This window comes from Streptomyces fructofermentans (assembly GCF_014651055.1).
Classification (GTDB): domain Bacteria; phylum Actinomycetota; class Actinomycetes; order Streptomycetales; family Streptomycetaceae; genus Streptomyces; species Streptomyces fructofermentans.
The window spans coordinates 1-42,651 of record NZ_BMWD01000047.1 but is presented as its reverse complement, the minus strand read 5'-3'; the positions used below and the strand labels follow the sequence as shown (position 1 = coordinate 42,651).

General features: G+C 73.5%; 31 protein-coding genes and 1 pseudogene. 22 read left to right on the top strand and 10 right to left on the bottom strand.

What is annotated here, in order from left to right:
* From IE265_RS36365 to IE265_RS36355, 3 genes are all read left to right on the top strand, one after another.
* Positions 1-412, top strand: a 412-nt coding sequence (locus IE265_RS36365) for a cbb3-type cytochrome c oxidase subunit I (RefSeq protein ID WP_373303108.1), incomplete at its 5' end; no start/stop codon positions are given.
* On the top strand, positions 409-759 hold the full coding sequence (locus IE265_RS36360; protein ID WP_229916938.1) for a hypothetical protein: 351 nt from the start codon (positions 409-411) through the stop codon (positions 757-759). The genes IE265_RS36365 and IE265_RS36360, both read left to right, overlap by 4 nt.
* 128 nt (positions 760-887) lie before the next feature.
* A complete protein-coding gene (locus IE265_RS36355) occupies positions 888-1,064 on the top strand; it encodes a hypothetical protein (protein WP_190040059.1) in 177 nt (58 codons plus the stop codon).
* Positions 1,065-1,267: 203 nt separating this feature from the next.
* Here IE265_RS36355 and IE265_RS36350 read toward each other — a convergent pair whose 3' ends face one another.
* The 3 genes from IE265_RS36350 to IE265_RS38870 all read right to left on the bottom strand — a co-directional run bounded on the left by IE265_RS36350 (position 1,268) and on the right by IE265_RS38870 (position 6,262).
* Positions 1,268-1,930: a TetR/AcrR family transcriptional regulator gene (locus IE265_RS36350; protein WP_190040058.1), complete on the bottom strand. Its 663-nt coding sequence runs from the start codon at positions 1,928-1,930 to the stop codon at positions 1,268-1,270.
* 118 nt (positions 1,931-2,048) lie between these two features.
* Positions 2,049-3,911 carry a cellulase family glycosylhydrolase gene (locus IE265_RS36345; RefSeq protein WP_190040057.1) on the bottom strand — a complete coding sequence of 621 codons (1,863 nt, stop codon included), beginning with the start codon at positions 3,909-3,911 and terminating at the stop codon, positions 2,049-2,051.
* An 86-nt stretch (positions 3,912-3,997) separates the two neighbouring features.
* Positions 3,998-6,262 carry an elongation factor G gene (locus IE265_RS38870; RefSeq protein WP_229916937.1) on the bottom strand — a complete coding sequence of 755 codons (2,265 nt, stop codon included), beginning with the start codon at positions 6,260-6,262 and terminating at the stop codon, positions 3,998-4,000.
* Positions 6,263-6,510: 248 nt separating this feature from the next.
* Between IE265_RS38870 and IE265_RS36330 the strand changes: the two genes are divergently transcribed.
* The 6 genes from IE265_RS36330 to IE265_RS36305 all read left to right on the top strand — a co-directional run bounded on the left by IE265_RS36330 (position 6,511) and on the right by IE265_RS36305 (position 13,750).
* Positions 6,511-7,023 (top strand): (2Fe-2S)-binding protein, encoded by a 513-nt coding sequence (locus tag IE265_RS36330; protein ID WP_190040056.1) that lies wholly within the window; start codon positions 6,511-6,513, stop codon positions 7,021-7,023.
* A complete protein-coding gene (locus IE265_RS36325) occupies positions 7,020-9,404 on the top strand; it encodes a xanthine dehydrogenase family protein molybdopterin-binding subunit (RefSeq protein WP_190040055.1) in 2,385 nt (794 codons plus the stop codon). Before IE265_RS36330 ends, IE265_RS36325 begins: the two co-directional genes overlap by 4 nt.
* Positions 9,401-10,261: an FAD binding domain-containing protein gene (locus tag IE265_RS36320; protein WP_190040054.1), complete on the top strand. Its 861-nt coding sequence runs from the start codon at positions 9,401-9,403 to the stop codon at positions 10,259-10,261. The genes IE265_RS36325 and IE265_RS36320 overlap by 4 nt, the downstream gene beginning before the upstream one ends.
* 272 nt (positions 10,262-10,533) lie before the next feature.
* Positions 10,534-11,415, top strand: a complete 882-nt coding sequence (locus IE265_RS36315) for an AAA family ATPase (RefSeq protein ID WP_229916936.1) — start codon at positions 10,534-10,536, stop codon at positions 11,413-11,415.
* A 39-nt stretch (positions 11,416-11,454) separates the two neighbouring features.
* Positions 11,455-12,624, top strand: a complete 1,170-nt coding sequence (locus IE265_RS36310; protein ID WP_190040053.1) for a vWA domain-containing protein — start codon at positions 11,455-11,457, stop codon at positions 12,622-12,624.
* Positions 12,617-13,750 (top strand): XdhC family protein, encoded by a 1,134-nt coding sequence (locus tag IE265_RS36305; RefSeq protein WP_190040052.1) that lies wholly within the window; start codon positions 12,617-12,619, stop codon positions 13,748-13,750. Before IE265_RS36310 ends, IE265_RS36305 begins: the two co-directional genes overlap by 8 nt.
* A 126-nt stretch (positions 13,751-13,876) precedes the next feature.
* Here the strand turns inward: IE265_RS36305 and IE265_RS36300 are convergent, their stop codons facing one another.
* Entirely contained in the window at positions 13,877-14,716 is an 840-nt protein-coding gene (locus IE265_RS36300) for a restriction endonuclease (RefSeq protein ID WP_190040051.1), read from the bottom strand.
* A 208-nt stretch (positions 14,717-14,924) separates the two neighbouring features.
* On the bottom strand, positions 14,925-17,387 hold the full coding sequence (locus IE265_RS36295) for a SpoIIE family protein phosphatase (RefSeq protein ID WP_190040050.1): 2,463 nt from the start codon (positions 17,385-17,387) through the stop codon (positions 14,925-14,927).
* 597 nt (positions 17,388-17,984) lie between these two features.
* On the opposite strand from IE265_RS36295, the gene IE265_RS36290 reads away from it, so the two are divergent.
* Positions 17,985-20,165 carry a SpoIIE family protein phosphatase gene (locus tag IE265_RS36290; RefSeq protein WP_190040061.1) on the top strand — a complete coding sequence of 727 codons (2,181 nt, stop codon included), beginning with the start codon at positions 17,985-17,987 and terminating at the stop codon, positions 20,163-20,165.
* 213 nt (positions 20,166-20,378) lie between these two features.
* Here the strand turns inward: IE265_RS36290 and IE265_RS36285 are convergent, their stop codons facing one another.
* Positions 20,379-20,750, bottom strand: a complete 372-nt coding sequence (locus IE265_RS36285; RefSeq protein ID WP_190040049.1) for a winged helix-turn-helix transcriptional regulator — start codon at positions 20,748-20,750, stop codon at positions 20,379-20,381.
* 83 nt (positions 20,751-20,833) lie between these two features.
* Here IE265_RS36285 and IE265_RS36280 point away from each other — a divergent pair, with 83 nt between their 5' ends.
* A complete protein-coding gene (locus tag IE265_RS36280) occupies positions 20,834-21,742 on the top strand; it encodes an NAD(P)-dependent oxidoreductase (protein WP_190040048.1) in 909 nt (302 codons plus the stop codon).
* Between the two features lie 130 nt (positions 21,743-21,872).
* On the opposite strand, the gene IE265_RS36275 is transcribed toward IE265_RS36280, so the two are convergent.
* Positions 21,873-23,237 (bottom strand): S1 family peptidase, encoded by a 1,365-nt coding sequence (locus IE265_RS36275; RefSeq protein ID WP_229916935.1) that lies wholly within the window; start codon positions 23,235-23,237, stop codon positions 21,873-21,875.
* 185 nt (positions 23,238-23,422) lie between these two features.
* On the opposite strand from IE265_RS36275, the gene IE265_RS36270 reads away from it, so the two are divergent.
* The 7 genes from IE265_RS36270 (at position 23,423) to IE265_RS36240 (ending at position 34,067) form a co-directional block, all read left to right on the top strand.
* Positions 23,423-23,836, top strand: a complete 414-nt coding sequence (locus IE265_RS36270) for a PaaI family thioesterase (RefSeq protein WP_190040047.1) — start codon at positions 23,423-23,425, stop codon at positions 23,834-23,836.
* A 308-nt stretch (positions 23,837-24,144) separates the two neighbouring features.
* Positions 24,145-24,840, top strand: a complete 696-nt coding sequence (locus tag IE265_RS36265) for a type 1 glutamine amidotransferase domain-containing protein (RefSeq protein WP_190040046.1) — start codon at positions 24,145-24,147, stop codon at positions 24,838-24,840.
* A 655-nt stretch (positions 24,841-25,495) separates the two neighbouring features.
* Positions 25,496-25,711, top strand: coding sequence for a type A2 lantipeptide (locus tag IE265_RS36260; protein ID WP_190040045.1), 216 nt, complete (start codon positions 25,496-25,498; stop codon positions 25,709-25,711).
* Positions 25,712-25,912: 201 nt separating this feature from the next.
* A complete protein-coding gene (locus IE265_RS36255) occupies positions 25,913-26,719 on the top strand; it encodes a biotin/lipoyl-containing protein (RefSeq protein ID WP_190040044.1) in 807 nt (268 codons plus the stop codon).
* A 107-nt stretch (positions 26,720-26,826) separates the two neighbouring features.
* Entirely contained in the window at positions 26,827-28,992 is a 2,166-nt protein-coding gene (locus IE265_RS36250) for an NHLP family bacteriocin export ABC transporter peptidase/permease/ATPase subunit (RefSeq protein WP_373303109.1), read from the top strand.
* 1 nt (position 28,993) lies between these two features.
* Positions 28,994-31,825 carry an NHLP bacteriocin export ABC transporter permease/ATPase subunit gene (locus IE265_RS36245; RefSeq protein ID WP_190040042.1) on the top strand — a complete coding sequence of 944 codons (2,832 nt, stop codon included), beginning with the start codon at positions 28,994-28,996 and terminating at the stop codon, positions 31,823-31,825.
* Between the two features lie 730 nt (positions 31,826-32,555).
* Entirely contained in the window at positions 32,556-34,067 is a 1,512-nt protein-coding gene (locus IE265_RS36240) for an MFS transporter (RefSeq protein WP_190040041.1), read from the top strand.
* Positions 34,068-34,207: 140 nt separating this feature from the next.
* Here the strand turns inward: IE265_RS36240 and IE265_RS36235 are convergent, their stop codons facing one another.
* Both IE265_RS36235 and IE265_RS36230 read right to left on the bottom strand, forming a co-directional pair.
* Entirely contained in the window at positions 34,208-34,663 is a 456-nt protein-coding gene (locus tag IE265_RS36235; protein ID WP_190040040.1) for a hypothetical protein, read from the bottom strand.
* Between the two features lie 529 nt (positions 34,664-35,192).
* Entirely contained in the window at positions 35,193-35,624 is a 432-nt protein-coding gene (locus IE265_RS36230; protein ID WP_190040039.1) for a protease inhibitor, read from the bottom strand.
* Between the two features lie 680 nt (positions 35,625-36,304).
* Here IE265_RS36230 and IE265_RS38865 point away from each other — a divergent pair.
* From IE265_RS38865 to IE265_RS36215, 4 genes and pseudogenes are all read left to right on the top strand, one after another.
* Positions 36,305-36,669: pseudogene (locus IE265_RS38865) on the top strand (cytosine permease); the annotation flags it as partial.
* Positions 36,670-36,738: 69 nt separating this feature from the next.
* Positions 36,739-37,740 carry a hypothetical protein gene (locus IE265_RS36225; protein WP_190040038.1) on the top strand — a complete coding sequence of 334 codons (1,002 nt, stop codon included), beginning with the start codon at positions 36,739-36,741 and terminating at the stop codon, positions 37,738-37,740.
* Between the two features lie 196 nt (positions 37,741-37,936).
* Entirely contained in the window at positions 37,937-39,106 is a 1,170-nt protein-coding gene (locus IE265_RS36220; protein ID WP_190040037.1) for a lactate 2-monooxygenase, read from the top strand.
* A complete protein-coding gene (locus IE265_RS36215) occupies positions 39,103-40,095 on the top strand; it encodes a 2-hydroxyacid dehydrogenase (protein WP_190040036.1) in 993 nt (330 codons plus the stop codon). Before IE265_RS36220 ends, IE265_RS36215 begins: the two co-directional genes overlap by 4 nt.
* A 145-nt stretch (positions 40,096-40,240) precedes the next feature.
* Here IE265_RS36215 and IE265_RS36210 read toward each other — a convergent pair whose 3' ends face one another.
* Entirely contained in the window at positions 40,241-42,085 is a 1,845-nt protein-coding gene (locus tag IE265_RS36210) for an RICIN domain-containing protein (protein WP_190040035.1), read from the bottom strand.
* Between the last annotated feature and the right edge of the window lie 566 nt (positions 42,086-42,651).

Sequence of the window (42,651 nt, the reverse complement as noted above, 5' to 3'; positions counted from 1 at the left end):
GATCACCTTCTGGACGCTGTTCATCGGCTTCCACGGCACCTTCCTCGTCCAGCACTGGCTGGGCACCAACGGGATGCAGCGCCGCATACCCGACTACCTGGCCGTGGAGGGCCTGACGCTCCTCAACAGTGTCTCCACGGTCTTCTCCTTCGTGCTCGGCCTGTCCCTGCTGCCCTTCTTCTACAACGTGTGGAAGACGGCCAAGTACGGCAGGAAGGTCGAGGTCGACGACCCGTGGGGCTACGGCCGCTCACTGGAGTGGGCCACGTCCTGCCCGCCGCCGCGGCACAACTTCCTCACGCTGCCGAGGATCCGTTCCGAATCCCCGGCCTTCGACCTGCACCACCCCGGGTTCGGTGCCCCTGAGGAGCGGCAGGTCCCGGCCGGGGCGGGGCAGGGGGCCCTCCGGTGACGGCGCCGGACGGCCCGCAGGACGGGGCGGCGGCCCTGATCAACGAACTGGAGGGCCATCTGCTGATCGCGGCCGCCCTCGGCGAGGGGCGGGCCGAGGCGGGCCGGTTCGCCGGCCGGTTCGACTGGCTCACCGACTCCCGGCGGGCCGAGGTCGAGGAGCGCTTCGCCGAGGAGTACATGGCGCTCGCCCGGCGCTCCTGGCGGCAGACCGCGCACCGCGCCGCCCGCCTCCGGGGCGAGTACGAGGAGGCGTACCGCGTGCTGCGCCGGCGGCTGCTCGCGGTGTGGCTGTCCGCTGCCGCCGCCCTGCTGTGCGCCGCCGCGCTGCTCCTCTCCCTGGCCTGACGTCTCCGGGAGACCGGCCGGGGCGGGGCGCTTCCCGCGGGTGCTCCGGGACGGCCCGCCGGGTCACTCCTCCGCCGACGTACAGTTGATCGTTGAGCGCACGGAGTCGACGGAGAAGGGCAGGACCCATGGCGAATTCCGAAGAGGACCAGGACACGGCCGCGGCGGCGCGGCAGGCGAGGTTCGGCAGCCTGCCGGAGCGGATACGCCCGGAGGACACGGTCCAGGAGGTCCCCGCCACGGATCCGGACCCGGCGAAGGACACGTACGACTCCGACGAGTGGCTCACGCGCAACGTCGGCTGACCTCCCGCCCGGGAGCACACGTCCGTCCGCGGGACCCGGGTCCCGCGGACGATGCCGTCCGGGGCGGCTCGGGCGGCGGTCGCTCGCCGAGCCGTGGTGGGCGGCGCGGCCGACGACTCCCCGCCGGGCCGGCTCGCGCGGCCGTCGGACCCCGCACGGGTCGGCTCCCGCGGCCGTCGCGCCCAGGGGCAGCCGCCCGGGGATCAGTGCTCGTCCGGGCACCAGCCCGCGGGGCGCAGGATTCCGAGCAGCAGCCCGACCAGTTCTTCCACGACCTCGTCGAGGCCGGCCTCGACCCACCCGGCGTTCCAGTCGTACAGCAGTCCGTTCACGCTGCCGATGAAGGCCGCCGCGGCGACCCGGTAGTCCCGGGGCGCCGCCTCTCCGCGCTGCACCGCCGCATCGGCCTCGGCCCGGATGAACGCGACCCAGCGCGCCCGCCGGGTCAGCCGCTGCCGCTCCAGGCGGGGACTGACGCCGACGATCTCGACGAAGGTCACCCGCATACGGCGCGGGTCGGCGGTGACGTCGGCGGCGTAGGCGCGGAAGGCGGCCGTGACGCGTTCGGCGACCGGCCGGCCCTCCGTCGCGGCGAGACCGGACAGGGCGGCCTCCTCGGCCCGGTCGTTGATCCGGAGGTGCAGGGCGGCCAGCACGTCCTCCAGGCTGTGGAACTCCTCGTAGAACTGCCGGGTGGACAGACCGGCCGTCTCGCTCAGCCGCGCGACCGTGGTGCCGTGGTACCCGGGAGCCTCTCCGAACATCCGCAGGCCCGCGTCGAGGAACCGCTCACGGCGCTCGGTCTTGCGCTCCTCGGCCGTCCTGCCCCCGTACCGGCCGGTCGGCGCCCTGAGCCTGCCCGCCACTGAGCCTCCCTCGTCGGTCCGACGGCCAATCCTGTCGTGTCCGGGGTGCCGTGGTGGGCGCCTCCGCCTCCTTACTCAGAAGTAAGCCCTCCGGACCCGCGCGCGGCGGGGTCGCGGGCTAACCGACCGCCGCCGCGGCCCAGTTCGCCAGTTCCGTCCGCGCCGCCGCGAGCAGGGCCGCGGACGGGGCCGACGCACCGTTGGTGACCAGCGCGTAGTGCAGGGTGCCCGTGTCGGAGGCGGTCAGCAGCAGCCTGCGGCTGCCGGTGCCGCCGGGCTCGCGGGCGACCGCGACGGGGGTGCTCCTGGTGTACGCGGGCGGGGTCGCCGTCACGCCGAGGTCGGACACCACGGTCGTAGCGGCCGTCGGGAACGACGCGGGCAGATGCAGCTCGGTCGGCTCGGCGCTGCCGTCCGAACGCCACAGCAGGAGCCCGTACTGCCCGGAGCCCACCAGTTCGGCCGTGCGCGGGAGCGTGCTCGGGACGCGGTTCCAGGTCAGCGTCGTGGAGCCGTCCCGCGAGCGGTCCTCGTACGTGAAGGCGACCGCGCGTCCCGCCGTGGCGCTGGGGTAGATCCGGTCCAGGAGCCGGGCGTCCTGGCGCAGCACGGCCGTGCCCGAGTCGTCGAGGCGGACCGCGGACAGGTCCTCGTCGTTCCAGGCGTCACCGGTGGTGAGCACCTTGCCGGGGTTGCCGTTCATCAGCTCGTGGTGGCGTCCGCTGTAGATGTCCCACTGCCACTGGGTGCCGGACAGCACGGAGCCCGACCGGGCGGGCCCGGACCACCAGCCGGCGCCCGGCACCCGGGAGTCGAGCGCCTGGTACATCGCCTTGAGGACGGTCGGAGCCTTGTCGGAGACGGTGCCGGAGAGAGGGTGGCCGAACTCGCTGACGACCGCCGCCGTACCGGTCGCGGCGGCCCGGTCGCGCACGGTCGCGAAGTCGGTGGCGTACTGCCCGTCGCCCGCCTTGCCCCACATGAAGATGCCGGATATGGCCTTCTGGTCGTAGAAGTGCGTGTTGAACACGTACCGCGGGCCGAGCGTCCCGGCGTCGAGGAGCCCGCCCTCCTGCCTCTGGAAGTCGAGGTTGGCGTTCCAGAAGAGGTTCGGCTCCACGAAGGCGGGCTTGGCCTGCCAGCCCGCCGCGTCCATCCGGGCCCGGAACCGCTCGTGGAACGGCCACAGGACGTCCTTCTCCCAGGCACGGCTGGTCTGGCCCGCGTCGTAGGTGCCCGCGTGCGGTTCGTTGTACGGGTCGAAGCCGACGACGCCCGCGAACTGGGCCTCGGTGAGGTGCCCGCCGATGTACTCCATGACGGCCTCCGCGGTGGCGAGGAATGCGTCCTGGAGTCCGTACCGGTTGTGCCAGAAGTCGTGCGCCGCCCGTGTGACGGCCGCGTTCGACGTGATGTTCTGGCCCCAGAACGGGCAGATGCCGCAGAACTCGTCCGGGTAGTCCCCGGCGGAGACGGCCCACAGGGGCGCGCCGTCTCCGGTGTACCAGCTGTCCGGGTCGAAGAGGTGGCGCGAGTGGAGGTCCTGGTGGAAGTCCGGGTACACCCGGACCCCGGCGTCCAGGAAGGCGCCCATCTGCTCGGTGGCGGCGGCGAGGTACGCGGTGTCGACCTGCCCGCGTACGGGTTCGGCGTACGCCCAGGAGAGCAGGAAGCGCACCGTGTTGCCGCCGCCGAGGGCCCGCAGCGCGGTCGCGGACTTCCTGGCGTCGGCGACCGACGCGAACGGCAGGCCGTGGTTCTCGTCGAGCTTCGCCTCTCCGGAGACGTTGTAGCCCCGCAGCACGACCTCGCGGCCGAGTCCGTCGGTGAAGCGTCCGTCGCGGACGGTCAGGGTCGCCGCGGCGGACGGGTCGAACCACAGCTCGTCGGGGAGGGCGGCGGCGGGCGGGGCTCCGGTGGTCGTCAGGAGGCCGGTGATCAGGACCAGGACGCCGAGCAGATGCGCACGCAACTTCGACATGTACACAACAGTCACGCCGCGCCCGCGGCCCGTCAATAGTCCTGACTTGAGAGTAAGTCACCTTTCCCGCGCGGGAGTCCGACGGCTCAGCCGCCGGTCCTGCGCGTCACGTCGAGGAGGTACTCCTTCCGGTCGAGCGGGTTGTGCCCGGTGCGGGACCGCTCCGGGACCGCACCGCGCGCGACGGGCGCGTAGTGGTCGAAAGCGGACTCCAGGTCGCCCTCGCCGCGGGTCAGGCCGGGCAGCCGCTGCTCCAGGCCGTGCACCGTCGCCGCCGGGACCGTCCCGTCGACGACGCAGACGCCGCCCCGCGTCGTCGTGGTGCGGGGTACGGCACGCAGCGCGGCGAGCACCGGCAGGAGCGCGCCGAGGGTGTCCGAGGGCGCCTCGATCCCGAAGCGGTGGATCGGCTCGTACACCCGGGTGCCGGCCCGCCGCAGCGCGGCCATCAGGACGAGCGGGGTGAGACCGCGGAAGTCCGCCCCCGTGCTCGACATGCTCTTGTCGAACCCCTGGTGGGCGTGGCTCTGTCGGGGCGAGTACCCCGAGTGCGTCATCGTGACCGCGCAGTCGGTGACCCGCCAGCCGTGCAGTCCCTGGCCGAGGGTCTCGCGCACCGAGTCCTCGACCGCCCTGAAGAACGCGTAGGGCATGGAGCCGAGTTCGACCTCCAGCGCGAACCCCACGCCGGAACCCGCCGGTGCCGGATCGACGCGCAGCCCGACCGTCGCGAGGAACGGGTTGGGCTCCTTGCCGTTGAACTCGACGGCCGCGCCGCTCCCGACGGGGCGCTCGGCGCAGATCGTCGTCGTGCCGCGGAACTCGACGTCGAGGCCGAACTCCTCCGCGAGCGTCGCCCCGACGACCTCCTTCTGGACCTCTCCGTAGAGGGAGACGGAGATCTCCTGGCGCTCCTCGTCCCGGCGCAGCCCGATCAGCGGGTCCTGCTCGGCGATCCGGGTCAGGGCCAGGAACAGCGCGCCCGCGTCCTCGGGCCGGAGCGGGCGCACGACGCTCTCCAGCGTCGGCGGCGCGAAGTGGCTCCGCGGCCCGTCCGCGCCGCGCGGCACGCCGATGGTGTCGCCGATCCTGACATCCGTGAGGCCCCACAGCTTGCCGATGCGGCCCGCGCTCACGGACGCCTGCCCGACGGCCGCGCCCCGCTGGAAGACGCTGATGGCGGTGACCTTGCCCTCGCGGGCGACCCCTGCCCGACCGCCCGCGCCGCCGCCCGGACCACCACCGGAACCCCGGGACCCGTCCAGCGCCTCCCGTGCGCCTTGTCCGCCGTGGGCGCCGCCGGCGTCTTGTACGCCTTGTGCGTCCCGCGCCCCCGCGTCGCCGTCGCCGTCGCCGTCCGGACCGTGGTGGCCCGGACCGTGGTCGTCCGGACCCTGGTCGTCCGAACCCTGGCCGTCCGGACCGTCGCCGTCCGGGTCACCGACCGACTCGCCCGGGAGCCCGGTTCCGCCCGGGCCGGGGCGTCCGTCGCCGAAGGGCACCCGGTCCCGGGTGCGCACGGTGCCCGAGAACATCCGGGCGTACGCGATCTTCTCGCCCGCCGGGCCGCGCTCGACCTTGAAGACGGTCCCGGACACCGGGCCGTCGGCCCGGCCCCGTGCCGCGGGGAGCAGTTCCGTGATCCCCGCGACCAGCGCGTCCACGCCCGCGCCCGTCGCGGCCGAACCGGGGAACACCGGGTGGACCAGGGCGCGCCCGGTCTGCTCGGCGAGCGCGGCGCGGACCCGTTCGAAGGAGACCCGGTCCTCGACGTACGAGGCGAGCAGGGCGTCGTCGTTCGTCGACAGGACGTCCAGCATGGCGGGGGTGGGGCCGGTGTGGGCGACCGCGCGGGCGGCCCGGGTGCCCGGCCTGTCGACACGGGCCATGGGCACGATCGCCGGTGTCAGCCGGGCCGCTGTGCCGCGCAGCACCCGTCCGACGTCGGCGCCCCGGCGGTCGATCTTGTTCACGAAGATCAGCGTCGGGATGCGCAGCCGCCGCAGGGTCCGCATCAGGACACGCGTCTGCGCCTGCACGCCCTCCACGGCGGAGATCACGAGGACCGCGCCGTCGAGCACGCCGAGCACCCGTTCCACCTCGGCGATGAAGTCCGGGTGGCCGGGGGTGTCGATCAGATTGACCGCGACGTCGTCGACCTCGAAGGAGACGACGGCGGACTTGATGGTGATGCCGCGCCGGCGCTCCAGCGCGAGGGTGTCGGTCTGTGTGCTGCCGTCGTCGACGCTGCCGATCTCGTCGATGACCCCGGCGGCGTGCAGCAGCCGCTCGGTCAGGCTCGTCTTACCGGCGTCTACGTGCGCCAGGATTCCCAGGTTCAGCGAGTGCACCGCGTGTCATGTCCTTTGTGGCGAGGGGGATTCCTTCCTGGGCGGACATGAACGGTGCGCGCATTGCTGCTCCTTGTGCCTCCGGTGACTGGTCACCCGAAGTGCACCAGCAGGCGGCTCGCGACCGCAACGGATTAACGCTCAACAAATGCCTGCCGCGACACTCGCCCCTCCCGGGACTCGGTCCTAGAGTGACGCCCATCACGTCCGGTGGCTGGATTCCCACGCACGGTTGCCTGGGAGGGCACATGACCCGTATCTCGGTGAAGGTGGACGGCACGACGTACGAGGACGAGGTCGAACCCCGTCTTCTGCTGATCCACTATCTGCGTGACCGGCTCGGTCTGACCGGCACCCCGATCGGCTGCGACACCTCCAACTGCGGTGCCTGCACGGTCGATCTGGACGGCGAGACCGCCAAGAGCTGCTCGGTCCTGGCGGTCCAGTGCGACGGGAGCGTGGTCACCACGGTCCAGGGACTCGCCCAGGACGGGGAGTGGCATCCGCTCCAGAAGGCGTTCCACGAGCGGCACGCCCTGCAGTGCGGGTACTGCACTCCCGGCATGATCATGGCCGCGCGCGACCTGCTCGGTGAGAACCCGGAGCCGAGCGCGGACGACGTGCGGCACGCCCTGGAGGGCAACCTGTGCCGCTGCACCGGCTACCAGAACATCGTGCGCGCTGTCCTCGCGGCGGCCGACGCCGAAGCCGCGTCGAGCGCCGGAGCCTCCGCGTCCTCCGGACGGGAGGTGGCGCCGTGACCGAGCACATCACCGAGTCCGAGGTGGGCCGCTCCCGCCCGCGCAAGGAGGACGCCCGGCTCGTCACCGGACAGACCAACTGGACCGACAACATCGGTGCCACCGGGCTGCTGCACCTGGCCATCCTGCGCAGCCCGATGGCGCACGCGCGCATCGAGCGCGTCGACGTGTCGGCGGCGCTCGAACAGCCCGGTGTCGTCGCCGCGTTCACCGGACGCGACCTCGCTGAAGGCACCGGGTCGCTGCCGTGCGCCTGGCCGGTGACCGAGGACATCGTGCTGCCGGACCACCCGGCCGTCGCCGTGGACGAGGTGCGGTACGCGGGCGACCCCGTGGCGGTCGTCGTGGCCCGCGACCGGTACGCGGCCGCCGACGCCCTGGAGGCGATCGAGGTCGACTACACGCCCCTGCCGCCGGTGCTCGACCTGGAGGACGCGCTCACCGACAACTCGCCGCTGGTCCACGAGGAGCACGGCACCAACCGCAGCTACGTGTGGCCGATGGCCACCGGCGAGGACTACGGGACCGTCAAGGGCCGCGCCGACGTCGTGCTCACCCGCCGCTACGTCCAGCAGCGGCTGATCCCCAACGCGATGGAGCCGCGCGCGGTCGTCGTCACCCCGCTCGACGCGTCCGGTGAGTACACCGTGTACTCGGCGACCCAGGTGCCGCACGTCCTGCGGGTGATGCTGTCCATGGTCACCGGGGTCCCCGAGCACAAGCTCCGGGTCGTCGCCCCGGACGTGGGCGGCGGCTTCGGATCCAAACTGCAGGTGTACGGCGAGGAGGTCGTCGCGCTCGTCGTCGCCAGGCGCCTGGGGCGGCCGGTCAAGTGGACCGAGTCCCGCTCCGAGGGGCACCTCGCCACGCACCACGGACGCGGGCAGATCCAGGACATCGAGATCGCCGCCACCCGCGAGGGCAGGCTGCTCGGCCTCAAGGTCGACCTGCTGGCCGACATGGGCGCGTACCTGATGCTGGTCACGCCGGGCATCCCCATCCTCGGCGCCTTCATGTACCCGGCGATCTACAAGATGGACGCGTACGAGTTCCGCTGCACGGGCGTCTTCACGACCCGTACGCCCACGGACGCGTACCGGGGCGCGGGACGCCCCGAGGCCACGTACGCCATTGAGCGGATCATGGACGAACTTGCCGTCGAACTCGGCCTGGACCCGGTGGAGTTGCGGCGCCGGAACTGGATCGGGCACGAGGAGTTCCCGTACACGTCGATCGCCGGTCTCACCTACGACAGCGGCAACTACGAGGCCGCGACGGACAAGGCGCTCGCGCTGTTCGGCTACGACGAGCTGCGCGCCGAGCAGGCCAAGCGCAACGAGAGCGGCGACTCCGTGCGGCTCGGCATCGGAGTGTCCATCTACACCGAGATGTGCGGGCTGGCGCCGAGCCGGGTGCTGCGGGACCTGCGGTACGCGGCCGGCGGCTGGGAGGCGGCCGGCATCCGCATGCTGCCCACCGGCAAGGTCGAGGTGGTCACCGGTACCAGCCCGCACGGGCAGGGCCACGAGACGTGCTGGAGCCAGATCGCCGCCGATGTGCTCGGGGTGCCCTTCGAGGACATCGAGGTCGTGCACGGGGACACCAGGTCGGCGCCGCAGGGCATGGACACCTACGGCTCGCGGTCGCTGGTCGTGGGCGGCGCCGCGGTCCACCACGCGGCGGAGAAGGTCGTCGGCAAGGCGCGCAAGGTCGCCGCGCATCTGCTCGAAGCCGCCGAGCAGGACCTGGAGTTCACACACGGGGTGTTCTCCGTGAAGGGCTCGCCCGAGGCGCGCAGGACCATCCAGGAGGTCGCCTTCGAGACGTTCTCCTCGCACGACCTGCCCGACGGCATGGAGCCGACGATCAACGCCGAGTACCTGCTCGACCCGGAGAACTTCTCCTATCCGCACGGCACGCACCTGTGCGCGGTCGAGGTCGACACGGAGACCGGCCGGACCTCGATCCGCTCGTACGTCTGCGTCGACGACGTCGGCCGGGTCGTCAACCCGATGATCGTCGAGGGCCAGGTCCACGGCGGGCTCGCGCAGGGCATCGCGCAGGCGCTCTACGAGGAGGCGGTGTACGACGACGAGGGCAACCTGGTCTCCGGCTCCCTGGCCGACTACCTGGTGCCCTCGGCGCCCGACCTGCCCGAGTTCACGACCGGCCGCACCGAGACACCGGCCACCTCGAACCCGTTGGGGGTCAAGGGAGTCGGCGAGGCCGGCACGATCGCCTCCACCCCCGCCGTCGTCAACGCGATCGTGGACGCCCTGCGGCCACTGGGCGTCCGGGACGTGGCGATGCCCTGCTCGCCGGGGCGGGTCTGGGAGGCACTTCAGTCGGCCCGTACGGGCGAGGAGGCTCCGTCGTCATGATTCCACCGGCATTCGACTACGTCAGGCCCGCCGGCGTCGAGGAGGCCGTGGGCGCGCTCGCCTCCGGCGGCGAGGACGCCAAGGTGCTGGCGGGCGGGCAGAGCCTGCTGCCGCTGCTGCGGCTGCGGCTCGCGTTCCCCCGGCTCGTCGTCGACGTGGGCCGGATACCCGGTCTGCGCGGGGTGCGCGAGGAGGGCGGGACCCTGGTCGTCGGCGCCCTGACCACGCACCACGACGTGGTCGCCGATCCGCTGGTACGCCGCCACGCCGGGCTCCTCGCCGCGGCCACCGCCAAGGTCGCCGATCCGGCCGTACGGCACCGGGGCACCCTGGGCGGCTCGCTCGCGCACGCCGACCCCGCCGGGGACCTGCCCGCGGTGGTCCTCGCGCTGGAGGCCGAACTGGTGGCGGTCGGGCCGCACGGCAGGCGGAGCATCCCGGCCAGGGAGTTCTTCGTCGACTACCTCCAGACCTCGCTGCGGCCCGACGAACTGCTCGTCGAGATACGGCTGCCGAAGACGGACGCCGCGGACGGCTGGGGCTTCCACTACGAGAAGTTCAGCCGGGTGGCGCAGGCCTGGGCCATGGTCGGCGTCGCGGCCCTGGTGCGGCGCGCCGACGGGCACATCGCGGAGGCGCGGATCGGCCTGACCAACATGGGGCCGACCCCGGTGCGGGCGACGGCGGTCGAGCGGGCGCTCGCGGGCGCGGGCGCGGACGGTGTGGCGCGCGCAGCCCAGTCCGCGGCCGAGGGCACCCGGCCGTCCGGCGACCCGTCCGCCTCCCCGGAGTACCGGGCCCATCTGGCCCGTGTGCTGACGCGGCGTTCGGTGCTGGCCGCCGCGGGGATGGGGTGACGCCCATCCCACGGGACGACGCGGAGCAGCCGCGCGCGGGTGGTCCGTCCCGGGACGGGGCGGAGCACCCGCGCGCGCGCCGACCGGGGTCCGGGGGCCCGCTGCCGGAGGCCGGGGACGGCCGGGACGGCCTGCCGGGCGGGACGCCGGGGGCACGGTCCGGCCCGTCCGACGACACGCGGGACGGCGGGCCCGAGGGGCGGAGCGGGTCGGCCGGAGCGCGGGGCGGTGGGCGGGTGGCGGACGGGCCGGGGGGCTCGTGGGGTGGGCCGGTGTGGCCGGCCGGGCCGGACGACGTGCGGGCCGGGCTGGAGAAGACCGGGTACCTGGTCGACGAGGGGCTGGCCGTCGCCTGCTTCCTGGCGCTGAGGCTGCGCCGGCCGATCTTCTGCGAGGGCGACGCCGGTGTGGGGAAGACCTCCCTCGCGTCGGCGCTCGCCGCGCTGCTCGGCGCCCCGCTGATCCGGCTCCAGTGCCACGAGGGCATCGACGCCTCGCAGGCGCTCTACGACTGGGACTTCCCTCGCCAGTTGCTGCACCTGAGGGCGGCGGAGGCGGCGGGTGCCACCGACGCGGAGCGCCTGGAGGGCGAACTGTACGGGCGCCGCTTCCTCGTCGCACGACCGCTGCTGCGGGCCCTGGAGACGGAGCCGTGCGTCCTGCTCGTCGACGAGATCGACCGCGCCGACGACGAGTTCGAGGCGCTGCTGCTGGAGCTGCTGTCCGAGTACACGGTCACGGTGCCCGAACTCGGCACGCTGCGAGCCCAGTCGCCGCCGGTCGTGGTGCTCACGTCGAACAGGACCCGAGAGGTGCATGACGCGCTCAAGCGCCGCTGCCTCTACCACTGGTTCGACCATCCCGGGTTCGCCCGTGAACTGGCCATCGTGCGCGGCAGGTTGCCGGACGTGACGGAACGGCTGGCCGAGCAGGTGACCGCGCTCGCACAGGCGCTGCGGGCCCAGGACCTGGTGAAGCCGCCGGGTGTCGCGGAGACCATCGACTGGGCGATGGCCCTGGACGCGCTGGGCGCCACGGAGGTGGACGCCGAGCTGGCGGTGGCGACGCTGGGATCGGTGCTGAAGTACCGCGAGGACCTTGAACGGGCCCGCGGACTCGACCTGTCGGCCGTGCTCGCCGCGCGCGGGGTGTGAGGCGGCGTGCGGGAGGGGTGGCGGCGGTCGTGGGACCCCGTGGGCGGAGGGACGGAGGTCCGCCCGCCGGCGCGCGGCGAGGAGTGGACGGCCGCGGACGGGCCCGCCGTGCTGGTGGGTCTCGCCCGCGCCCTGCGTGCCGCCGGGGTCGAGGCGGGTCCCGACCGCGTCGAGGCGTTCCTCGGCGCCCTCGACGTACTGCGGCCCGCGGTGCGCTCCGACGTCTACTGGTCGGGACGCCTCACGCTCTGCGGCGCTCCCGACGACGTGGAGCGGTACGACCGGGTGTTCGCCGCATACTTCGGCGACGCGGTGTCCGGCGGACGGCCGGCTCGTGCCGCCGCGCCAGCCCGGTCCCGGGTGCCGGTCCGGGCCGCGGCGGCCGGTGACCGTACGAGGTCGGCGGGCGACGGGGACGCCGTGCCCACGGCCGCCCTCGCCGCCACGACCGAGGTGCTGCGGCACCGCGACGTCGCCGCGCTCAACGCGGCCGAGCGGGACCAACTGCGGCGCCTGCTGGCCGCGTTCACCCTGCCGGGCGAGCCGCGCAGGACGGCTCGGCTGCGGCCTGACCGGCGCGGGACCGTCGACCCGCGGCGCACCGTGCGCGAGATGCTGCGGCGCGGCGGCGAGCCCGCGCCGCCGCGGCTGCGCGACCGGACCGAACGGCCGCGCCGGGTCGTGCTGCTGGTGGACGTGAGCGGTTCCATGGCGGCGTACGCGGACGCGCTGCTGCGGTTCGCGCACGCGGCGAGCCGGGGCGGCGGCGCCCGTACCGAGGTGTTCACGATCGGGACACGGCTGACCCGGGTGACGCGCGAACTGACGCACCGCGATCCGGACACGGCGATGGCCGCGGTCGCCGCCGCCGTGCCGGACTGGCGCGGCGGCACCCGGCTCGGCGAGCTGCTGCGGGCGTTCCTCGACCGCTGGGGCGCTCGCGGCATGGCGCGCGGCGCGGTCGTGGTGGTGCTGTCGGACGGCTGGGAGCGTGGCGATCCGGAACTGCTCGCGGAGCAGATGCGACGCTTGCGGCGGCTGGCTCACCGGGTCGTCTGGGCCAACCCGCGCAAGGCCCGCCCCGGTTACGCGCCGCTGGCGACCGGGATGGCGGCGGCGCTGCCGAGCGTGGACGCGTTCGTCGAGGGGCACAGCCTGGCCGCGCTGGAACGTCTGGCCGCGGTGGTGAGAGGAGTGGACGATGCGTGAGATCCTCCCGGCGCTCGACCGGTGGTACGCGGAGGGCTCACCCTTCGGTCTGGCCACGGTCGTCGCCGTCAGCAGGAGCGCGCCCAGGGACCCGGGCGCCGCCATGGCCGTGGGTCCCGGCGACGAGGTCGTGGGCAGCGTGTCCGGCGGCTGCGTGGAGGGGGCGGTCTTCGAACTGGCCCGTGAGGTCGTGGAGTCGGGCGAGGCGCGGCTGGAGACCTTCGGGTACAGCGACGAGGACGCGTTCGCGGTCGGGCTGACCTGCGGAGGGGAGATCGCCCTGCTCGTACGGCCGGTGACGCCCGCCCTCGACCCCACGTTCGGGGCGGTCGCCGAGTCGGTGGCCGCGGGCCGCCCGGTGACGGTGGCGACGGTGGTCGACGGCCCCGCACGGCGCGGCGCGACCCTCGCCGTCTGGGAGGACGGGGTGTCCGGCACGCTCGGCACCACGGGCCTGGACGTGGCCGTGACCGCCGACGCGCGGGGCGAACTGGCCCTGGGAGCCACGGGCCGGCGGCACTACGGTCCACGCGGCGAGCGGCGCGAGGACACGGTGACGGTGTTCCTGCACTCCTTCGCTCCCCCGCCGCGCATGCTGGTCTTCGGGGCGATCGACTACGCGGCGGCGGTGGCCCGGATCGGCGACTTCCTGGGCTACCGGGTCACGGTGTGCGACGCGCGCCCGGTCTTCGCCACTCCCAAGCGCTTCCCGACGGGCGTCGAGGTGGTCGTGGAGTGGCCGCACCGCTATCTGCAGTCCACGGACACCGACGGGCGCACGGTGATCTGCGTCCTCACGCACGACCCCAAGTTCGACGTGCCGCTGCTGGAGGAGGCGCTGCGCCGGCCGGCCGCGTACATCGGCGCGATGGGCAGCAGGCGGACCCACGACGACCGGATGAAACGGCTCCTCGACGCGGGGCTGAGCGCGGACGAACTGGCCAGGCTGCGTTCGCCGGTCGGCCTCGACCTCGGGGCGCGGACACCCGAGGAGGTGGCCGTGTCGGTCGCCGCCGAGATCGTCGCGCTGCGCTGGGGCGGCAGCGGCACCCCGCTGATGGCGACGGGCGGGGCGATCCATCCTCCGGGGCGCCGGCCCGCGGGAGGGCCCGCGCAGGACGGGTGATCCGCTGAGCAGGCGGGCGGGCGTGGGACCCGAGGGGAGACGCACGCAGGAGTGCCTGTCGGGCCCGCACGCCGATCTGCTCCGAGAGCTCGCCCGCCTGGGCCCGCACCGTCTGCGCGGTCGGCCTCAGCCCGCCGACGGCTGCGCCTCCCACGGCCGAGGTCCCGTGCCCTCGTGCCAGTGCCGCAGTTGCCGACCGTCGACGCACACGATGCCGCACTGCTCCGCGTATTCGAGCGCGGGGGCGGTGAAGTCGCTGGTGGTCACCACGGCGGCGACGTCGGCGCCGTGGACGGTGAAGCAGGTGCCACCGAAGCGCTGCAGGTCCTGGGAGCCGACCCGGTTGCCGTCGCAGTACCGCTTGCACTGGATGACGACCGTGCGCCCGTCCGGCGTCCTCGCCACGACGTCGGCGCCCAGGTCCCCGGCCCCGCCCACGACATCCACGTCGAGGCAGCCGTCGCGCCGGCACAGTTCGGCCACCGCCTGCTCGAACTCGTCCGGGTCCAGGTCCTCATGGGCGATCTCCACCGTGTCCGCGGGCGCCTCGGGCACGCTCTCCGGCACGCGCTCGGGCAGCACGACGGTGGGATCCGTGCCGAGGCCGCCGCCGCAGGCGCCGGCCCCGGCGGGGACCAGGGCCACTGCGGGGGCCGGTGACGCCGCGTCGAGCGCTTCGACCGCCGTCTGCGTGGCTTCGTCCAGGGCAGCGGCCGCGCGGCGCGCGATCGCCGCCGCCGATATGCGGCGCTTCCCGCGGCAGCCGGCCATGACGGCACCGACGCACACAAGGGCGAGCGCCAGGGCCCAGGCGGGACGGTGCGCCGCGGCCGCGGCCGTGGTGCGGGCGGCCGCGCCCACCAGGGCGATGATGACCGCGAGGAGGGCGAAGTAGAGGGCCGTCGCCCGGAGTTCGAACCGGCGGGATCGACGCGCGGTACGCCGGGCACGTGCGGGAACGGCCATGGTGATGTTTCCTCCCCTGGGACGCCGAACGAAGATCAATTCGCGTCTTCCCAGGCAGCGGCCGTTCTACCGTGCTCCTTCGTGCACCCCGTCGTCCGGCCCGACGGCAGGCGCGGGCTCGGAAGGACGGCACGCCTCCGAGTGACTCGCCGTCTCAGCCGTCTCAGCCGTCTCAGTATGAGGGGCATGCGGGCAGTCTTCGACGTGCCTACGGCAGCCCGAGCACCGGGATCTCGGCCCATACCTGCTTGCCGCCGCTGACCGGGACGGTTCCCCAGGACGCGGACAGGGCCTCGACGAGGAGGATGCCGCGACCGCCCGTGGCCTCCCAGCCGATGCTCGTGGGCTTGATGGGCGTGCGCGGGGACACGTCGGCGACGGCCACGCGCAGCCGGTTGCCGATCAGGGTGAGGTCGAGGCGGACCTTGCCGTCGGTGTGCACGAGGGCGTTGGTGACCAGTTCGGAGACGATCAGCAGGACGGCGTCGGGCTCCTCCTTGATCCCCCAGGAGCGCAGGGTGCGCCGGGTGAAGCGGCGGGCGTGCCGGACGGCCTCCGGCACGCGCCACACCGTCCAGCTCTCCCGCAGGGGCCTCGTGGCCATGCCGTCGTAGCGCATGAGGAGCAGGGCCACGTCGTCGCTGCGGTTGGCGCCGGCCAGCAGGGCGTCGGCGACGAGCCCGAGGTGGGCGGGATCGGCGGTGGCGAGCTGTGCCGCAAGTCCGCGCAGACCGTCCTCCATGTCGAGTTCCGCGGACTCGACGAGGCCGTCCGTGGTCAGCGCCAGGAGCGTGCCGGGCTGGAGCGGCAGCGGGCTCATCGGGTAGTCGGCCTGCGTGATCACGCCGAGCGGTGGGCCGCCCTCGGTGACGATGATCTCGGTTGAGCCGTCCGGGTGACGCAGGACGGGCGGCAGGTGTCCGGCGCGTACGCACCAGGCCGTGCCCTCCGCCATGTCGACGTCGACGTAGCAGCAGGTCGCGAAGAGATCGGTCTCCATGTCCATGAGGAGCCGGTTGGCGTGCGAGACCACGACGTCCGGCGGGTGCCCCTCGACGGCGTACGCGCGCAGCGCGGTGCGCATCTGGCCCATCAGGGTGGCCGCGCCCGCGTTGTGGCCCTGGACGTCCCCGATCACCAGGGCGACGTGGTTGTCGGGCAGCGGGATCACGTCGTACCAGTCGCCGCCGACCTCCAGGCCGGCCGTGGTGGGCAGGTAGCGGGCGACGGCGACCGCTCCGGGCAGCTGCGGCAGCCTGCGGGGCAGCAGGGTGCGCTGGAGCATGCCGACGAGCTCGTGCTCGGCGTCGAAGGCGTGGGCCCGCATCAGGGCCTGGCCCGCGAGGCCGGCGGAGGCGGTGAGCAGGGCGCGCTCGTCGGGGCCGAAGTCGTGCGGTGTGTCCCAGCCGATCAGGCAGGCGCCCGCCATCCGGCCGCCGGCGGGCAGCGGCAGCACGGCCAGGCCGCCGGGGCCGACGTCCGCGAGCGCGGGCTCCAGCGGGCTCCCGGCGGGCCAGACCGACGCGCGGCCCTCGCGCAGGGCGGCGGCCAGGGTCGGCATGGTGCGCACCGGCGCGTCGGGCCATTCGGTGCGCCACTCGGTGCGCCACACCTCGGGCCAGGCCTCGGGCTCGGGCGGGTCGAGGACGGTGACGACCAGGCGGTCGCCCTCCAGCTCGGCCAGGGCGATCCGGTCGGCCATCAGGGGCCTGCGCAGGGCGGTCACGACGGCCTGGCCGACGTCGCGGACGGTGCCCGCGGTGGCGAGGGCGGCGGCGAGGCGCTGGACGCGGGCCACCTCGTTGCCGCCGGAGCGCAGCTTCGAGGCGTCGGTGACGGTGCCCACCAGCCGGGACGGCCGTCCGTCGGCGGCGGGCAGCAGCCGGGCGCGCAGCCGGAGCCACTTCTGCTCCCCGGAGGGCTGGAGGATGCGGAACTCCAGCTCGCGCTCCCCGATGGACATGTGGTCCGACTCCACCACGGACATCAGCGCGGGCAGGTCCTCCGGCACGGTCATGCCGAGGAGGGTCTCGACCTTGCCGTCGAAGTCGGCGGGGCCGAGCCCGAACGCCTGGAGCAGCTCGCTGTCGGCCTCCACGTGCCCGGAGTCCATGGCCAGGCTGAACGAGCTGCTGGGCAGTTCCTCCGGCTCGCCGCCGCCCGCGGTCTGCGGGAAGGAGACGGCCCTGGCGAGGGTCTCCAGGCAGGCGCGGTCCTCCGGGTCGAAGCCGGTCCCGGCCTCGCTCACGACGACGAGGCAGCCGCCGCCTCGCGGGTCGGGGGGCAGCGGTACGACGCCGAGGCAGAAGTCCCCCGCGGGCGCCGGGCGCGCGCCCTGCCCGGGGGCCGTTTCGTCGGGGCCGAGCCACAGGGGGTGCCCGAGCCGGTAGGCGTCCGCCGTGGGCGAGCCGCCGGCGAGCGGGTAGCTGTCGCGCAGTCCGTACAGGGCCCGCGGCACGCCCGCGGTGTCGATCAGGCAGAGCTGGTCGCCGCCGCCGCCCGGGGCGTACACCGCGGCGAGCGTGGCACCACTGAAAACGAGCGTCTGTTCGAGGACGCTTCTCAGCCGTTCGGGGGAGCCGAGGTCGTCCTGGACCAGCGTGAGGGCAAGGTCGACACGCAGCGTTCTCGTTCTGCGTTCCGCAGCGCCCTCACTGACCACGTCCGTCATTACAGCGCGTCCCGGACTCCGGCGCAGCCCCTGTGACCGTTCGGAGCTTGGGCCCGGGTGTCCGGAAATCCCCTGCGACCGCGTGCCGTGACCCGTGCGTTCCTCACGGTGATCACGTGGCGGTGGTGACCGGACCGGCCTCCGGCCCGCCGGAACTCCCGTCGTGGAGCCGCCGAGGGGAGCCGACCGGCGGGCGGTACGAGGTCCGCGCACCGGCCGACCAGCGCCTCCACGAGCCGCCCGGCCGGCGGGGCGCGGCGCCGGAGAGGCCGCCCCCGTCTGCGCGACGGCCCGCGGGCGGCCCCGCCGGTGGCGTTCGGCAGGGATCGGCGACCGGCCGCCACCGGCGCCGGGTCAGCCAGGTGGGCGGGTCCCGAACGGGACCCCGCAGCGAGGAACCGGCCAACGCGGTGCGCGGGAGCGCAAGGCGAGCGTCGGGCGCCCCCCTGCCACGCGACGCAGGCGGCACTCGCGGGCACCCGGGACCGGGGTCGGCCCGGGACCCCGCGCGATCCGTGGCCGGTCCGCTCGCCGTGCGGGAACGGCGGTCGCGGGAGAGCCTTGATCCCTGGACTCCTTCGCGCGCCGTGGGAGGAGGTGGCCGGCGTGTCCGACTGGCAGGCGTCCGGGCCCGCGCCCGACGCCGCCCCGCCCGATGCCGACCCGCCAGACGCCTCCCCGCCCGCGGTCGGCAGGCCGATGCTCTCCCTCACGCTCGCCGCCCTCATGGACGCCGTGCACGCGCACTCGGGGGCGGTGTACCTGCTGACCCCCGACGAACCGGTGCTGGAGATGGCGGTGATGGCCGGGCTGCCGAGGGCGTTCGCGGCCCCCTGGGAGCGGATGGGGCTGAGCGCGCCGATCCCGGTGGCCCGGGCGGCCCGCGACCGGCGCCTCGTCTGGGTGAGCGGGGAGGAGGAGATGGCCCGCCACTTCCCGCGCATCGCCGTCGTCCTGCCCTACCCGTTCGCCCTGGCCGCGCTGCCGGTCGCGACCGACAGGGCCACGTACGGGGCGATCTTCGTGACCTGGCCCGGCAGCCATCCGCCGGAGCTGGCCGAGTGGGAGCGGGAACACCTCACGGCGGCCTGCGACCGGCTCGCGTTGCGTCTGGAGCGGGCGGTCGAGTCGGGCAGGCCGCTGCACTCCGAGCCCGACCTGCTGGCCCCGGCGCCGGTCACCACGGTGGCGGGCACCCTCGGCACGGTCGAGGCAGCGCGGATGGTGGCCCGGCTCCCGTACGGGCTGTGCGCGCTCGACCTGCACGGCCGGGTGAGCTTCGCCAACACGGCCGCGGCCACACTCCTCGGCGTGCCCGTCAGCGGGCTGCTGGGCTCGCAGCTCTGGGCGTGCGTCCCGTGGCTGAACGACCCGGTCTACGAGGACCGCTACCGTGCCGCGCTCCTCAGCCAGCAGGTGACCTCGTTCGTCGCGCTGCGCCCGCCCTCGGACTGGCTGTCCTTCCGGCTGTATCCCAGCGAGAGCGGCCTGAGCGTGCGCATCAGCAGGGCCCGGGCCGTCGCACGGGCCGGCGGCTCGGGGCTGCTCCCCGCGGAGACCGGGACGCGGCTCGTCACCATCTCGCAGGTGCTGAGCCTGGCGGGGGCGCTGACCGAGGCGGTGGGCGTGGAGGACGTCGTGCAGCTCGTCGCGGACGAGATCGCGCCCGCCGTCGGCAGCCAGGCCCTGGTGCTGCTGGCCGCGCAGGCCGGCCGGCTGCACGTCCTCGGCCACCGCGGCTACCCGGACCCGCACATCGTGGAGCGCTTCGACGGGATGCCGCTCACCGAGCCGACGCCCAGCGCCCACTCGCTCACCAGCGGGCTGCCCGCCTTCTTCGACACCCGCCAGCAGCTGGAGCGCCTGTACCCGATGCGGCACGCCACGCCCGACGGCATGGGCGCCTGGGCGTATCTGCCGCTCATCGCGTCCGGGCGGCCGGTGGGCACCTGCGTCCTCGCGTACGCCGAACCCCACACCTTCCCCGCCGACGAGCGCGCCGTCCTGACCAGCCTCAGCGGGCTGATCGCCCAGGCCCTCGAACGCGCCCGGCTGTACGACGCCAAGCACCGGCTCGCGCACGGGCTGCAGGCCGCGCTGCTGCCGCACTCGCTCCCCGCGCTGCCCGGTGTCGAGGCGGCCGCCCGCTATCTGCCCGCCACCCAGGGGATGGAGATCGGCGGCGACTTCTACGACCTGGTGCCCACCTCGGGCATGACGGCGGCGGTGATCGGGGACGTGCAGGGGCACAACGTCACCGCGGCCGGGCTCATGGGGCAGATCCGCACCGCGGTGCGCGCGTACACGACGGTCGGCCAGTCCCCGGGCGAGGTCATGAGCAGCACCAACAGGCTGCTGATCGACCTGGGGAGCGAACTGTTCGCGAGCTGTGTGTACCTGCGGCTGGACCCGGCGAACGACGTGGCCGTGATGGCCCGTGCCGGGCACCCCCCGCCCCTGCTCCGGCGGCCGGACGGGAACGTGCGCGTGCTCGACCTGGCGGGCGGGCCGCTGCTCGGCATCGACGCGGACGCCGTCTATCCGACGACCGAGGTGGCGTTCCCGCCGGGTTCGCTGCTGGCCCTCTACACGGACGGGCTGGTCGAGTCCCCCGGTGTCGACATCGAGGACTCGCTCGCCGGGCTCGCGGAACGGCTCAGCGCCATCGGCGACCTGTCGCTGGACCGGACCGCCGACGAGTTGGTGGAGTTGAGCGGCACGGCGCAGGAGCGGGGCGACGACGTGGCCCTGCTCCTGCTGCGCGCGCGACGGACTTGAGGACCGGCTTCGGCCGTGACCTGACCGGCGGAGTCGGCACGTGTCCGTGCGCGGGGCGGCCGGGGGACGTGTCCGTGAGCCGCGCGGCCGGGCACGTGTCCGTGCGCCGGGCGGCCGGGGAACGTGTCCGTGAGCCGCGCGGCCGGGGACGTGTCCGTGCGCCGGGGCGGTTCCGGGAGGGACGCGCCCGGACCGGGTCGGCGGCCGGGGCGTTCAGAGGTGCGAGGGCTCGGCCGCGTCGACCGTCTCGTGGCCCTCGCGGCGGATTCGCTCGACCCCCCAGGCGCCGAGCGGCGCGAGCGCCCGGTTGAGCGTGCGCCCGTGCTCGGTCAGGGAGTACTCCACCCGCGGGGGCACCTCGGCATACACCTCGCGGTGCACGAGGCCGTCCGTCTCCATCTCCCGCAGGTGCTGGGTGAGCATCTTCTCGCTCACTCCCGGCAGTCCGCGCCGGAGTTCGGCGAAGCGGCGGACGCCATGGGCGTCGAGTTCCCAGAGGATCAGTCCCTTCCACTTGCCGCTCACCACGTCGAGCGCGGCGTCGATGCCACAGATGTAAGGCCCGAGTCTCGGCGCCCTGGCCATCGCAGATCCCCTTACTAAAAGGTAAGTACCGCAGTAAAGAGTGGGTACTTCCGAGACTAGTCGCGCTCTCCGAGCATGGAGGGGTGAACGAACAACGGAACCCCACCACCAGGCAGAAGAGCGCTGTCACCGTGATCGGGCTCGGTCCGATGGGCCGGGCGATGACACGCGTCCTCCTCCGCGCCGGCCACCCGGTCACCGTCTGGAACCGCACCGCCGCTCGGGCCGACGGCGTCGTGGCCGACGGGGCGACGCTCGCGGCGACCCCCGGCGAGGCGGTCGAGGCGAGTGGTCTCGTGGTCCTGAGCCTCACCGACTACCAAGCGATGTACGACGTCCTCGGCGGCGCCACCGGGTCGCTCGCGGGCCGGACGCTGGTCAACCTCAGTTCCGACACGCCCGACCGCACCCGCGAGGCGGCGAACTGGGCGGCGGGCCACCGCGCCGGCTTCCTCACCGGAGGCGTCATGGTCCCCGCGCCGATGGTGGGCACGGAGGCGGCCCATGTCTACTACAGCGGGCGCGGCGAACTGCTGGACAGCCACCTGGCGGCGTTGGCGCCGCTCGGAACGCCGAAGTACCTGGGAGAGGACCCGGGCCTCGCGCAGTTGATGTACCAGGCCCAACTCGCGGTGTTCCTCACGACGTTGTCCGCGCTGATGCACGCCACCGCGATGCTGGGCAGCGCGGGGACGAGGGCCGCGGAAGCGCTGCCGGAGCTGCTCGCCTCCGCCGACTCGATCGGCGACATCCTGAGGGCCGGCGACGAGAACCCCGGCGCCGCGCTGGACGCGGGGGAGCATCCCGGCGACCTCAGTACGGTCACCATGATGGGTGCCACGGCCGACCACATCGTCGAGACCAGCAGGTCCATCGGCCTCGACCCCGCGCTGCCCCTGGCCGTGCGTGCTCACTACCGGCGCGCGATCGCGGACGGACACGGGGGCGACAACTGGACACGGATCATCGACGGCATCCGCGGACCGCGCTGACCCGACGCGGGGCCGACGCGCACCGCCCGGCCGCGTCCGCCCCCTGGCCCCGCACACACGCGTCGCGGCCCGGTCCTCCCGCCGGAGGACCGGGCCGCTCCACCACGACCGTCAGTGACGTACGGCCGGATCAGTGGCCCTGCTGAAGGCCCGAGTCGTCGCCCGCGCCGTAACCGCCGGCCTCGTCGCCCGCCTGGTCACCGGCACCGGCTTCCTCACCGGCGCCCGCGCCTGCCTCTTCGCCGGCGCCCGCTTCCTCACCGGCACCGGCCTCCTCGCCCGCACCGGCCTGTTCGCCGACGCCGGCGTCCTCACCGGCGCCTGCCTCCTCGCCCGCGCCCGCCTCCTCGCCGGCACCGGCTTCCCCGCCGGCACCCGCGTCGCCCGCGCCGATCTGGGCGCCGACCGCGGCCAGCGCGGTGGTCACCGGCTGGAAGAAGGTCTCGCCGCCGACGGTGCAGTCACCGCTGCCGCCGGAGGTCAGGCCGATCGCGCTGCCCTCCGCGGTGAACAGGGAGCCTCCGCTGTCGCCCGGCTCGGCGCAGACGTTCGTCTGGATGAGACCGGTGACCGTGCCCTCCGGATAGTTCACGGTGGCGTCGAGACCGGTGACCTGACCGTCGTTCAGACCGGTGGTGCTGCCCATGCGGATGACTTCCTGGCCGACCGCGGCCTCCGCGGCCTGCACGATCTCCACGGTCTGGCCGCCGCCGGTGTCCACCGTGCTGGGCGCCTCGGTCGCCGGGTCGTCGTACTTGACCAGCGCGAAGTCGCCGTCCCCGGGGAACGTGGCCGCCTCGACCGTACCGATGGGCGCGCCGTTCTGGGCGTCCGACCACTCGGCGGTGGCGACACCGCAGTGTCCCGCGGTCAGGAAGCCGGGGGTGCCGTCGCCGGTGACGACGTTGAAGCCGAGCGAGCAGCGTGCGCCGCCGCCGAAGATGGCGTCGCCGCCCTCGACGAACGTCTTGAACTCACCGGCGGACTTGGTGATGGTCGCCATGCCCGAGCCCAGGCCGTCGACGGTCGACTCCAACTGGTCCCAGTCGGCGCCCTCGACCGTGCTGTCGGCGGTGACCCGGATCTTGTTCGTCCTCGGGTCGACGGACCACGCCGTGCCCGGGATGGTCGCCTCGGTCTTCAGCGTCCGTGCAGCGGACTTGAGTTCGGCGGTGCTGTTGTCGACCTCGCGGACGACCGCTCCCGCCCTCTGCGCCTGGACGACGACGTTGTTGTTGTCGCCCACCACGTTGATGATGAGCTGCTGCTTACCGGCGTCGTAATACGCACCGGCAAAGGCTTCGCCGAGCTGCTCGGCGAGCTGCGAGGCGAGGTCGGAGGCGTCCGCGGCCTTCAGCGTTCTGGGGGCGGCACCTTCCGTCGCGTCGGTCTGGGACGCCATCGCGTTCGGCAGGATGAGTGCCGCCGCGCCGAGCGCCACCACACTTCCCGCGGCTATGACGGCCTTGCGCTTCGGTATCCGCTTGTGGCTCAACTTCCTGACCTCCTGGGGACTGGGGGGTCCGTGCCGCCGATTGGCAGCTGACGGCGGGCGCCTGGATGGCTGTTGGTACGGACGCGATGCGTGGGGCGTTCAACGCTCCCGACCAACTTCCTTTGCGAAAGCGTGAATCCGTTGTCCCGTCCACCCCGCCCGCGACAGCGCGGAACAATGGCCGCATGACGCTGACCACCGCTGATGCGGACAAGATCCTCACCGACAACTTCGCTCCCTGGGTCCTCGACCTCGGTCTGTCCGTCGAGGAGGTGGACGAGCGCCGGGCAGTGCTCCGGCTCCCGTGGTCCGACCGGCTGGCCCGGGAGGGCGGCGCGCTGTCCGGCCAAGCCCTCATGGCGGCCGCGGACACGGCGACGGTGATCGCGGTCTCCGCGGCGCGCGGAGGCTACGGGCCGATGACGACGGTCCAGCAGTCGACGTCGTTCCAGCGCGCGGTCGTCGGCACGGACGTGCTGATCGAGGCGGTCGTGACCAAGCTGGGCCGCCGGACGGCGTTCGCCGATCTCGTGATGACCCCGGAGGGCTCCACGGAGATCGCGGCCCGCGCGAGCACGGTGTACGCGCTGCTCGGCTGACACCTCCCGGCCCGCTCCGCCGGCTCCGGCAGCCCTGCCGGGGCCGGCCGGCCGTGCTCCGAGGTGGCCCTCCGTCGGGCGGCGCCCTGCGGACGGATTCCCGCGGACGGTTCTCCGAGAACGGCCCCGCAGGGCCGGCAAACAGCATTCCGGGGCTCGGCGGAATGGCGGTCCGGAGGCACGCGGCGGGCGTGCCGGCCGACGTTCGGCGGCCATTCGGGGCTATTCCCGTGATGCCATCGGATATCCGATGGCACCCAGTGGATCCCCTATTGGATCTCCATGTTCGTCCGGCCTACCTTCGAGGCATGTCGAAGATTCTTTTTGTAGTGACCGGCGCCGACTTCTGGACCCTCGCCGACGGCACGAAGCACCCGACCGGATTCTGGGCCGAGGAGGCGGCCGCCCCGTACGAGGCGTTCAGGGCCGCCGGGCACGAGGTCGTCGTGGCGACGCCCGGCGGCGTCGTCCCGACCGTGGACCGGGGCAGCCTGGCCGCCGAGGTGAACGGCGGCCAGGAGGGGGCCGACAAGGTCGCCGCGGCCCTCGACTCGTTCACCGAACTCCAGCACCCCGTCCGGCTGGAGGACGTGGACCTCGACGAGTACGCGGCCGTCTTCTACCCCGGCGGCCACGGGCCCATGGAGGACCTCGCCGTCAGCCCGGAGTCGGGCCGCCTCCTCACCCTCGCGCTGGAGTCGGGCAAGCCGCTCGGCGTCGTCTGCCACGGCCCGGCCGCGCTGCTGGCCGCCACGAAGGACGACGGCACCAACGCCTTCGCGGGCTACCGCCTGACCGGCTTCACCAACACCGAGGAGACCCAGGCCGGCCTCGCGGGCAAGGCGAAGTGGCTGCTCCAGGACCGGCTGGTGGAGATCGGCGGCGACTTCCAGGAGGGCGAGCCGTGGGCCCCGTACGTGGTCGTCGACCGCAACCTCGTCACCGGCCAGAACCCCGCCTCCTCCGCCCCGCTCGCCACCGAGCTCCTCAAGAAGCTCGGCTGACACCCTCTCCGAGACATCGCCGACGGCCGTTCGCGGCCCGGCACTCCCCGGCGTCCGGCCGCGGCCCACAGGGTCGCGGCCGGACGCCGTTCTTCGACGGGTACGCGCGGCCGGCGGCGGGTGCCCCCGGTGGCCCGCCCGCAGTCGGACATCCGTGGCCAACGGATCGCCCGCCCGCAGTCGGACACCCGTGGCCAACGGATTGCGGACCGCCACTGGGCGGTGACGGAACGTCGACGAACCGCGGCCGAATCCCGGCTTCGGGGAATCTGCACATCGAATACGCACACGCGTCACGGCACGCGGTGAATCCACACGGCGGACGGGCGCGTGCCGCGCCTTTGGAGAGGTGTGCCCGATTCCCGGGAAGGGATTCGGCGCGCGAATGTGAACCACCTCGGAGCCATGTGAAGAAGTCGCCACCGAGGCGTGCGCGCGCCTGCACGTATGAACCGGCACGGACACCAAACGCCCTGATCAAAGGGCTCGTTGATTGGAAGCCCGGAGCGCGGCCGTGCTTTGATCCGTTGCACCGCGGGCGTCACCCCACCGGTACCCGGCAACGGGTTCCGGGCGCTCGCGGCAGCGGCCGGCCATCTGTCCCCCAGAGGGGGCCGCTCCCCCCTGTGAATACCAATAGGAAGGTAAGTTCCTCATGAACTCCACCCCCCAGGTCCAGACCGCCGAGATCTCCGACGCCGACCTCGACAACGTCTCCGGCGGCCTCGCGCTGAACGCCGTCGGCACCGTCACCGGCCTCGTGGACGGCATCGCCCCGGTCTCCGGCCTGGTCGACACCGTCGTCGGCACGGTCGAGGGTGCGACCGGCCTGAACACCGCCCCGGTCACCGGCCTGGTCGCCGGTCTCTGATCACTTCGTGATCGTTCGGCGTGCCGAGGGGCCCCGGAACCGTCACCCGGTTCCGGGGCTCCCGGATGCCGTGCCGGGGCCGGGCGGCCCCCCGATGCCCTCCCGGGGCCGCCCGGCCCGTACCGGCCCAACGGCCGATCCGCCCTGCCCGGCGGCCCGTTCAGAGTCGCTCGTCGGCCACTCGCAGGTGGGGGAAGACCCGTGCAGTTCCGTCAACAGGCCCTCGCCAAGCTCCAGTCGCCCGAAGAACTCGACCTCCCGGTCCGTTTCGCCCGCCCGCAGGGCTGGCTCGTGCTGTCCGTCACCGTGGCCGTCATGGCCGCCGCGTGCGTCTGGGCCGTGACGGGATCCGTCGCGTCCACGGTGAGCGCGCCCGCCATCCTCACGCACGGGCAGGGCAGTTACGTCCTCCAGAGCCCCGTCTCCGGCCAGGTGACCGCCGTCCTCGCCGAGCAGGGCCGGCGCGTCGGCGCGAACGCCCCCGTGCTCAAGGTGCGCACGCAGAAGGGCGAGACGGTCGTACGCAGCGTCGCCGCCGGGCGCGTGACCGGCCTCGCCGCGACGATCGGCGCGATCATCAGCACCGGCGCGAACGTGGCCGCCGTGGAGAAGGTCGCCGACGCCGACGACCCCCTCTACGCGACGGTGTACGTGCCCGCCGAGAACGCCGCCGCCATTCCCCCGGACGCCGCTGTGGACCTCACCCTGCCGTCGGCGCCCACCCAGCGGTTCGGCGTCCTGCGCGGTCACGTGAAGTCCGTCGACCGGACCGCGCAGAGCAGGCAGCAGATCGCCGGTTTCCTCGGTGACGCCCAACTGGGCGAGCAGTTCACGAAGAAGGGCAGGCCGGTGGCCGTACTGGTCCGTCTCGACCGGTCCCCGGGAACGCCGTCCGGCTACGCCTGGTCGTCCGCCGAGGGCCCCCCGTTCCGGCTGGACTCCATGACCGCGGCCTCCGGTTCGATCCGCCTGGCCGATCAGCGTCCGATCGATTGGCTGCTGCCGTGACGACCACCCCCCGCGACACCGCGGAGCCCTCGACGAGTTCCACCGCGAAGGAATCCGCCGCACCGCCCCCGGTACGGGGCCGCAGACGTGCCGCGCCGCGCGGGCCCGTGGTCCCCAGGGCCCGGAGCCGGTCCGTGCGCACGCCCACCGTGCTGCAGATGGAGGCCGTCGAGTGCGGCGCCGCCTCGCTCGCGATGGTGCTCGGCCACTACGGCAGGTACGTACCGCTGGAGGAGCTGCGCATCGCCTGCGGCGTCTCGCGCGACGGATCGCGGGCCAGCAACCTGCTGAAGGCGGCGCGGAGTTACGGGCTGACGGCCAAAGGTATGCAGATGGACACCGCCGCACTCGCCGAGGTGCGGGCCCCGGCGATCCTGTTCTGGGAGTTCAACCACTACGTCGTCCACGACGGCATCGGGCGCCGCCTCGGCCGGCGGGGCGTGCACATCAACGACCCTGGCAAGGGCCGGCGTTTCGTCCCGATGGAGGACTTCGACACCAGCTTCACGGGGGTCGTGCTGGTCCTGGAGCCGGGCCCGGACTTCAAGAAGGGCGGCCGCAGGCCCGGAGTCCTGGGCGCCATGCCGGCCCGGCTGCGCGGCACTTCGGGCACCATGCCGGCCGCGGTCCTCGCCAGCCTGCTGCTGGTGGCCGTCGGGGCCGCGGTGCCCGCGCTGAGCCGCACCTATATCGACATGTTCCTGATCGGCGGGCAGACCTCGCTGCTCGGGGTGCTGTTCGCGTCGATGGGCGCGACGGTTCTGCTGACGGTCGTGCTGACCTGGCTGCAGCAGGCGAACCTGCTGCGCGGACGGCTCATCTCGTCCACTCTCAGCAGCGCGAAGTTCCTCAGGCACCTGCTGCGGCTGCCCGTCACCTTCTTCGCCCAGCGCAGCCCGGCCGACCTCGTGCAGCGCCTCCAGTCCAACGACGCCGTGGCCGAGACCCTCGCGCGTGACCTCGCGGCGGCGGGCGTGGACGCCGTGGTCGTCGTCCTGTACGCCGTGCTGCTCTACACCTACGACCCGCAGCTCACCGCCGTGGGAATCGGGGTCGCGCTGCTCAACATCGTGGCGATGCGGGTGGTGATCCGGTTGCGGGCGACCCGGACGGCCAAGCTGCGTGCCGACAACGCGCGCCTGACCAACACCGCCTACACGGGCCTCCAGTTGATCGAGACGATGAAGGCAACCGGCGGCGAGGACGGCTACTTCCGCAAGTGGGCCGGGCAGCACGCGACCACGCTGGAGGAGCAGCAGCGGCTCGGGGTGCCGAGCGCCTGGCTGGGTGTCGTCGCGCCGATGCTGGCCACGTTCAACAGCGCGCTGATCCTGTGGATCGGCGGACTGCGGGCCGTGGAGGGGCACATCAGTGTCGGGCTGCTCGTGGCGTTCCAGGCGCTGGTGACCCGCTTCACCGCGCCGATCACCCGGCTCAACGGAGTCGCGGGCCGCATCCAGGACTTCGCGGCGGACGTGGCCCGGCTGAAGGACGTCGAGAACTTCGCGGCCGACCCGCTGTACGCCAGGCGCGGCGGCGACGGGACGCGCAGGCTGCAGGGCCATGTCGAGCTGGAGAACATCACGTTCGGGTACAGCCCGCTCGACGCGCCGCTCCTGTCGGGGTTCTCGCTGTCGGTCGGCCCGGGGCGGCAGGTGGCCCTCGTCGGCGGCTCCGGCAGCGGCAAGTCGACGGTCTCCCGGCTGATCTCGGGGCTGTACGCGCCCTGGGAGGGAGTGATCCGCATCGACGGACAGCGTCTGGAGGACATTCCCCGCGGTGCCCTCGCGGCCTCCGTCTCCTTCGTCGACCAGGACGTCTTCCTCTTCGAGGGGACGGTCCGCGACAACATCGCGCTGTGGGACCCCTCGGTCCCGGACGAGGCCGTCGACGCCGCGCTGCGGGACGCGGTCCTGTACGACGTGGTGATGCGCCGTCCGGGCGGTGTCCACAGCAGGGTCGAGCAGGACGGTCGCAACTTCTCCGGCGGTCAGCGCCAACGCCTCGAAATAGCGCGGGCGTTGGTGCGCAGGCCCAGCATCCTGGTGCTGGACGAGGTGACCAGCGCGCTGGACGCGGAGACCGAGCAGACCGTCATCGACAACCTGCGGCGGCGCGGCTGCGCCTGCGTGGTGATCGCGCACAGGTTGAGCACCGTGCGGGACAGCGACGAGATCGTGGTCCTCCAGCACGGCACGGTCGTGGAACGCGGGCGGCACGACGCCCTGATGGCGGCCGGCGGCGCGTACGCCGAACTGGTCGGGGAGCGTTGAGATGACGTCCGTCCACCAGCGGCCGGCGGCCGGCGACGACTACGTGCTCGGCGCGCTCGGCGGCATGGGCGCCCCGGTCGACTGCTCCGGCCTCACCCGCCTGGACCTCGAAGGCCCGCACGTCCTGTGGGTCGTGGCGTCGGGAGCGATGGACCTGTTCGCCGTGGACGCGGTCGAGCAGGGCCACTGGCACCACCTCGGGCGCCTGGAGGCGGGTTCGCTGCTGCTCGGCCCGGTCACCGGTCCGCAGCACACCCTCGTGGGCAGGCCGCTGCGCGCCTGCGTGCTGCGCCGTGTCCCGCTGCGCGAACTGCACCGGGCCCCGCGGACCGAGACCTGGACGTACGACGCGTACGGCACTCCGCAGTACGTGCCCCCGGCCACGAGCCCGCTGGAGTACGCCCTGTCCCTCGGGGTCGGGCGCGGTCTGGCCATCCTGTTCGCGGCGCCGCTCGCGGGCGACCGGGACGCGGCCCCGGCGGACGACGACGTGCTGTGGACCCAGGTGGCGCCGGGCAGTGTCGAGTACGGCTCCGTGTACGGCGCCGAGGCGGCCTCGGACCTGCTGATCGACCCGGCGCTGTGGCAGACGATGGTGGACCAGCAGTACCGGCTGCTCGCCACCCTCGACCGCTGGATCGAGCAGGTGGAGCGCGCGCACGAGAACCGTACGGCGGCGGGCATCAAGGCGGGCGAGGCGGTTCGCGCGCAGGCCGACCGGACCCTGATCGCCTCCATCTCCCGTCGTCCGGGGGCCGGTTCGAGCGCGGCCGACGCCGACGCCACGTACGCGGTGTGCCGGCTCGTGGCCCGCGCGGGGGGCATCGTGCTCGCCGACCCCGCGCAGGGTGGCGGGGAGAGCGACCGCCTCGACCCGGTCGAGCGGATCGCGCTGGCCTCCCGGGTCCGGGTGCGCGGGGTTCGGCTCGACGGGCGCTGGTGGCGGGACGACGTCGGCCCGCTGGTGGGGCACCGGGTCGCCTCGGGTGCGCCGGTGGCGTTCCTGTGGCGGCGCGGCGGGTATGTCGCGGTGCATCCGTCGAGCGGGCGCGAGACTCCGGTGGAGAAGGCCAACGCGGCGGAGTTCGAGCCGCGCGCGGTGATGTTCTACCGGCCGCTGCCCGAGCGGCGGCAGAGTCCGCTGCGGCTGCTGCGGTTCAGCCTGCGCGGTGCCGGCGGCGACCTGCGCACGCTGGCGGTGGGCGGGCTGGTGACGGTGGCCCTCGGCGCGCTGGTGCCGGTCGCGACCGGCAAGGTGCTCGGCGAGTACGTGCCGAGGGCCCAGGAGGACCTGATCGTCCAGCTGTGCCTGGCCATCATGGTCGCGGGTGTCGTGTCGGCGGCCTTCACGCTGATGCAGAACCTGACCGTCCTGCGGATGGAGGGCCGGATCGAGGCGACGCTCCAGCCGGCGGTGTGGGACCGGCTGCTGCGCCTGCCGACGGCCTTCTTCACCTCCCGGTCGACCGGTGAACTGGCCAGTGCCGCCATGGGGATCAGCGCGATCCGCCGACTGATGGCGGGCGTCGGCCCGGTAGTCGTCCAGTCGGGCACGGTCGGTGCGATGAACCTCGCGCTGCTGTTCTGGTACAGCGTTCCGATGGCGCTGGCCGCGATCGGCATGCTGGTGGCGATCGCCGGGGTGTTCCTCGGCCTCGGCCTGTGGCAGGTGCGCTGGCAGCGCAGACTGGTCGTGCTGGGCAACAAGCTCAACAACCAGGCGTTCCAGACCTTGCGGGGGCTGCCGAAGCTGCGCGTGGCTGCGGCGGAGAACTACGCCTACGCGGCCTGGGCCGGCGAGTTCGCACGCAGCCGGGAGCTCCAGCAGCGGGTGGGCCGGATCAAGAACCTCACGACGGTGCTGGGAGCGGTGTACCTCCCGCTCTGCTCACTGATCGTGTTCATGCTGCTGGCGGGTCCCGCGCGCGGTTCACTGTCGGCCGCGGCCTTCCTGACCTTCAACACCTCGATGACCATGCTGCTGACCTCGGTCACCCAGATGACGGGCGCGTTCGTCTCCGTGGTCGCCGCGCTGCCGCTGTTCGAGGAGATCAAGCCGGTCCTCGACGCGGCGCCCGAGGTCCGGGCGGCCAGTACGCGGCCCGCCGAGCTGTCGGGTGCGATCGAGGCGAAGAAGCTGTCCTTCCGGTACACCGACGACGGGCCGCTCGTCCTGGACGACGTGTCCTTCGGGATCCGGCCCGGCGAGTTCGTGGCGGTCGTCGGCCCGAGCGGCTGCGGGAAGTCCACCCTGCTGCGGCTGCTCATCGGCTTCGACCGGCCGCTGTCGGGGAGCGTCCTGTACGACGGCCAGGACCTGGCCGCCCTGGACCAGTCGGCCGTGCGCCGCCAGTGCGGTGTCGTGCTCCAGCACGCGCAGCCGTTCACCGGCTCGATCCTGGACGTCATCTGCGGCACCGAGCCCTACACGCCCGAGGAGGCGATGGCGGCGGCCGAGATGGCCGGTCTCGCCGAGGACATCAGGCGCATGCCCATGGGACTGCACACCATCGTCTCCGGCAGCGGGGCGGTCTCGGGGGGCCAGCGGCAGCGCCTGATGATCGCGCAGGCGCTGATCCGCCGACCGCGCGTGCTGTTCTTCGACGAGGCGACCAGTGCCCTCGACAACGAGACGCAGCGCACGGTCATCGAGAGCACCCGGGCCCTGAACGCCACCCGCGTGGTCATCGCGCACCGGCTGTCCACCGTCATGGACGCGGACCGCGTCATCGTGATGGAGGACGGCAGGGTGGCCCAGCAGGGCCCACCGGCCCAACTCCTGGCGGACACCGGCGGCCGTCTCCACGAGCTGGTACGACGGCAGATGCGCTAGCGGCCAGGCGTCGGGCCCGGTCACCGACGCCGCCACCCGCCCGGCAACTCCACGGGCCCGGCGACTCCGGTGACCCGAGTGGGCCAGGGTGCCCCCGGTGGCGCGAGCGGGTCCAGCTGCCTGGTGGCCCGAGCGGGGCCGGTGGCCCCGACAGCCGGATGGGCCCGGCGGCTCTGGTGGCCCGAGCGGGACCGGCGGCCCCCGTGGGCCTTGGTGGCCCGAGCGGGACCGACAAGCTCCGGTCGCCCGGGCGCCGGGTGTCCCCGGCGACCCTGGTGGCCCGGACGGGCCCGGTCACGAGTCGGCGCGGGGGCCTGGGCGGCCTGGGCAGCGCCGATGCCGAGGCCGCCGAGTGGGCTCGACCGTTCCGGTAGCCCGGCGGCTCCGACGGCCCGAGTGGGCTCGGTGCGCCCGGTGACCCCAGCAACTCCGGGAGCCCCCGGCAGCCGGGGTGGGCGCGGCGACTCCAGGAACCTGAGCGGGCCTGACAGCTCAGGCGGCCCCGGGTGGCCCCGGTGGTGGTCCCGCGAGCGGCTGCCCTCGCGTACGCGTCCACGGCAAGGCCCCGGCACGGCGGGCCCCGCGCCCGGGCCGCCCGGGGCTGTGACGATGCCCACTATCGAAACTTTGCCGTTTCGGTAGAGGTGGTCTAGCCTCAAGGCGTACGAAACCGTTTCGTTCCCGTGGCCCGGTTCGCCGGCCAGTGAACTCTCCCTGGAGTGGTGCTCCGATGTCCCAGACCCAAGCCCTGTCAGAAGGCGCGGCCCGCAAGGGGCCCGCCGGCTCCGCGGGCGGACCGCCCTCGGCGAAGCGCTGGTGGATCCTCTCGATCGTCGGGATCGCCCAGCTGATGGTGGTCCTCGACGCGACCATCGTGAACATCGCGCTGCCCTCCGCGCAGGCGGACCTCGGCTTCACGGACGGCAACCGGCAGTGGATCGTCACGGCCTACGCCCTGGCCTTCGCCTCCCTGCTCCTCCTGGGCGGCCGCATCGCCGACCTCTTCGGACGCAAGCCCGCCTTCCTCATCGGTGTCGCCGGCTTCGCCGCGGCCTCGGTCCTCGGCGGCGCGGCGAACAGCTTCGGCATGCTGGTCACGGCGCGTGCCCTGCAGGGCGTCTTCGGCGCCCTGCTCGCACCCGCCGCGCTCTCGCTGCTGAACACGACCTTCACCGACGCCAAGGAGCGCGCCAAGGCGTTCAGCGTCTACGGCGCCATCGCGGGAGCGGGCGGCGCGATCGGCCTGCTGCTCGGCGGTGTGCTGACGGACGCCCTGGACTGGCGCTGGACCCTCTACGTGAACCTGGTCTTCGCCGTCGTCGCCTTCGCGGGCGGCTGGGTGCTGCTGAGCAACCACCGCGACGCCGCGAACGCGAAGCTCGACCTGCCGGGCGCGGCCCTGGTCTCCGCGGGCCTGTTCTCCGTCGTCTACGGCTTCTCCAACGCCGAGACGCACGACTGGAGTTCACCGCAGACCTGGGGCTTCCTGGTGGCGGGCGGCCTGCTGCTCACCGCGTTCACGTGGTGGCAGACGCGCGCCGCGCACCCGCTGCTGCCGATGCGCGTCCTGCTGGACCGGACCCGCGCCGCCTCGTTCGTCGCCGTCCTCGTGACCGGTGCGGGCATGTTCGGCGTCTTCCTCTTCCTCACGTACTACCTGCAACTGAACCTGGGCTTCAGCCCGACGAAGACCGGCCTGGCCTTCCTGCCGATGATGGCCGCGCTGATGGTCATGGCCCAGGTGTCCACCACGATGCTCGTGCCGCGCATCGGCCCGAGGACCGTCATCCCGGCGGGTTTCGCGATCGCGGCGCTCGGCATGGCCTGGCTGACGGGCATCGCCCTGGACACGAGCTTCTCGACCGGCGTGCTCCCGCCCCTGCTGCTGGTCGGCGCGGGCCTCGGCATGGTGATGCCGCCGGCCATGTCCCTGGCCACCGCCGGGGTCGCCCCCGAGGACGCGGGTGTCGCCTCCGCGACCGTCAACACCATGCAGCAGGTGGGCGGTTCCATCGGCACCGCGCTGCTGAACACGCTCGCCGCGAGCGCCGCCACGAGCTACCTGGCCGGCAAGGACACCACCGACCCGCTGGTCCGGGCCCAGTCGACGATCGAGAGCTACACCACCGCGTTCTGGTGGTCCGCGGGCTTCTTCGTGGCGGGTGCGCTGATCACGTTCCTGCTGTACCGCCCCGGGGTCCAGGAGCAGGACGCGAACGCCGCGCCGGTCGTCCACATGTGACCTTCCGCAAGCCGAGGGGCCGCCGTCTTCAGGGAGACGGCGGCCCCTCCTCCGCGTCCGCCGGGGCGGGGTTCCGCGCCTCCCGGACTCGCCGCGCTTCCCGCGCTCGCGCTCCCGGCCGGCATGCGGCGCCGCGAGTGTCAGAGGCCGTCGCGGGACTGCCGCCAGTCGCCCTTCCAGACGACCCACACATGGCCGTCCGGGCCATGGTGCACCCGCAGTCCGTCGACGACGGCCAGCACGGGCAGATGCCTTGCCCCCACCCGGTCGCCCGAGGCCAGCGAGACCGCCACGTCGTCGGTGGCGGCGACGGTGATGCCCGCCCGGTCCGCGGTGAGGACGACCCTGCACATGTCGGCGGCGCTGCGCTCCAGGAGGCACCGGCTCGCCGAGCGGCCCGCGTCCAGCACCGGAACAACGAAGGAGGGCGGGGCGTCGATCGCCCGGGTCACCGCCACGGCGGCCGCCTCGGCGGAGGACTCCCCGTCGCCGCGGGAGAAGCGCGCGGTGAACTCCATCTCCAGCACGGGTCCCACGAGTCCGCGCTCGGTGACCAGCGGAGGTCCGTCCGACGGAGTGCGTACCGGCGTTCCCACCGCCACCCCTCCTCGACCGGACAACTCTGCTGCGGACAGTTCCCGACGCGGCCCGGCGGGTCGGCGGGTCGTCGTGCGGGCGTGAACGCGGCCGGAGGCTCCGGCAGCACGGCGACCCTACGGGGACAACACCCCTTTGAACAGAGCCCGTTGAGTAAACGCAATGACCAAAAGTCAATAGCCGCACCTTGAATTCACCGGGACGGGTGAATCGGCTCCGACTGGGGCGCCGTACGTCCGCGCGCGGAGCCCGACCCGCACGGGCCACCCCGGACCCACCGCGTGTGCGGCCGTGAACGCGCCGAAGCCGCCGGGCGCGTGTGCGCCCGGCGGCCGGTCGCCGGCTCCCCCGGCGGCCCGGAGGCCGTACCGGGAGGCGGCATGACGCCGGGGTCGGCGGAGACGGCCCCACTCCGTCTCCACCGACCCCTGTGACGAGGTTGCGCGGTACTCCGCGACGGGGCTCGCACTCCCCATCCGCATCTGCGGCCCCTGTCGACGCACACCGGGAACCGCGCGACCCCGGTCCTCAGAACGTGAAGACGGCAGTCCCGTAGGAGTTCTTCACGCACTCGTTGGAGAAGGTGCGTTCGTAGGAGACGCGCTTGCCCTGCCAGACACCGTCGACGGTGACGACGACGGGATCGTATTCGCGGGTGCACATGGCGTCGCCTCTGGTGGCCAGGGCGTCGAAGTCGCCTCCGGTCGAACGCAGTTCGATACAGGCCGACAACGCGGCGGGATGGGTCCCCGAGGCGGTCGGCGCGCACGACAGCGTGACCGCGCGTTCAGGGGTGGAGTCTGCCGCGAACTCGCCGTGGCCCGTGGTCAGCACCAGGGACGAGGGGGCGTAGAGCGCGGCCGGCGAGTGGGTGGCGGCGAGGGCGGACCCGGTCAGGGGTCCGCATACGGCGGTGGCCGTCAGCGTGATGGTCGCTGCCCAGCGCGCGGTGTTCGGCATTGTGTGCATCCTTCCGCTCGGGTGATCCGCACCGACTCGGTCGAGTGCCGGTGCGGCGAGCGCGAGTCTGCCGAGTCCGCGACGGAAACACACCTCGACCCCACGCGTTTCAGTAACCTTGCGTATTGAATCAGTGGCGCGAAGTTACGGAATTCGAACAGGTCGACCCCCGCGCCGGACGGGTTCCGTGTCCATGATCGGACGCGCTGGCCGAATATCCACTGCTCAGCAATAGGCCTGAAACATTCCGCTTGAAGCGCCCGGAACCCCGGATCGGCGACCGGGCCCCGGCGCTCGACACACGTACGAAACACGGGCAAGGGTACCCATACCGTCGTTCGTCCGGCGGACGGATCGTCGAACGACTCGTCGAACGGGTGGACCCTGTGCCGTCTTCGTCCACTTCGGGCCGAGAAGGTGGAGGGATCGTCCACCGGTGCGGTTCGAGCCACGCCTCGTGGCGTCGGCCGGCCACGGCACCGAGGGACGGTCCCGCGCGCTCCCGCCCACCCCCGCGACAGCGCGCCGCCGTACGGCCCCCTCCGCGTCACCACGCACTCCCCGCCCTGCCGCCCTCCGGGTGTCGGTCCTCGCTTCGGCCTCTCCTTCCGGCAGGGACTCGCGGCGACCCTCCTCGGTGTGCTCGCCGGGGCGCTGATCCTGTGCCCCATGGCGGTGTTCTCCGGGTCTTCGACCGGCGCCGGCGGGGCGGCCGTCACTGGTTCGCCCACCGCCGGAGCCGGCGGGGCACGACCGCCTGGTGGGTGTCCGCCGTGATCGGCGTCCTCTTCACGAACATTCCCGGCCAGTTCGTGGGCCCGCTCGGCGACCAGGCCGGCGGGGGGACATCGGGCTGCCCCTCTCCCTGACCGTCTCCGCCGTCCTCTTCCTGGCCCTGCTCCGGCTCTTCCCCGAACCCCGGGCCGTGTACGGACCTGCGGGTCCGCGGCTCGTCCGATGCGTGGACGTGCCGGTACCGGCGATCATCGGACCCGGCGGCGCGGACGGAGCGGGCCCGGCCGCGCCGGAGACAAAGGGCTCCTGACGGCCAGAACCGGACAGCACCCGCCACGGGGTGCTGTCCGGGATCGGCGCCTTCGTAGACTTCCCGGCCATGGAAGCGATCTACGAGCTGGGCGAGATCACCTGCCCGTCCGGCGAACTGGTGATCGTCGACGGCGGTCATCTCGGCATGTGGAGCGGCGAGCGTTCACCGGCCGAGGTGGATCCCGCCGCGTTCGGCGTCCAGGACCCGGACGTGGCCGCCGGCATCACGGGGGCGACGGACTTCGCGATCACCGGCCCCGACGCGGCCGGAGCGGCACACTCCTTCGACCGGCAGCCCGGCCGGATGCTGCACGACATCCCGGCCCAGGGGGCGGGACGGCTGCGTGAGCTCTTCGACGCGCACTGCCGGCAGCACGGCTTCACCGCCCGCCTCGAACCCTGCCCCGAGCGGGTGCCGCACCGCGAACGCGTGCGACGGTGCGTGGCGGAGGGCGGGGGCGCCTTCCTCATGAACGGCGTGCCCGTCGTGGCGCTCGGCGGGCTGCCCACCGACCGGCCGCTTCCCGTGCTGGCGTCGGGCGCGGGCCTGGTGGTCCCGGTCTCGCCCGCACCCGTCGCCAAGTGCGTGGAACTCGGGGACATCCGCGTCGACTGGGCGCGGATCCTCTTCGGGGACGCCGACGCGCTGTCCCACTGGCAGCACGACGAACCCGTCGACGGGCTGGCCGACGTCGCGTTCTGGGGTGCCTCCGAGGAGGCGGCGGCCGAGGAGTTCGGTGCGCCCGCCCTGGGCGAACCGGGCGAGGACGGCGTACGCGGCTGGACCGGACTGCCCCTGCCGGAGGCCGCGCGCCGGGCCGGGGCGCTCCTCGGCTGGAAGGACGCCGATCCGGCTCGGCGGATGATGGTGGACTTCCGCCCCCACTCCCACCACTGGCAGGTCATGCGGCAGGTCCGGGCCTCCGCCGTCGAGGCCGGGACGGTCGAGGTCGGCGGCGCGCGGATGCTGTGCACGATGACCGGTCAGGGCGACGGCTGGTTCCCCGTGTCGGCGGACCTCGGACCGTCGGGCGAACTGGTCGCCGTCCGCGTGTCGTTCGCCGTCTGAACCCGTCGCCCACGAGTACGCCCGCCCCTCCCCCGTGTGCGCGCGCCCCGACGCACGCGGGGCCGGAAGTGATGCCCGCGCTGGACGGATCTTGTCCGGCTCGCCAGGATCGTCGCAGCGCGCGGCAGCACGGCGGCGCCGTGGGCCGCGGGGCGCGGCACAGCACGGTCTCAAAGGCGAGAGGCGGGACGTACCGATGGCGAAGCACTGGGCGGACTTCCAGTACGAGATCTATCTGAACGGCATGACGGGCGCGGTACCGAGACTGCCCACCGATCTGACCCGGCTGGAGGAGATGGCCGAGCAACGGCTCGGTCCGGGGCCGGTGGGCTACGTGGCGGGCAGCGCGGGCAACGGCAGTACGGCGCGGGCCAACCGGGCGGCGCTCGACCGGCGCCGGATCGTGCCGCGCATGCTGCGGGACGTGCACGAACGCGATCTGTCCGTCGAGGTGCTGGGCCGCCCGCTGCCCGCCCCGCTGGCGCTCGCGCCCGTCGGCGTCCTGTCGATCATGCATCCGGAGGCCGAGACGGCCGCCGCGCGTGCCGCCGCCGCGCAGGGCGTGCCGTTCATCCTGTCCTCCGCCTCCAGTACGCCGATGGAGCAGGTGGCGGAGGCGATGGGCGACGCGGAGCGCTGGTTCCAGCTGTACTGGGCGAAGGACCGGGAGGTCACCCGCAGCTTCCTGGACCGGGCGAAGGCCGCCGGTTTCAGCGCGCTGTTCGTCACGCTGGACACACCGCTGCTCGCCTGGCGGCCGCGCGACCTGGACCAGGCCTACCTGCCGTTCCTGCACGGGGTGGGCACGGCCAACTACTTCTCCGACCCGGCGTTCCGGGCGGGCCTCGCCAAGCCGGTGCACGAGGACCCGAACGCGGCGGTCATGCACTTCGTGGGCATGTTCGCCGATCCGGCGAAGACATGGCCCGACCTGGAGTTCCTGCGGGAGAACTGGGACGGGCCGATCGTCCTGAAGGGCGTCCTTCACCCGGACGACGCGCGCAGGGCCGTCAACGCCGGGATGGACGGTGTGGTGGTGTCCAACCACGGCGGCCGGCAGGTCGCAGGTTCCGTGGCCGCCGCCGACGCGCTGCCCCGGGTGGTGGAGGCGGCCGGGGACCGGCTGACCGTGCTCTTCGACAGCGGGGTCCGCAGCGGGGACGACATCTACAAGGCACTCGCGCTGGGCGCGCGGGCCGTGCTCGTCGGGCGCCCGTACGCCTACGGGCTGGGACTGGACGGGCAGGCGGGGGTGGAGCACGTCATCCGCTGCCTGCTCGCGGAACTCGACCTCACCCTCGCCCTGTCGGGGCACTCGGGGCCCACGACGCTCGGCCCCGACGACCTCGCGGAGGAGACCGTATGACCACCGTGTCCCCCGCCGCCGTCAAGAACGTACTCGCGGTCATCTCGCCGCACGTGGGCGGCCGTTCCGCGGGGGCGGGGCTCGCGACCCTGTTCCCCGGTGAGGCCCGGGTCACCGTCGTCGAGGCCGCCGACGAGGACCCGGCGGCCCTGCGGGAGGCCCATGTCCTGGTCACCGGCCTCGGGCCGGTCACCGCCGAGCACCTGGCGGGCGCACCGGAGTTGGAGCTGATCCAGTGCGCGAGCCACGGCTTCGACTACGTGGACCTCGACGCGGCCCGCGCGCGGAACGTACCCGTGTGCACCATCGGTTCGAGCGGCGCCGAGAAGCAGAACGTGGCCGAGCAGACGTTCGCGCTCATGCTCGCCCTGGCCAAGCAGTTGATCCCGGCGCACACGGCGCTGGTCGACGCCGACTGGGCGCTGCCGCGCCTCCAGCGGTCCATCACGGAGCTGTCCGGCAAGACACTCGGACTGATCGGCCCCGGCCACATCGGCCAGGAGGTCGCCCGCCGCGCGGTCGCGTTCGACATGACGGTCCTGTACGCCGGGCCGCGGGCGCTCGGCGCCGAGACCGAGGAGCGCCTCGGCGGGGCCCGCCATGTCGGTCTCGACGAACTGCTGCGCTGCTCGGACTACGTCACGCTGCACGCGCCGCTCAACGACTCGACCCGGCATCTGCTCGACGCGGAACGGCTCGCGCTGCTCAAGCCCACCGCGTTCGTCGTGAACACCGCGCGGGGCGCCCTGATCGACCAGGACGCCCTGGCGGACGCGCTGGAGTCGGGCGCGCTGGCCGGGGCGGGCATCGACGTCTTCGACCCCGAACCGCCCACCTCGGCCCTGCGCCTGCTGCGGTCCCCGAACGTGGTGCTGTCGCCGCACGCCGCCGGAGTCACCCGCGAGACCCTCGTGCGGATAGCGCTGGCCGCCGTGCAGAACGTCCTGGAGTTCCTGTCGGGCAGGCCGCCCCGGGACGTCGTCCGCTAGGCCTCCAACTGGAGGCCGGTATCCGGTGTCCGGTGTCCGGAGGCCGGTGTCCGGAGAGGCCCGGGAGCCCGAGGGGACGGTCTCCGACCCCGACCCCGGCCCGGGCCCCGGACTCCGGACTCCGGACTCCGGTCTCCGTGAGCGGCTACCGCAGCGGGACCACCGGCTGCCCGCCTCCCGGGCCGGTGTCCGCGGTCGCGGCCCGGGACTCGGCCGAGGACTGCGAACCGGCGGGATCGGCCCGCGGCGGCCCGTCCTGCTCCGCGGTCCCGCACGGCTCGGCGGCGCAGGCGGCGTCCGGGGCGTCGGCGATGTCCGGGGCGTCCGGGGCGTCCGGGGCGGTCTTCGAGTCGACGTGCGTTCCGGTGGCGGGCGGGTCGCCGGCGGGAGGCCCGGGCGGGGGCGTCGTGCCCGCTATCGACAGCGACTCCGGACTGGCCCGCACCGCGTCGGTGCGCCACCGCTGGTCGTCCGCCCCGTCCCGGATCTTCACGACGATCTCCGCGTCCGCGTCGTCGGAGGCGGGGGCGACGGCCAGCCCGTCCTGCCGTCGCGGCAGCAACTCGCCCTGGACGGTGAGGTCGTAGCGCACGTCGTCGCCCCGCTCGGCCGACGCGGCGGCGCAGGAGCCGAGGACGACGACCCCGGCGTCCGCGCGGGAGTCCAGGCACAGGTCGGGCTCGGCGGCGCTGCGCAGGAGCCCGTCCTTCTCGTAGAGCCACAGCTGGGTGCGGGCAGCGGAGCACACCGCCAGTTCGGTGCTGTTGCCCGCCGTGGTCCTGCCGTCCCGGATGTCGAGGCAGAGGTCCAGGGCGAGGTTGCGCAGCCGGGTCCGCCCGGTGGCGGGCAGACCCGAGGTGAAGGACGGCGGCGAGGTCCTGTCGGGGGGGACCCGTCCGCCGCCGGGACCGAGGCTGCTGGACGCGCCCGCGGACGCCGAGGGGGCGGCGTCGCCGTCGTCGCGCGACCAGAGGCTGGCGACGAGGACGGAGGCGACCAGGGCCGCCGAGACCAGGCCGGCGCCGGTGAGCAGGGCCGTGGAGTTGCGCTGCGGCGAGGAGTGGCGCCCCTGTCCCGCGGGGCGCGGTGACAGCAGACGGGGGCGGCGTCCGCCACGCGGACGCCGGCCTCCGCGTCGGGCGGCCCGGGTGCCCACGTGGCCGCGGCTGGGCCGCGAGTCCAGGTACCGCCGGGCGCCCCAGCCGAGCACGGCCTCGGCCAACAGTCCGCCGAGTCCTCCCTCGAAATGGCTCAACTGCTCTGCCGCGTAACGGCAGTAGCGGCACTCCAGGAGGTGTTGCTGCACATCGGGCAGCAGCCCGCCGCCGCGCCGAATCGGGACGTCGAGGAGCCGGTTGTAGTAGCGGCAATCCTTGTTCGGCGCGAGTTCACGATGCGCTCGTACGCAGCCCTCGCGGAATTTCTCCCGGGCCTGTTCCAGGGCGGCCGACGCGCTGTCGGCGTCCATGCCCAGCAGACCGGCCGGTACGGATATGGGTTCGACCTCGACCTCGGTGTGCCACAGGAGGCACTGCGCGAGTCCGGGAAGGGACTCGAAAGCGCGCTGGGCGAGCTTGCGGCTTTCCGGCGTCATGGACTTCGTCGCGCGCATACCGCGGCCCCCGGCAGGTTTCCGGAGATCGGGCAGCACCTCCGATATCCGGTCCTGGGCGGACCATGCCCTGACCGTGTCCCGCACCGCCGTGAGCAGTTGGGGACGCAGGGCTGTACCGGAGCCGCCGCGCCGCAGGCCCTCCAGCACCTGCTGGAAGGCGGACGCGGTGACCATGGAGGCGACGTTCGCCGACGAGGCCAGGCAGATGACGGCGTAGTCGTGCGCCGGCTGCCAGTGCCGTGCGAGCAGCAGCGCGACGGAGTGCGTCGCGTCGCCCTCGGGCTGCGCCCGGAGGAGGGCCACGAGACTCTCGTCCGACTCGGCCGGAGCGGTACCGGGCGGGTAGGAGGGGCGCGGTGGGTGGGGGGTGTGCACGGAGCGGATTCCTTCCAGGGCACAAGGTGGCACGCAGAAGTTCTGACCGCCGAAAAGGAGCTCCGGATTGGTGCGTACCTTTTTGGCTTGGCGCACGGAAAGCGACCGGGACGTCGACCGCTCGGCATCCTTCGGACGCGGGCTTTTGGGGCCCGGCGACCCGTGGAAATCCGAGGAGGAATCAGACCTGGCCATGGGCATGTGCGGGGAAGTTCACCTTCGCACAGAACTCTCACGCCCAACAAGGCACTTGGGCTACTTCCGCAACATCCATGTATTGAAAGAAAGTCAATAGCGATCCAGGTCAGGCCACTGCGGTCGCACCCGCATTCGAAAATCCCGTGCGCCCCGTGTGAATCGTGTGCACGCGCCGCCACCGCTCGCACGCTGCCGGTCCGAGGATGTCCCGTAGTGCACTGGTACCGGCCTTTTCCGAAGGCCCCGCGCGGAACGGCGGCACTTCCGCGCGAAACCGGCCGCCGACCCCGTTCTTCCCGCCCTCGGTCGGCGGCCCGCAGACAGTCGCCCCGCCCGGTGGGGCCGGGCCCGACGGGAGGCGGGCCCGG

Coding starts and splice junctions, on each gene's coding strand:
- IE265_RS36355 (WP_190040059.1), top strand. CDS start 888: ATGGCGAATTCCGAAGAGGACCAGGACACGGCCGCGGCGGCGCGGCAG.
- IE265_RS36345 (WP_190040057.1), bottom strand. CDS start 3,911: ATGTCGAAGTTGCGTGCGCATCTGCTCGGCGTCCTGGTCCTGATCACC.
- IE265_RS36330 (WP_190040056.1), top strand. CDS start 6,511: ATGACCCGTATCTCGGTGAAGGTGGACGGCACGACGTACGAGGACGAG.
- IE265_RS36320 (WP_190040054.1), top strand. CDS start 9,401: ATGATTCCACCGGCATTCGACTACGTCAGGCCCGCCGGCGTCGAGGAG.
- IE265_RS36305 (WP_190040052.1), top strand. CDS start 12,617: ATGCGTGAGATCCTCCCGGCGCTCGACCGGTGGTACGCGGAGGGCTCA.
- IE265_RS36300 (WP_190040051.1), bottom strand. CDS start 14,716: ATGGCCGTTCCCGCACGTGCCCGGCGTACCGCGCGTCGATCCCGCCGG.
- IE265_RS36295 (WP_190040050.1), bottom strand. CDS start 17,387: ATGACGGACGTGGTCAGTGAGGGCGCTGCGGAACGCAGAACGAGAACG.
- IE265_RS36285 (WP_190040049.1), bottom strand. CDS start 20,750: ATGGCCAGGGCGCCGAGACTCGGGCCTTACATCTGTGGCATCGACGCC.
- IE265_RS36270 (WP_190040047.1), top strand. CDS start 23,423: ATGACGCTGACCACCGCTGATGCGGACAAGATCCTCACCGACAACTTC.
- IE265_RS36265 (WP_190040046.1), top strand. CDS start 24,145: ATGTCGAAGATTCTTTTTGTAGTGACCGGCGCCGACTTCTGGACCCTC.
- IE265_RS36260 (WP_190040045.1), top strand. CDS start 25,496: ATGAACTCCACCCCCCAGGTCCAGACCGCCGAGATCTCCGACGCCGAC.
- IE265_RS36245 (WP_190040042.1), top strand. CDS start 28,994: ATGACGTCCGTCCACCAGCGGCCGGCGGCCGGCGACGACTACGTGCTC.
- IE265_RS36240 (WP_190040041.1), top strand. CDS start 32,556: ATGTCCCAGACCCAAGCCCTGTCAGAAGGCGCGGCCCGCAAGGGGCCC.
- IE265_RS36230 (WP_190040039.1), bottom strand. CDS start 35,624: ATGCCGAACACCGCGCGCTGGGCAGCGACCATCACGCTGACGGCCACC.
- IE265_RS36225 (WP_190040038.1), top strand. CDS start 36,739: ATGGAAGCGATCTACGAGCTGGGCGAGATCACCTGCCCGTCCGGCGAA.
- IE265_RS36220 (WP_190040037.1), top strand. CDS start 37,937: ATGGCGAAGCACTGGGCGGACTTCCAGTACGAGATCTATCTGAACGGC.
- IE265_RS36215 (WP_190040036.1), top strand. CDS start 39,103: ATGACCACCGTGTCCCCCGCCGCCGTCAAGAACGTACTCGCGGTCATC.